This is a genomic window from Jiella avicenniae (assembly GCF_021390325.1).
Lineage (GTDB): Bacteria > Pseudomonadota > Alphaproteobacteria > Rhizobiales > Rhizobiaceae > Jiella > Jiella avicenniae.
This window is the reverse complement of sequence record NZ_JAJUWU010000008.1, coordinates 55,550-110,905: the sequence shown is the minus strand read 5'-3', so window position 1 is coordinate 110,905 and position 55,356 is coordinate 55,550. Positions and strand designations below refer to the sequence as shown.

The 55,356-nt window shown below is 66.5% G+C and carries 52 protein-coding genes (2 of these 52 only partly in view); 19 read left to right on the top strand and 33 right to left on the bottom strand.

The window, feature by feature from the left end; all coding sequences use genetic code 11:
• Both LZD57_RS09505 and LZD57_RS09500 read right to left on the bottom strand, forming a co-directional pair.
• A protein-coding gene (locus tag LZD57_RS09505) for a Y-family DNA polymerase (RefSeq protein ID WP_233719381.1) crosses the window boundary here: on the bottom strand, positions 1 to 1,109 show its 5' portion. 439 nt of this gene lie to the left of the window's left edge; only the first 1,109 of its 1,548 coding nucleotides appear in the window; it begins with the start codon at positions 1,107 to 1,109; the stop codon falls past the left edge of the window.
• Positions 1,018 to 1,767: an ImuA family protein gene (locus LZD57_RS09500; RefSeq protein WP_233719380.1), complete on the bottom strand. Its 750-nt coding sequence runs from the start codon at positions 1,765 to 1,767 to the stop codon at positions 1,018 to 1,020. The genes LZD57_RS09505 and LZD57_RS09500 overlap by 92 nt, the downstream gene beginning before the upstream one ends.
• Positions 1,768 to 2,012: 245 nt before the next feature.
• Here LZD57_RS09500 and argC point away from each other — a divergent pair, with 245 nt between their 5' ends.
• Entirely contained in the window at positions 2,013 to 3,068 is a 1,056-nt protein-coding gene (gene argC, locus LZD57_RS09495) for an N-acetyl-gamma-glutamyl-phosphate reductase (RefSeq protein WP_233719379.1), read from the top strand.
• A gap of 25 nt (positions 3,069 to 3,093) precedes the next feature.
• On the opposite strand, the gene LZD57_RS09490 is transcribed toward argC, so the two are convergent.
• The 3 genes from LZD57_RS09490 to LZD57_RS09480 all read right to left on the bottom strand — a co-directional run bounded on the left by LZD57_RS09490 (position 3,094) and on the right by LZD57_RS09480 (position 4,600).
• Entirely contained in the window at positions 3,094 to 3,396 is a 303-nt protein-coding gene (locus LZD57_RS09490) for a type II toxin-antitoxin system RelE/ParE family toxin (RefSeq protein ID WP_233719378.1), read from the bottom strand.
• A 6-nt stretch (positions 3,397 to 3,402) separates the two neighbouring features.
• Positions 3,403 to 3,669: a type II toxin-antitoxin system ParD family antitoxin gene (locus tag LZD57_RS09485; protein WP_233719377.1), complete on the bottom strand. Its 267-nt coding sequence runs from the start codon at positions 3,667 to 3,669 to the stop codon at positions 3,403 to 3,405.
• A 169-nt stretch (positions 3,670 to 3,838) separates the two neighbouring features.
• Positions 3,839 to 4,600, bottom strand: a complete 762-nt coding sequence (locus LZD57_RS09480; protein ID WP_233719376.1) for a dienelactone hydrolase family protein — start codon at positions 4,598 to 4,600, stop codon at positions 3,839 to 3,841.
• A 286-nt stretch (positions 4,601 to 4,886) separates the two neighbouring features.
• On the opposite strand from LZD57_RS09480, the gene LZD57_RS09475 reads away from it, so the two are divergent.
• Entirely contained in the window at positions 4,887 to 5,429 is a 543-nt protein-coding gene (locus LZD57_RS09475) for a formaldehyde-activating enzyme (RefSeq protein ID WP_233719375.1), read from the top strand.
• 323 nt (positions 5,430 to 5,752) lie between these two features.
• On the opposite strand, the gene LZD57_RS09470 is transcribed toward LZD57_RS09475, so the two are convergent.
• Positions 5,753 to 6,886 (bottom strand): COX15/CtaA family protein, encoded by a 1,134-nt coding sequence (locus LZD57_RS09470; protein ID WP_233719374.1) that lies wholly within the window; start codon positions 6,884 to 6,886, stop codon positions 5,753 to 5,755.
• Positions 6,887 to 7,006: 120 nt separating this feature from the next.
• On the opposite strand from LZD57_RS09470, the gene LZD57_RS09465 reads away from it, so the two are divergent.
• On the top strand, positions 7,007 to 7,216 hold the full coding sequence (locus LZD57_RS09465; RefSeq protein WP_233719373.1) for a DUF2842 domain-containing protein: 210 nt from the start codon (positions 7,007 to 7,009) through the stop codon (positions 7,214 to 7,216).
• 13 nt (positions 7,217 to 7,229) lie between these two features.
• On the opposite strand, the gene LZD57_RS09460 is transcribed toward LZD57_RS09465, so the two are convergent.
• Complete coding sequence (locus LZD57_RS09460; RefSeq protein ID WP_233719372.1) at positions 7,230 to 7,949, bottom strand: hypothetical protein; 720 nt, start codon at positions 7,947 to 7,949, stop codon at positions 7,230 to 7,232.
• 288 nt (positions 7,950 to 8,237) lie between these two features.
• Between LZD57_RS09460 and LZD57_RS09455 the strand changes: the two genes are divergently transcribed.
• Positions 8,238 to 8,801, top strand: coding sequence for a polysaccharide biosynthesis/export family protein (locus LZD57_RS09455; RefSeq protein ID WP_233719371.1), 564 nt, complete (start codon positions 8,238 to 8,240; stop codon positions 8,799 to 8,801).
• Positions 8,802 to 8,829: 28 nt separating this feature from the next.
• Here the strand turns inward: LZD57_RS09455 and LZD57_RS09450 are convergent, their stop codons facing one another.
• From LZD57_RS09450 to LZD57_RS09435, 4 genes are all read right to left on the bottom strand, one after another.
• The gene (locus LZD57_RS09450) at positions 8,830 to 10,194 is read right to left on the bottom strand and encodes a nucleotide sugar dehydrogenase (RefSeq protein WP_420844779.1); all 1,365 of its coding nucleotides are present in this window, start codon (positions 10,192 to 10,194) and stop codon (positions 8,830 to 8,832) included.
• A gap of 656 nt (positions 10,195 to 10,850) precedes the next feature.
• Entirely contained in the window at positions 10,851 to 12,053 is a 1,203-nt protein-coding gene (pcaF, locus tag LZD57_RS09445; RefSeq protein ID WP_233719370.1) for a 3-oxoadipyl-CoA thiolase, read from the bottom strand.
• Positions 12,053 to 12,739 carry a 3-oxoacid CoA-transferase subunit B gene (locus tag LZD57_RS09440; RefSeq protein WP_233719369.1) on the bottom strand — a complete coding sequence of 229 codons (687 nt, stop codon included), beginning with the start codon at positions 12,737 to 12,739 and terminating at the stop codon, positions 12,053 to 12,055. The genes pcaF and LZD57_RS09440 overlap by 1 nt, the downstream gene beginning before the upstream one ends.
• Positions 12,736 to 13,443, bottom strand: coding sequence for a 3-oxoacid CoA-transferase subunit A (locus tag LZD57_RS09435; RefSeq protein ID WP_233719368.1), 708 nt, complete (start codon positions 13,441 to 13,443; stop codon positions 12,736 to 12,738). Before LZD57_RS09435 ends, LZD57_RS09440 begins: the two co-directional genes overlap by 4 nt.
• A gap of 191 nt (positions 13,444 to 13,634) precedes the next feature.
• On the opposite strand from LZD57_RS09435, the gene LZD57_RS09430 reads away from it, so the two are divergent.
• Positions 13,635 to 14,396, top strand: coding sequence for an IclR family transcriptional regulator domain-containing protein (locus LZD57_RS09430; protein WP_233719367.1), 762 nt, complete (start codon positions 13,635 to 13,637; stop codon positions 14,394 to 14,396).
• Between the two features lie 107 nt (positions 14,397 to 14,503).
• Here LZD57_RS09430 and LZD57_RS09425 read toward each other — a convergent pair whose 3' ends face one another.
• Entirely contained in the window at positions 14,504 to 15,295 is a 792-nt protein-coding gene (locus tag LZD57_RS09425) for an SGNH/GDSL hydrolase family protein (RefSeq protein ID WP_233719366.1), read from the bottom strand.
• A 464-nt stretch (positions 15,296 to 15,759) separates the two neighbouring features.
• Here LZD57_RS09425 and LZD57_RS09420 point away from each other — a divergent pair, with 464 nt between their 5' ends.
• The 4 genes from LZD57_RS09420 to purB all read left to right on the top strand — a co-directional run bounded on the left by LZD57_RS09420 (position 15,760) and on the right by purB (position 20,906).
• Positions 15,760 to 17,181, top strand: coding sequence for a GDSL-type esterase/lipase family protein (locus tag LZD57_RS09420; protein WP_233719365.1), 1,422 nt, complete (start codon positions 15,760 to 15,762; stop codon positions 17,179 to 17,181).
• Positions 17,182 to 17,648: 467 nt separating this feature from the next.
• Entirely contained in the window at positions 17,649 to 19,118 is a 1,470-nt protein-coding gene (locus LZD57_RS09415) for an MBOAT family O-acyltransferase (RefSeq protein ID WP_233719364.1), read from the top strand.
• A gap of 195 nt (positions 19,119 to 19,313) precedes the next feature.
• Positions 19,314 to 19,505, top strand: coding sequence for a hypothetical protein (locus LZD57_RS09410; protein ID WP_233719363.1), 192 nt, complete (start codon positions 19,314 to 19,316; stop codon positions 19,503 to 19,505).
• A 69-nt stretch (positions 19,506 to 19,574) separates the two neighbouring features.
• Positions 19,575 to 20,906 carry an adenylosuccinate lyase gene (purB, locus tag LZD57_RS09405; RefSeq protein WP_233719362.1) on the top strand — a complete coding sequence of 444 codons (1,332 nt, stop codon included), beginning with the start codon at positions 19,575 to 19,577 and terminating at the stop codon, positions 20,904 to 20,906.
• A gap of 725 nt (positions 20,907 to 21,631) precedes the next feature.
• On the opposite strand, the gene dnaK is transcribed toward purB, so the two are convergent.
• Positions 21,632 to 23,563 carry a molecular chaperone DnaK gene (dnaK, locus tag LZD57_RS09400; RefSeq protein WP_233719361.1) on the bottom strand — a complete coding sequence of 644 codons (1,932 nt, stop codon included), beginning with the start codon at positions 23,561 to 23,563 and terminating at the stop codon, positions 21,632 to 21,634.
• Positions 23,564 to 23,864: 301 nt separating this feature from the next.
• On the opposite strand from dnaK, the gene LZD57_RS23985 reads away from it, so the two are divergent.
• A complete protein-coding gene (locus LZD57_RS23985) occupies positions 23,865 to 23,993 on the top strand; it encodes a hypothetical protein (protein WP_255699863.1) in 129 nt (42 codons plus the stop codon).
• Positions 23,994 to 24,073: 80 nt separating this feature from the next.
• Here the strand turns inward: LZD57_RS23985 and LZD57_RS09395 are convergent, their stop codons facing one another.
• On the bottom strand, positions 24,074 to 26,320 hold the full coding sequence (locus LZD57_RS09395; RefSeq protein WP_233719360.1) for a transglycosylase domain-containing protein: 2,247 nt from the start codon (positions 26,318 to 26,320) through the stop codon (positions 24,074 to 24,076).
• 410 nt (positions 26,321 to 26,730) lie between these two features.
• Between LZD57_RS09395 and LZD57_RS09390 the strand changes: the two genes are divergently transcribed.
• Entirely contained in the window at positions 26,731 to 27,528 is a 798-nt protein-coding gene (locus LZD57_RS09390) for an SDR family NAD(P)-dependent oxidoreductase (protein ID WP_233719359.1), read from the top strand.
• 70 nt (positions 27,529 to 27,598) lie between these two features.
• On the opposite strand, the gene LZD57_RS09385 is transcribed toward LZD57_RS09390, so the two are convergent.
• The 3 genes from LZD57_RS09385 to LZD57_RS09375 all read right to left on the bottom strand — a co-directional run bounded on the left by LZD57_RS09385 (position 27,599) and on the right by LZD57_RS09375 (position 31,264).
• Positions 27,599 to 28,417, bottom strand: coding sequence for an alpha/beta fold hydrolase (locus LZD57_RS09385; RefSeq protein WP_233719358.1), 819 nt, complete (start codon positions 28,415 to 28,417; stop codon positions 27,599 to 27,601).
• A gap of 150 nt (positions 28,418 to 28,567) precedes the next feature.
• The gene (locus LZD57_RS09380) at positions 28,568 to 29,398 is read right to left on the bottom strand and encodes a MipA/OmpV family protein (protein ID WP_233719357.1); all 831 of its coding nucleotides are present in this window, start codon (positions 29,396 to 29,398) and stop codon (positions 28,568 to 28,570) included.
• Positions 29,399 to 29,875: 477 nt separating this feature from the next.
• Positions 29,876 to 31,264 (bottom strand): M20/M25/M40 family metallo-hydrolase, encoded by a 1,389-nt coding sequence (locus LZD57_RS09375; protein ID WP_233719356.1) that lies wholly within the window; start codon positions 31,262 to 31,264, stop codon positions 29,876 to 29,878.
• Positions 31,265 to 31,454: 190 nt separating this feature from the next.
• Here LZD57_RS09375 and LZD57_RS09370 point away from each other — a divergent pair, with 190 nt between their 5' ends.
• Positions 31,455 to 32,498 (top strand): aldo/keto reductase, encoded by a 1,044-nt coding sequence (locus LZD57_RS09370; RefSeq protein WP_233719355.1) that lies wholly within the window; start codon positions 31,455 to 31,457, stop codon positions 32,496 to 32,498.
• Positions 32,499 to 32,670: 172 nt separating this feature from the next.
• Positions 32,671 to 33,933: an MFS transporter gene (locus LZD57_RS09365; protein WP_233719519.1), complete on the top strand. Its 1,263-nt coding sequence runs from the start codon at positions 32,671 to 32,673 to the stop codon at positions 33,931 to 33,933.
• Positions 33,934 to 34,148: 215 nt separating this feature from the next.
• Here the strand turns inward: LZD57_RS09365 and LZD57_RS09360 are convergent, their stop codons facing one another.
• Entirely contained in the window at positions 34,149 to 34,454 is a 306-nt protein-coding gene (locus tag LZD57_RS09360) for a DUF1289 domain-containing protein (protein WP_233719354.1), read from the bottom strand.
• The gene (gene rirA, locus LZD57_RS09355; protein WP_233719353.1) at positions 34,451 to 34,912 is read right to left on the bottom strand and encodes an iron-responsive transcriptional regulator RirA; all 462 of its coding nucleotides are present in this window, start codon (positions 34,910 to 34,912) and stop codon (positions 34,451 to 34,453) included. Before rirA ends, LZD57_RS09360 begins: the two co-directional genes overlap by 4 nt.
• Before the next feature lie 322 nt (positions 34,913 to 35,234).
• On the opposite strand from rirA, the gene LZD57_RS09350 reads away from it, so the two are divergent.
• The gene (locus tag LZD57_RS09350; RefSeq protein ID WP_233719352.1) at positions 35,235 to 35,750 is read left to right on the top strand and encodes an RICIN domain-containing protein; all 516 of its coding nucleotides are present in this window, start codon (positions 35,235 to 35,237) and stop codon (positions 35,748 to 35,750) included.
• A 103-nt stretch (positions 35,751 to 35,853) separates the two neighbouring features.
• Here the strand turns inward: LZD57_RS09350 and LZD57_RS09345 are convergent, their stop codons facing one another.
• From LZD57_RS09345 to LZD57_RS09320, 6 genes are all read right to left on the bottom strand, one after another.
• Positions 35,854 to 36,153, bottom strand: a complete 300-nt coding sequence (locus tag LZD57_RS09345) for an HlyU family transcriptional regulator (RefSeq protein WP_233719351.1) — start codon at positions 36,151 to 36,153, stop codon at positions 35,854 to 35,856.
• A 162-nt stretch (positions 36,154 to 36,315) separates the two neighbouring features.
• The gene (locus tag LZD57_RS09340; protein ID WP_233719350.1) at positions 36,316 to 36,813 is read right to left on the bottom strand and encodes a Uma2 family endonuclease; all 498 of its coding nucleotides are present in this window, start codon (positions 36,811 to 36,813) and stop codon (positions 36,316 to 36,318) included.
• Positions 36,814 to 37,105: 292 nt separating this feature from the next.
• Positions 37,106 to 39,112 carry an RNA polymerase sigma factor RpoD gene (rpoD, locus tag LZD57_RS09335; protein WP_233719349.1) on the bottom strand — a complete coding sequence of 669 codons (2,007 nt, stop codon included), beginning with the start codon at positions 39,110 to 39,112 and terminating at the stop codon, positions 37,106 to 37,108.
• 336 nt (positions 39,113 to 39,448) lie between these two features.
• Positions 39,449 to 41,404, bottom strand: a complete 1,956-nt coding sequence (dnaG, locus tag LZD57_RS09330; RefSeq protein WP_233719348.1) for a DNA primase — start codon at positions 41,402 to 41,404, stop codon at positions 39,449 to 39,451.
• A 139-nt stretch (positions 41,405 to 41,543) separates the two neighbouring features.
• On the bottom strand, positions 41,544 to 41,969 hold the full coding sequence (locus tag LZD57_RS09325; RefSeq protein WP_233719347.1) for a type II toxin-antitoxin system VapC family toxin: 426 nt from the start codon (positions 41,967 to 41,969) through the stop codon (positions 41,544 to 41,546).
• Positions 41,956 to 42,390, bottom strand: coding sequence for a DUF7662 domain-containing protein (locus tag LZD57_RS09320; protein WP_233719346.1), 435 nt, complete (start codon positions 42,388 to 42,390; stop codon positions 41,956 to 41,958). Before LZD57_RS09320 ends, LZD57_RS09325 begins: the two co-directional genes overlap by 14 nt.
• Positions 42,391 to 42,621: 231 nt before the next feature.
• Here LZD57_RS09320 and LZD57_RS09315 point away from each other — a divergent pair, with 231 nt between their 5' ends.
• From LZD57_RS09315 to LZD57_RS09305, 3 genes are all read left to right on the top strand, one after another.
• Positions 42,622 to 43,011, top strand: a complete 390-nt coding sequence (locus LZD57_RS09315; protein WP_233719345.1) for a CidA/LrgA family protein — start codon at positions 42,622 to 42,624, stop codon at positions 43,009 to 43,011.
• Positions 43,011 to 43,730 (top strand): LrgB family protein, encoded by a 720-nt coding sequence (locus tag LZD57_RS09310; protein ID WP_233719518.1) that lies wholly within the window; start codon positions 43,011 to 43,013, stop codon positions 43,728 to 43,730. The genes LZD57_RS09315 and LZD57_RS09310 overlap by 1 nt, the downstream gene beginning before the upstream one ends.
• A 202-nt stretch (positions 43,731 to 43,932) precedes the next feature.
• A complete protein-coding gene (locus LZD57_RS09305; RefSeq protein WP_233719344.1) occupies positions 43,933 to 45,618 on the top strand; it encodes a DUF2793 domain-containing protein in 1,686 nt (561 codons plus the stop codon).
• A 72-nt stretch (positions 45,619 to 45,690) separates the two neighbouring features.
• Here LZD57_RS09305 and LZD57_RS09300 read toward each other — a convergent pair whose 3' ends face one another.
• The gene (locus tag LZD57_RS09300; protein WP_233719343.1) at positions 45,691 to 47,145 is read right to left on the bottom strand and encodes a RimK family protein; all 1,455 of its coding nucleotides are present in this window, start codon (positions 47,143 to 47,145) and stop codon (positions 45,691 to 45,693) included.
• A gap of 9 nt (positions 47,146 to 47,154) precedes the next feature.
• On the bottom strand, positions 47,155 to 48,318 hold the full coding sequence (locus LZD57_RS09295) for a peptidase C39 family protein (protein ID WP_233719342.1): 1,164 nt from the start codon (positions 48,316 to 48,318) through the stop codon (positions 47,155 to 47,157).
• A 296-nt stretch (positions 48,319 to 48,614) separates the two neighbouring features.
• Between LZD57_RS09295 and LZD57_RS09290 the strand changes: the two genes are divergently transcribed.
• Positions 48,615 to 49,103: a chemotaxis protein CheW gene (locus tag LZD57_RS09290; protein WP_233719341.1), complete on the top strand. Its 489-nt coding sequence runs from the start codon at positions 48,615 to 48,617 to the stop codon at positions 49,101 to 49,103.
• Between the two features lie 82 nt (positions 49,104 to 49,185).
• On the opposite strand, the gene LZD57_RS09285 is transcribed toward LZD57_RS09290, so the two are convergent.
• From LZD57_RS09285 to LZD57_RS09275, 3 genes are all read right to left on the bottom strand, one after another.
• Positions 49,186 to 49,932 (bottom strand): SDR family oxidoreductase, encoded by a 747-nt coding sequence (locus LZD57_RS09285; RefSeq protein ID WP_233719340.1) that lies wholly within the window; start codon positions 49,930 to 49,932, stop codon positions 49,186 to 49,188.
• Between the two features lie 96 nt (positions 49,933 to 50,028).
• Complete coding sequence (locus LZD57_RS09280; RefSeq protein WP_233719339.1) at positions 50,029 to 50,901, bottom strand: C40 family peptidase; 873 nt, start codon at positions 50,899 to 50,901, stop codon at positions 50,029 to 50,031.
• A 101-nt stretch (positions 50,902 to 51,002) separates the two neighbouring features.
• Entirely contained in the window at positions 51,003 to 52,415 is a 1,413-nt protein-coding gene (locus LZD57_RS09275) for a leucyl aminopeptidase family protein (protein WP_233719338.1), read from the bottom strand.
• Between LZD57_RS09275 and LZD57_RS09270 the strand changes: the two genes are divergently transcribed.
• Positions 52,393 to 53,457 (top strand): tetratricopeptide repeat protein, encoded by a 1,065-nt coding sequence (locus LZD57_RS09270; RefSeq protein ID WP_420844777.1) that lies wholly within the window; start codon positions 52,393 to 52,395, stop codon positions 53,455 to 53,457. The genes LZD57_RS09275 and LZD57_RS09270 overlap by 23 nt on opposite strands.
• 108 nt (positions 53,458 to 53,565) lie before the next feature.
• Here the strand turns inward: LZD57_RS09270 and LZD57_RS09265 are convergent, their stop codons facing one another.
• The 3 genes from LZD57_RS09265 to LZD57_RS09255 form a co-directional block, all read right to left on the bottom strand.
• Positions 53,566 to 53,937, bottom strand: coding sequence for a DUF2934 domain-containing protein (locus tag LZD57_RS09265; RefSeq protein WP_233719337.1), 372 nt, complete (start codon positions 53,935 to 53,937; stop codon positions 53,566 to 53,568).
• 469 nt (positions 53,938 to 54,406) lie between these two features.
• Positions 54,407 to 55,084, bottom strand: coding sequence for a phosphoglycolate phosphatase (gene gph, locus LZD57_RS09260; RefSeq protein WP_233719336.1), 678 nt, complete (start codon positions 55,082 to 55,084; stop codon positions 54,407 to 54,409).
• On the bottom strand, positions 55,084 to 55,356 hold the final stretch of the coding sequence (locus tag LZD57_RS09255; RefSeq protein ID WP_233719335.1) for a thioredoxin family protein. It continues 285 nt past the right edge of the window; only the last 273 of its 558 coding nucleotides appear in the window; its start codon lies beyond the right edge, outside the window; it ends in the stop codon at positions 55,084 to 55,086. Before LZD57_RS09255 ends, gph begins: the two co-directional genes overlap by 1 nt.

The following is a 55,356-nucleotide window of genomic DNA, read 5'->3' as shown; positions in this document are numbered from 1 at the left end:
CTCGCAACGTCGGGCAGGATCTCGTCGGTCAGGGATGCGAGCTTCTGGGTCGGCGCCAGGGGCTCGGCCAGGGTGGCGACGAGCGTCATTTTCTCGATGCCGAAACCCGGCGCAATCGTCTCGATCCTGTCGCAGAGAAGCCGGGTGAGCCGGCCGACGTCGCGCACCGGCCGCGCCGTCGAAACCCGCACCGCCTCGATGCGATCGTCCACCCGGCGGCAGAGGAGATCGAGCCGGCGCACGCCGAGGCCTTTTTCCTCGAGTTCGGCGCAGAGCGTCACCACCAGCTTGCCGAGATGGCGGGCGATCGTTTCGGCCGCGCCGATCGGCTCGGCGAAGTTGCGGCTGGCGACGATGCTTTCGGCCGGGCGCAGCGGCTCGATCGGTTCGGAGCGCCGGCCGACCGCCTGATCGATCCGGCGGGTCAGCGCCTCGCCGAAGCGGAGCGCCAGCGGCGCGCGCGGCGTGTTCGAAAGATCGCCGATGGTGGAAAAGCCGAGATCGCGCAGGGCCTCCGACGTTTCGGAAGACAGCCGCAGCGCCTCGACCGGCAAGGGCTTCAGGATCGCGGCCCCATGCTTGGGCGGCGCGACGAAGACGGGCTCGGCGCCATGGCGGGCCAGCGCATGGGCGGCGCCCCACGTATCGGCGACGGCGGCGCGGGCCGAGATGCCGGCCACCGCGAATCGCCCGACGAGGCTCTTCAGCATCGCCGCCTCGCCGCCGTGGAGATGGTCGGCGCCTTTGGAATCGACGACGATGCCGTCCGTCCCGTCGACGGCGACGATCGGCGAAAAGCGCTCCAGCACCCACAGAGCCAGCCTTTCCAGCGCCTCGGCATCGGCCGCCGGATCGTGCTCCTCGACGTCGAGCTCTGCGACCGCGGCCGTCGCTCTGGCAGCCGCCATGCCGACGCGCAGCCCCTGCCCCCGCGCGAGGCCGTCGGCCGCAACCACCACGCGGCGGTTCTTTTCCCGCCCGAGGAGAACCAGCGGCAGGTCGACGGTCGCCCCGTTCTCAGGCGCTCGCCCGGCGGCGGGGCCGCTCCACAGGCGGCGCAGCCGATCGGTCGGAAAGGTCGGAAGGAAAAGCGAGACGACCCGACGCATCGCAGGCCTCCAGTTCGAGATTGACGGTTTCGCCGCCACGGGATCGGATGAGTTCCACCCGCCAGCGCGCCCGCCCGACGCCGGGAACCGGCAGGGGCGCGGCGGGCAGAGCGGAGATGCGCCAGCGTGTGGCGGCGGCCGTCGGCCGGCCGAATTCGGCGGCATCGTTCGGCCGCGACCAGCGGCGCAGGCAAAGGGCGATGGCGCCGGTCTTTTCGGCCGCCAGATTGAGACGCCGCGAGGCGGTCATCGACAGGCGCGCCGCCTCGCCGACGACCACCGCCGGGCCGCCATGGGCGAGCCCCTCCTCCATGCAGGCGAGGACGGTCTTCTCGTCCCGCGCCTCGACATAGATCACTCGGTCCGGCAGAAGCCCCACCTGGGCGAGCGCCGGGGCGAAGAGATCCGGCCGCGACAGGCACCACAGCACCTTGCCCCTGGTGCGCGCGGCGATCCCTGCGGCAAACAGCGCCGCCGCCGGCCCGTCGCCCGCCGTCCGGCCGCCGCCGGCGATTTCGTGCAGGACGCCGCGCGCCAGACCTTTGTCGGGCAGCCGCTCGTCCAGCGCCTCGAGACCGAAGGAAAGTGCCGATTTCGCACGCCGGCGGCCGCCCTCGATCCGTTCGATCCGGGCGCGCAATGACTCTATGGCAGTCATGGGGGCAACTGCGGACGACACTTCGACTGGACTCCGGGACCGGTGTTTTGTTCCACTTTTGTTCTATGAGCTTCCGGCAGTGAGTCAAGCGATTAGATTTGTGGCCGCCTTCGCCGAAGCGACCTCTCGGCCTCGCCATCGGGCGCCCCCACTGGACGCCGGGAGGAAATGCTTTAAACCCCGCCTCGACTGCCGGGCGGCCGCTTCACGAGGAAGCGAAGGTCCGCCAAACCATGGAGACGGACATGGCTGACAAGATCAGGATCGGCGTTCTCGGCGCCAGCGGCTATACGGGCGCGGATCTGGTGCGCCTCGCCCTGCGCCACCCGAACATGGAGATCGCGGCGCTGACCGCCAACAGCCATGCCGGCAAGCCGATGCGGGCCGTCTTCAAGCATTTCGCCCATGTCGATCTGCCCGATCTCGTCACCGTCGAGGAAGCCGACTGGGGCTCCGTCGACGCGGTCTTCTGCGGCCTGCCGCACGGCACCACCCACACGATCACCCGCGAGATCTTCGCCAGCCACCCGAACGTGAAGATCATCGACATGTCGGCGGATTTCCGCCTGCGCGATCCGGCGGTCTATCAGGAATGGTACAATGTCGAACATAGCGCGACCGACATCCAGCCGGAGGCCGTCTACGGCCTCACCGAGGTCTATCGCGACGAAATCCGCGATGCCCGGCTGATCGCCTGCCCGGGCTGCTATCCGACGGCGGTGCTCCTGTCGCTGATCCCGCTGGCGCGGGCCCGGCTGATCGATGCCTCCGACATCGTCATCGACGCGAAGTCGGGCGTTTCCGGCGCCGGCCGCGGGCTGAAGGAGAACACGCTGTTCTGCGAGGCCGGCGAGGGCCTCTCGCCCTATTCCGTCGGCAAGCACCGGCACATGGCGGAGATCGAGCAGGAGGTGGGCCTTGCCGCCGGCATCGCCGACCTGCGGGTCAACTTCACCCCGCATCTCATCCCGATGAGCCGGGGAGAGCTGTGCACCAGCTACGTCAAGCTCGCCGCCGAGACGACGGCCGAGGATCTCCGCGACCAGCTCGTCGAGACTTATCGGGACGAGCCTTTCGTCACCGTCGCCGAAGAGGGCGTCCTGCCCCAGACCCAGATGGTGCGCGGCTCGAACTACGTCGTCGTCAACGTCATCCCCGACCGCATCCCCGGCCGGGCGATCGTCATCTCGACGCTGGACAATCTGGTGAAGGGCTCCGCCGGCCAGGCGGTGCAGAACTTCAACGTCGCCTATGGGATCGAGGAGACCACGGGCATCGAGCAGCTGCCGCTGTTTCCGTGATCGGAGACGGGTCGACGGCTTCGACCTAACGGTCGCCGAGCCAATATTCGACATCGCGGCCACCCCAGTAGACACCGAGGATGATGACCATCTCCGGATCGACCGAGAAGGCGATCGTCACCCGTCGACGAAACCCGACCAGGCGCAGGCCCGGCCGAAGATCGTTTCTCGCTCTTCCACGCTCGGGAAACTGCGGCAGCCCTTCGCAATACGCGATGATCGAGTTTACGAAATTCGCCGCCGTCTCCACTGAACTTCGAGATGTAATATAACTTTCGATCGTGCCCAAATGCTCTGTCGCTTCGGGCGAGAAGATGAGCGCACGCATGGTGGATCAACGGGTGTTGCCGGGACCGCGCCTTTTCGCAAGTTCGCTTCTGACTTCTGCCGCCGAAATGCCGCGTGACGGGTCACTCTTCATACGATCATATGTCGGGACGACTTCGTCCTGAAGCCATTGCTCCAAATCATCTTCTCGGCGATCGAGAGCTCTCAGTCCCTCCTCGATCACTTCGTTGGAATTGGCGTATTCTCCCGAGGCCAGTTTCTGCCGGATGAAACCCTCCATTTCTTCCGACAACTTGATCGTGATCTCAGACATGAAACACCTGGATTTCGAGAAAACGCGCAACGAAAATAGTTCATCGTCTGGCGCTTCACCATAGCGCGAGATCGCGTTTCAAGCTCGGGCATCTTCTCCTGAGACTTCGCCGGCCCATCGGGTCTGGCAGGCCGGCGGTTTTCAACTGACCAAAAAAAACGGATGGGTCTCAGCCCTCCTTGCCCAGATATCGCTCCATGAAGCTCTGGAACGCCTCCCACGATTCCTCGTCCGCCACCTCGCGATAGCGGTCCGAGCCGAACACGGTGAAGGCATGCGGCGCGCCGGAATAGACCTCGAGTTCGTAGGTGATGCCCTTGTCCTCCAGCGTCTTGGAGAGTTCGAAGGCCTCGCTCGGCGTCACCGAAGTGTCGCCGCCGCCTTGGGCGATGAGGATCGGCGCGGTGCCGTCCGGGTAGCTCTGGCCGTCCGGCGTCGCCAGCGTGCCGTGGAAGGTGGCGTAGCCGGCGACGTTCTCGGCCTTGCCGGACCGCGCGAGTTCGAGAACCCCTGCCCCGCCGAAGCAATAGCCCATGACGACGGCTTCGCTCTCGCCCGACTGCTCGCGCGCCTCGGCCAGACCGGCGCTGACGCGGGTCAGCATCGCCTCCCGGTCGCCATAGAGCTTGCCCGTTTCGGCCTTTCGCGCGTCCATGCTTTCCGGCCTGTTGCCCTTGCCGAACAGGTCGAGGGCGAAGGCGTCGTAGCCGAGTTCGGCGAGCATGTCGGCCCGCTTCTTCTCGTAGTCGGTCAGCCCGTCCCAGTCGTGGATGACGAGGACGAGCCCCTTCGCCTCGCCGCTCGCCGGGGCGTAATAGCCCTCGTAATCGGCGCCGGCCGCCTGATAGGTCACCGATTCCCCGGCCATGGCCGGCCCGGCAACCACGGCGCAGAGCGCGGCCCCGAATGCGAGTTTGGCGGTCGTGGTCATGCTGAGCCCTCCTCTGAGACGTCTTCGCGCTCAAGGGTAAGGGATGTGCGGCGTCTGGCGAGCGGCGGGACCCCGTTTCGGGCAGGATGCCGTTCAAAGCTTCGTGCAACCGCCCGTGATCGGGAGCTATCGACCGTCCGGCTCTCCCGCGGTCGTCCCGCAAAGGCTCACGAAGGTGGCGCTTCGACGCGTTGGCCCGGTTCTGGCTCATCGCGACGATTGCGTTCGGCGCCGAACTGTCGCATCGCTCTCGGCGAACGATTTGCGATCCGAAAGGCGACGCGCGATGAACGAGATCTGGTTCCGCACCGGCGAGGCGACGGTGCTCGCCGCCGAGGGGCAATTCACCGATGCCATGCCGGAGGTCCTGATCGGCTCGGTCAGGGGGCCGGTCGGCCAGGCTTTCGCCGGGATGATGGGCCAGGTGCAGGGCCACACCCGAATGTTCGTCGTCCGCGACATCAACCAGATGGTCCGCCCGGCGACGATGATGACCACCAAGGCGACGATCCAGTCCCTTGCCTATGTCGAACTCCTCGGCGGCGTCGTCCAGGCGGCGACGGGCGACGCCATCGTCGACTGCCTGATCGACGGCACGCTGCCCGAGGCGATGGCCGACGAGATCTGCATGATCGTCATGATCTGGCTCGATCCGCGCTGCGCCGACCATGCCGAACTCGACCAGGCCGATCTCTACCGGACGAACTACGAGGCGACCAAGCTCGCCATCGCCAGAGCCATGAAGGGCGAACCGAGCGTCGAGACGCTGATCGCCAACCGCAGAAACGTCAAGCACTACGCGCTCGACGGCGTCGTCGATTACGAGTGAGGACGTGGGCGAGCGCCCCGTCCCCTCCACTCACGCTTCTTGGTGTGAAACGCCGAGGCAAAGACCGACGACGCGGTTTCTCGTACGAACGTTGACTTGTTTCAGCCGCTGACGGCTCCGCGGCGTCATCCTCGGGCTTGTCCCGAGGATCTCCTGCGGTTGGATCATCGGCCCGTCCGCGGGCAGAAGAGCGTCGGTAAAGATCTTGGAGCGACAGCGGCGGTAGATCCTCGGGACAAGCCCGAGGATGACGAAGCTTCAATGGATCAGGCCCGCGTTCACCCGCCGGTTCGAGCAGAGCGACCCCGCCGCCAGAGTCGCATCTATGGGGCTCGTGAACGCTGCCACGCCTTGCCCGAACCGCCGCTCGCCGCCCGTTCGACGACCGCGGCCGGATACCCCCCATAGAGGCTCCTGGCGTGGATCACCGCCGTCGCCAGGACGATCAGACCGCCCGCCTGATGCATCAGGGCGAGGTCGATGGGCACGACCATCAGCAGCGTCGCGACGCCGATGCCCGCTTGGGCGAGCACGGCAATGGCGAGGATCATGGCACCGCCGGCCTCGCGCGTCCTCGGCGCCGCACGCCAGAGAAGCAGCGCGTGAACGAAGGTGACGGTCAAAAGCAGATAGGCGCCGCAGCGATGGACGAACTGCACCGTCAGGTGGCTTTCGAAGAAGTTCCGCCAGACCGGTTCGATCGACAGGAGGCCGCTCGGCACCAGCGCCCCGTCCATCAGCGGCCAGGTGTTGTAGATGAGGCCGGCGCGCAGGCCGGCGACGAGGCCGCCGAGATAGATCTGGACGAGCGTCAGGGCGACGATGCCGAGCGCCAGCCGGCGCGACAGGCCGGGCGCCCGCCCGGCCGCCGGTCGCGGCACCAGGCCGCGGGCCACCCAGAGCGTCGCGGCGAAGATGATGCAGGCGATCGTCAGATGGGTGGCGAGCCGGTACTGGCTGACCTCGGTCCGCTCCGCGAGGCCCGAGGCGACCATCCACCAGCCGATCGCCCCCTGCAGGCCGCCGAGTCCGAGAAGGCCGACGAGGCGCGGCTTCAGGAACGGCTCGAGCCGCCCGCTCAGCCAGAAGACGACGAGCGGCAAAGCGAAGACGAAGCCGACGCCGCGGGCGAGCAGCCGGTGGCTCCACTCCCACCAGTAGATGGTCTTGAAGCCGTCGAGGCTCATCCCGCGATTGATCTGTTCGTATTGCGGGATCTTCTTGTAGAGTTCGAACTCCTCCTGCCACTCGGCGGTCGACAGCGGCGGGATCACCCCGTGGATCGGCTTCCATTCGGTGATCGACAGGCCGGATTCGGTGAGGCGCGTCGCCCCGCCGACGAGGACGAGGGCGAAGACGACCAGCGCGACGGCATAGAGCCAGACGCGCACGGCCCTTCTGTCGCGTTCTCTGCCGGTTGCGGGCTCGTGTTCGAGGCTATAGGCAAGGGTGCTCATGGACGAGGGCTTTGCACCCAAAGCCGGCCGCGATCAAGAACGAGCCGCGGGCCCCATGGTCGCAAAGCCGTGAATGTCGGCAGATGTCGAGCGGACCCGCAGCAAGGGGCAGGAGCAACGATGCCGATCAGGCTGAAGAAATTCATCGGCACGATCGCCCTGATCGTCCTCGTCGTGGTCTACGCCGTCCTCGCGACCGCCTACGCCTCGCTGCATCTCGCCGATGCCAGCGGCTGGGTCCACCTTCTCTATTTCTTCTTCACCGGCATTCTCTGGGTCGTGCCGGCGATGCTCCTCATCCGCTGGATGGAGGCGAAACCGAAGCGTTGAACCGGCGGTTTCGTCAGCCCTCGTTCTGGCGCCGGACCATCGGCATGAAGACGATGTCCTCGATGCCGATCATGCGCAGATCGTCGGCGACGTCGATCATCCGGTCGTCGATATGCGGCAGGCCCGCGATCACCACGGCAGTGGTCTCGTCGAGCAGTGCCGGGAGTTCGGGAATGTCGAGCGGATCGGCCTCGACGACGGTGTAGTCGTAGGCCTCGGCGAAGGCGTCGAGGACATGGCCGAGATGGGCGAGATCGGCCTCCTCGGCTTTCTCCATTTCGAAGCCGCCGGCCGGAACGAAGTGCGTCGACGTGTAGTGGTCGCGGTAGATGATGTCGGCGAGCCCGGCCCCGCCGGACAGAAGATCGGCATAGCCGAGCGAGTCCGGCGGCAGGCTCATCCGCCCGCCGATCGAGCCATCCGGCGTCAGGTCGATCAGCACCGTCCCGCGGTGGGCGCTCGACAGCCGCCGGGCAAGCTCCAGCCCGCCGAAGCTGCCGAATTCGCGGTGCGTCGAGAGAACGACGATGCGAACGATGTCCGTCGCCTGGATGGCGGTGGCGAGTTCGCTCGCGGTGGCGATCTGCTCGCCCGCCTCGCCGCTCGCGGCCCGGCCGGGGGCGCCGGCTTTCGAGGAACGCTCGCGGTCGGCGAGGTCCGGGCCGTGGCTGGAGGCTGCAGCTCGCACCCCCTCGAAGTCGTACCGGGCGTCTCGGGACTGCTCGATCGTCATCGCATCTCTCCGGCAGGGCCGTCCGGAGAGATCGGCGGATGGATGACCGGCGCCGCACGGCAAGGCCGAACCGGCCTTGCCGCCGTGAACCATGCCGGCGACCCTTCGAGCGCGAACTCCAGACGAGCGCATCAGGTTGGCCCGACCCTAGTCCCGCGGCGTAACCGTGAGGTTAAGTTGCGGGCGGGGAAGCCAGATCGGTCGGAGTTTACCGTCGGTTAACCCTAAGGAATTCATAATGGCCGCATGCGGTCGCGACGGGGCGGCGGCTTATCGGGCAAGAGCTTCATGAAACATCTGCGGCTGGCAATTCTCGCCGTTTCGGCCCTGACCCTCCTTCCGGCCTGCGCCTCCTATCAACCGGCGCCGGACGCGTTTCATCGCAGCCTCGCCCAGCCCTATCGGCTGGACAGCGGCGACCGGCTGAAAGTCACCGTCTTCGGCGAGGAAGGGCTGACCAACGCCTACAATGTCGACAAGGCCGGCTTCGTCGCATTCCCGCTGGTCGGCGAGGTGCCGGCCCGCGGCCGCACCCCCGATCAGGTGCAGGAGGAAATCACCCAGCGCCTCGCCGACGGCTATCTCAACAAGCCGGACGTCACCGTCGAGGTCGACCAGTATCGCCCCTTCTTCATCATGGGCGAGGTCGCGAATGGCGGGCAATACCAGTATGTGCCCGGCATGACCGTCCAGAATGCCGTCGCCGTCGCCGGCGGCTTCTCGCCGCGCGCCGAACAGGGGACCGTCGACGTCACCCGCAAGAGCGGCGGCCAGGTGACCACCGATCGCGCTCTGCCTTCCGATCCGGTCATGCCGGGCGACACGGTCTATGTCCGCGAGCGCTGGTTCTGAGGCATCGCGGTCGCGGTTTGGTCGCGCCTCAGGCCCTGACGACCCGCGCCTGAAGCTCCGGTGACAGCGACCTCGTGGCGCCGCGGCTGTCGACGACCAGCGGAACCCGGCGCACCAGCGCCTCGAAGTCGATGCCGTCGTGATCGGTGGCGATCAGCGCCGCGTCGTAGCGGGCGAGTTCCTCCTCGTCCCAGGCGACCGAGCAGCGCCCTTCGAGCTCGCCGTGCTTGCGCGTCCGCCGCATCACCGGCACGTACGGGTCGTAATAGTCGACGACGGCGCCGCGCTCCTGCAGCATCTCCATGAGAACCAGCGACGGGCTCTCGCGCAGGTCGTCGACGTTCTTCTTGTAGGCGAGGCCGACGACGAGGATGCGGGCGCCGCGGATCGGCTTTTCCAGGCGGTCCGACAAGGCCTCGACGAGCCGCGCGACGACCCATTGCGGCATCGCCGAGTTGATCTCGCCGGCAAGCTCGATGAAGCGGGTATGGATGCCGAATTCCCGTGCCTTCCAGGTCAGATAGAACGGATCGACCGGGATGCAGTGGCCGCCGATGCCGGGGCCGGGATAGAAGGGCATGAAGCCGAAGGGCTTGGTCTTGGCCGCGTCGATCACCTCGAAGACGTCGATGCCCATCTGGTCGAAGATCACCTTCAGCTCGTTGACGAGGGCGATGTTGACGGCGCGAAAGACGTTCTCCGTGAGCTTCACGGCCTCGGCGGTGCGCATCGACGGCACGCGCACCACCCGGCTCGCGACCGGCGCGTAGAGCGCCTCGGCCATGTCGCCGGCCGGCACCTGATCGGCGCCGACGACCTTCGGAATGGTGGTGGTGTCGAAATCGGGATTGCCGGGGTCTTCCCGCTCGGGCGAATAGGCGATGGCGAAGTCCCGCCCGGCCTTCAGGCCGGAACCGCGTTCGAGGATGGCGGCGAGCAGATCCTCGCTGGTCATCGGATAGGTCGTCGATTCGAGCGTCACGAGCTGCCCGGGCCGAAGATGCGGAGCGATCGCCTCGGCGGTCGCGACGACGAAACTCATGTCGGGATCGCGATAGGTCGTCAGCGGCGTCGGCACGCAGATGAGGATCGCATCGACCTCGGACAGGCGCGAATAGTCCGTCGTCAGCCGGCAACGGCCGGAACCGACGAGTTCGGCGATCCGCTCCGGCGCGATGTGATGGATGTAGGAGCGCCCCGCCTCGAGCTTCTCGATCTTTTCCGGGTCGATGTCGAAGCCGGCCGTTCGAAACCCGCGCTTGTGAAAGGCGAGCAGCAGCGGCAGGCCGACATAGCCGAGGCCGATGATCGCGACGACGGCCTCGCGCGCTTCGACGCGGCGGACGAAGGCGGAGGCCATGGCATCGAGTGCGGATGTTTCTTCGGTCTGCATCGGCAAGCTCCAGCAAGCGCCTTCGTCCGGCCCGGACGGTTTCAGCCCTCACTGGCGCAATTCGGGGGCCGGCGGCAAGGGCGGAGCGGCGGACATCGCGGCAGCGAGCCGTGGGAATACCGCGCTCCCTGACGTTATCGCTCCGGATAAGCCGAACCGCTTGAAACTTTGTCATCCTCGGGCTCGTTCCGAGGATCCACCGCCGCCGCCACAGCAAAATCCTCACAGGACGCTCTTTGGCCCGCGGACAGCCCTACGATCATCCCGCGGTAGATCCTCGGGACGAGCCCCACGATATTCACACATTTGGGCGGACTTCCTCGGCATGGAGGAATGGTCGCCAAGCTTGAAGCTTCGTCATCCCGGCCCCCGAGCCGGGATCCGTTCATCAGCGGTGAATCGGCCTGTTCGGTGCAGATAAAACAATGCGTTGGGAACGGCCGCCGCAACGACGGCAACGATTTGGAATGGATCCCGGGTCAAGCCCGGGATGACGAGGTTTTGATGCCTCCCCCCAGTCTGCACGGTCGATGGGCCGCGCAATCCGCTGACCGCTGGACCGGGATGAGACGTGTGGATGTTGCAGGGACAAGCCCGAGGATGACGGCGAGAAGAGGGCAAGCGCCTCACAGATCCGGCGACAGCGCCCTCTGCCTTCAGGCCCGCTCCAGCGCGATGGCGATCCCCTGCCCGACGCCGATGCACATCGTCGCCAGCGCACGGCTCTTGCCGGTGAGGGAAAGCTCCAGCGCCGCGGTGCCGGCGATGCGGGCGCCGGACATGCCGAGGGGATGGCCGAGGGCGATGGCGCCGCCGTTCGGGTTCACCCGCGGGTCGTCATCGGCGACGCCGAGGTCGCGCAGGGTCGCGAGCCCTTGCGAGGCGAAGGCCTCGTTGAGCTCGATGACGTCGAATTCCTCGACCTTCAGGCCGAGCCGCGCCATCAGCTTCTGCGAGGCTGGCGCCGGGCCGAAGCCCATGATGCGCGGCGGGACGCCGGCCGTCGCGCCGCCCATGATGCGGGCGATCGGCGTCAGGCCGTGCGCCTTCACGGCAGCCTCGGAGGCGACGATCAGCGCGGCGGCGCCGTCATTGACGCCGCTGGCGTTGCCGGCCGTCACCGAGCCACCGTCGCGAAACGGCGTCTTGAGCTTGGCAAGCGCCTCCAGCGTCGTCTCGGGCCGCGGATGCTCGTCGGTGTCGACGATCTTCGGCTCGCCCTTTCGCTGGGGGATTTCGACCGGGACGATCTCTTTGGCGAGCCGCCCCGATTCCATCGCCCGTCCCGCCTTCTGCTGCGAGCGCAGCGCGAAGGCGTCCTGGTCCGCGCGGCTCACCGAAAAGTCTTCCGCGACGTTCTCGCCGGTCTCCGGCATCGAATCGACGCCGTACTGCTTCTTCATCAGCGGATTGACGAAACGCCAGCCGATCGTCGTGTCGTAGATCTCGGCCGAGCGGCTGTAGGCGGTCTCGGCCTTGCCCATGACGAAGGGCGCGCGCGACATCGATTCGACTCCGCCGGCGATGGCGAGGTCCAGCTCGCCGGCCTTGATCGCGCGAGAAGCCTGGACGATCGCGTCCATGCCGGAGCCGCAGAGCCGGTTGATGGTCGTGCCCGGCACGCTTTCGGGAAGGCCCGCGAGCAGCAGCGACATGCGGGCGACGTTGCGATTGTCCTCGCCCGCCTGGTTGGCGCAGCCGTAATAGACCTCCTCGACGGCGGCCCAGTCGATGTCGTGGCGCTTCGTCAGTGCGCGGATCGGGATGGCGCCGAGATCATCTGCCCTGACGCTGGCGAGCGCGCCGGCATAGCGTCCGATCGGGGTGCGGACGTAGTCGCAGATATAGGCATCGCGCATCAGGAAAGCTCCGGAACTTCGAGTTCGCCGACGTCGCCCTCGACATGGAGCTTCGCGCCGGTGACGGATTGCAGGTCGTCCATCGACAGATGAGCGAGTTTTTCGACGAGGACGAAACGGGCGTTGGCGATGTCGACGTCGATCACCGCCAGCGAGGTGTATACGCGGGTGACGCAGCCGACGCCGGTCAACGGAAAGGTGCAGGCCTCGACGAGTTTCGGCTTGCCGTCCTTGGTGACGTGATCCGTGAGGACGGCGACGCGCTTGGCACCGTTGACGAGATCCATCGCCCCGCCGACCGCCGGCACGCCTTTGTCGCCGACCCGCCAGTTGGCGAGATCGCCGTTCGAGGCGACCTGCAGCGCGCCGAGAATGGCGACGTCGAGATGGCCTCCGCGGATCATCGCGAAGCTCGTCGCATGGTCGAAGAAGGCGGCCCCCGGCTTCAGCGTGATCGCCTTCTTGCCGGCATTGATGAGGTCCCAGTCCTCCTCGCCCTTCGCCGGCGCGCGGCCGAAGCCGAGGACGCCGTTTTCGGTGTGGAAGATCGGCTCGCGCCCCTCGATGGTGTAGGCGGCGACCTTCTCCGGGAAACCGATGCCGAGATTGACATAGGCGCCGTCCTCGATGTCCTGCGCGGCGCGCCAGGCGATCTGCTCCTGGCCGAGCTGTCCTTGAATGGTCATGGGTAACGCGCCTCCGCCTGGTTCAGCACTTCTTCCTGCCGGGGATTGGCGATCTCGACCAGTCGGTTGACGAAGATGCCGGGGGTGACGACGGCTTCGGGGTCGATGCCGCCGGCCTCGACCAGCCGGCTCACCTGTGCGATGGTCTTGCCGGCTGCCGTCGCCATCAGCGGATTGAAGTTGCGGGCTGCCAGCCGGTAGGTGAGATTGCCATAGGGGTCGCCGAGTTCGGCCTTCACCAGTGCGAAATCGGCCTTCAGCCAGCGCTCCTGGACATAGGGCTTGCCGTCGAATTCGGCGGTCGGCTTCTTCTCGCCGAGTTCGGTGCCGTAGGCGGTCGGCGTGTAGAAGGCGGGAATGCCGGCGCCGCCGGCGCGGATGCGCTCGGCGAGCGTTCCCTGCGGCACCAGTTCCAGTTCGATCTCGCCGGCCAGATAGCGATCGGTGAAGGCCTTCGGATCCTTGCTCTTCGGGAAGGAGCAGATCAGCTTCCTCACCATCCCCTGCTCGATCATCGCGGCGAGACCAACATGGCCGTTGCCGGCATTGTTGTTGACCACCGTCAGGTTCTTCGGTCCGGCGTCGATGAGCGCGTGGATCAGCTCGATCGGCGCGCCGGAGCCGCCGAAGCCGCCGATCATGACGGTCGCCCCGTCGAAAACGTCCGCGACGGCCTCGGCCGCCGTGGCAAAGCGTTTGTTCACGAAATCCCTCCTTCCCGGGTGCCGGATCGCGGCCCGGCTTCGCCCATCGGGACCGCCGTCGGCGCCGGCGAATGCCGTGCCCCCGGGGATCGCCGTTTCAGGGTCGGAGAAATAATCGCAAGTCCCGTCCGGCGCCACGCGCTTTCGTTCGCATCTTGATCGTTGTTCGACGTTCGGACAAAAACGTGCGCATGTTGAACAAACCGACCGATTTCGTCGCCTCGCTCGCCAAGGGCCTCCGCGTCGTCGAGGCCTTTCGGGCCGAACGCCCGCGCCTGGCCGTCACCGACGTCGCCCAGGCCACCGGGCTCGACCGGGCGACGGCGCGGCGCTGCCTGCTGACGCTGCACGCACTCGGCTATGCCGACTACGACGGCAAGTACTTCACCCTGACGCCGCGCATCCTGCGTCTCGGCATGGGTGCGCTCGCCACCCTGCCCCTGCCGCAGATCGTCCAGCCATGGCTCGACCAGCTTTCGGAGCGGATCGGCCAGTCGACCTCCGTCGCCATTCTCGACGAGACCGAGGTGGTCTATGTCGCCCGGGCGGCGCAGAAGCGGGTGATGACCGTCGGCCTGATGCCGGGGTCGCGGCTGCCGGCCCATTCGACCTCCCTCGGACGGGTGCTGCTCGCCGCCCTGCCGGAGGGCGAGGCACGGGCGTTGATCGAGCGGGCGAACCTGACGCCGCGGACGGCCCGGTCACTGACCGCGCCGGGCGAGATTTTGGCCGAACTCGAGCGGGTGCGCGCCCAGGGCTACGCCGTGATCGACCAGGAGGTGGAGATCGGCCTGCGCTCGATCGCGGTTCCGCTCTTCGACGCACGCGGCCGCACGGTCGCGGCGCTGAACACCGGCGTCGCGGCGATCCAGGCAGAACCGGAAGACCTCGCGCGCGACTACCTGCCGGCGCTCCTGAAGGTGCAGGAAGCGCTGCGGCGCATCGTTCACTGAAGCGAGAACCCCACCGAGAGCCGAACTTGAAGAAAAGCCGGCAAAGGTCTGGTTGGAGAGCGAGAATTCCCCCATCAGACTGCGCTCCGTCTTCGCCGGCCGACGCGTCAGAAGTTCAGGTCCTGGCGCAATCGGTCGAGCGCGAGGCCGGCATAGACCTGATAGCCGAGCGGGGTGAAATGCACGCCGTCGCTAGCCCGGATGATGGTGCTCTTGCCGTCGACCGTGAAGTTCGTGGTGTACTCGCCGTTCTCGTCGGCAAAGGCCTTCCAGGCATCGATGAAGGTGGCACCGTTCGCCTCGGCCTCCTGACGGAAGATCTCGTTCAGATAGGCATAGTCGGCCTGAAAGCGGTTCTTGCGGGTGATCGGCAGGCTGAGCCAGTAGACCTTGACGCCCCGGCCCGCAAAGGCCTTGACGATATGGGCGACGCGCTTGCGATACCGCTCCTCCCAGGCCGCCTGCTTGTAATAATAGGCCTTTCCGCTCTCGCGGATGGTCTGGAGATCGTTGGCGCCGAAGACGAGAAGCGCGACGTCCATCGGCTTTTCCGCCAGGTCGTCGGCCGCCTCCGGCCAATCGTAGCGGTCGCTGCGCGCGATGCCCGTGTTGACCTTGGCATATTTCTTCACGTCGACGTTCGGCTCGCCCCGGACGAGTTGGGCAAGGCCGGCATATACGCCTTCGCCGAGAGAATCCCCCAGAACGCCGATCCGGAAGTCGCGGGGCCTGGGCGCCTCCGCCGCCGCGGAAACCGTCGGTCCGGCCTCGGCCGGGCTGTTCGCGGCGACGTCGACCGCAGCGGCCGGACCGGCCAAGAGGAGAAAAGCTCCGACGATCAGCGGGCCCGTCACGGCGCCCGCCACACTCCACCTGCCCTCACTGCCCAAAAGCTTCATCGACCGGGTTCCCCAGTTGAACGTCGCCGCCCCAGAGGCGGAACACTATACGGCTTCCCTCACGCAAGATGAAGATATTCTGCCACACCGTCGAACTTTCGCCGCAGTCATTGCATTCTTAACCTTGACGGGGATCGAAGCGTGGACAGGGGCCACGTTTACGGAAAATTACCCAAAATCTGAAAGGGTCGGGTAACCGATCTTTCGATGCGGCATGGAGAATCGATCATCTTTCGATGGGGGCGATCGTGACAGAGCGGAAATTCGTGAGGCCCGCATCGGGCCATCGGCACGCCTCGTCTGTCGTCCGGCTCCGACCGGCACGCTGGCCGCTTACCACGACCCTGTGCCTCGCCGCGATGCTCGCCGCCTGCACCGACAAGCCGATGGAAATCGCCGAAGCGCTCCAGCCCGGCGCCCGGCCAGCCAAATCGGGTCGTCTGGCCCTCGCGGAGACGAAACCGATGGCCGAAGGCCGCATCGCCGCCGGCAAGACCGGCCGGGTGTTGATCCGTCCCGATACCGAGGGCGAGCTTCAGATGGCCGAGGCGCGAAGCGAACTGTCGTCCCCGCCGCCGGCCCTGATGGTCAGCAGCGAAGCCGGAAGCGCCATCGCAGCAGGGTTTCCGGTGCAGCCGGTGGTCGCGACGGCGGCCGGCCCTGCGCCGTCCCTGCTGGTCGCTGCCGCCTACGGGTCCGACGGCATCCAGCGCGGCCTCACCCAGAAGAGCCTGTTCGGTGGCGAGAGTGGCGCGGCACCCGCCCTCGGCGACGGCCCGCTCGCCCGCTTCCACGCCAAGCTCGAGGCTTTGAAGAACGGCACCCGGACGGAACCGGTGACGGTTCTCCACATCGGCGATTCCCACGTCGCCGCGGACTCCTTCACCCGCGGCATCCGCTCGCGGCTGCAGAAGGCCTATGGCGATGCCGGCCGTGGCGCGGTGATCCCGCCCAAGGTCTTCCCCTATGCCGCCGCCGCGCAGGTCTCGATGGACCGGTCCGGCCCCTGGCAGGCGGCCTCCAGCCTCAAGGTCAAATCCGGCCCCTACGGCGTCTCGGGCGTCCGGCTGTCGTCCGCTTCAAAGGCAGCGAAGCTCACCTTGAAGAGCGACACCGGCCCGTTCGACTGGACCGAGGTCTCGATGATCACCGGGCCGAAGGCCGGCGGCGTGACGATCAGTGCCGGCGGCAAGAGCGAGACCTTCTCGGCGAAGGCCGACGCGCCGGGCTCGAAGACCGTCCGGCTCGAAGCGAAGGCCGACGCCGTGACCGTCAACCCGGCGGGCGACGGCACGACGACGATCCTCAACTGGGGCACCGGGCGCGACCGCCCCGGCGTGCGCTACGTCAATTTCGGCATCGTCGGCGCCACCGTCGACGTCACCAAGCGCTGGGACGACAGGCTGGTGACGAACGACGTCGCGGCAATCAGGCCCGACCTCATCGTCTATGGCTACGGCACCAACGAGGGTTTCGACGACAATGTCGACCTTGGCGCCTATCGCCGGACGGCCAAGCATTTCGTCGAGGTGCTCAAGGCCGCCGCGCCCCAGGCCGATTTCGCTTTCGCCGGCGCCGCCGACGGGCTGACCAAGCGCTCGCGCCGCGGCCCCGGCTGCTCCGGCGGCTGGTATTCGCCGGTCAAGCTCGCCGGCATCCGCGATACGATCGAAGATCTCGCCAAGGCCGAGAAGGCCGGCTTCTGGAACTGGTCGGAGGCCATGGGCGGTCGCTGCCGGATCGACGCATGGGCTGAGCTAGGCTTTGCCGCGAAGGACCGGGTGCATCTGACGTCCAAGGGCTACGATCGCAGCGCCGAGAGTTTCGTCGACGGCCTGCTCATGCCGGATTCGGCGGGCAACACCCCGGTCGCTTCGCTGAACTGACGGGGTGGCCCGGCGTTGCGCCGGCCGAGCCTTGTCGCCCACGAGCCGGCATTTCAACGGCTCAGCCCGCGCCTTCGTCAAAGCAGTATCCGAAGGACGTTCCAAGGCTCGGGACGCAAACCGGAAGCGCCACCCCAGGCGCTTCGTCGTTCCCGCAATGGCGCGGCAGCATTCGAACATTTCTTTCCAGCCGCACTCGGCCGGCCGACCGCGCCACGCGACGACGTTTCGCTGCGCCGATGGGGCATGGCAGGAGCCGATGGCTGCGGAATGGCTCAAGGCGCACGGTCCCGCCGCCCAGGTAAAATCTGCCGCTGCGTCATCTTGGTGACAGCGCCAGACTATCGTTCATGAAAATTGTCGATTTCAGGCGAAACCTTTCCGATGGAGGCGCAATCGCCGGCGGGATGGGGTAAAAAGTCGCCGGCCGTTCCGGCCGCCTCCATCCCCGCCCAAGGCTTGCCGACTTGCTGTTCCCGACGCTCGATTTCGCCGTGTTCTTCCTGGTGGTCTTCGCGCTCGCCTGGGCGTTGCGGAGGATGGCTTCGGCCCGCAAGACGCTTCTCCTCGTCGCCAGCTATTTCTTCTACGGCTATTGGGACTGGCGCTTCTGCTTCCTGCTCCTCGGTGCCTCGCTCATCGCCTGGGTGGCGGGCATCGCAATCTCCGGCGCGACGGGCGAAAGAGCGCGGCGGGGGATCGTCGCCGTCTCGGTCGGCGTTCTTCTCCTGATCCTCGGCTTCTTCAAATATTACGGCTTCTTCCTGGAATCGCTGGGCGACCTCCTGCGCGGGGCAGGGATCGAGCGCGACCTGCCGCTGATGGCGGTGATCCTGCCGGTCGGCATCTCCTTCTTCACCTTCCAGGCGATCTCCTACGTCGTCGACGTCTATCGCCGGGAGATCCCGGCGGCGCGCTCGCCGCTCGACCTTCTCCTCTACGTCTCGTTCTTTCCCCAGCTCGTCGCCGGCCCGATCGTGCGCGCGGCCGACTTCATGCCGCAGCTTGCCGAGCGGCCGCGGCTCACCCGTTTCATGCTGTCCTACGGCCTCGTGCTCGTCCTCGTCGGGCTGTTGAAGAAGATGGTCGTCGCCAACTGGCTGGCGACCCATCTCGTCGACGACGTCTTCCTCGTTCCCGAAAGCCACGACATGCCGACGCTGCTGCTGGCCGCCTATGGCTATGCCGTGCAGATCTATTGCGACTTTTCCGGCTATAGCGACATCGCCATCGGCACGGCGGCGCTGCTCGGCTATCATTTTCGCGAGAATTTCCGGCAGCCCTATCGCGCCGCCTCGTTGCAGGAATTCTGGCGGCGCTGGCACATCTCGCTGTCGCAGTGGCTGCGGGACTGTCTCTACAAGCCGCTCGGCGGCAGCAAATCCGGCAGGATCGCCACCTATCGCAACCTGTTCCTGACGATGTTCCTCGGCGGGCTGTGGCATGGCGCCGCCTACAACTTCGTCATCTGGGGCGCGATGCACGGCGCGGCGCTCGGTCTCGAACGGGCGGCGCGCGAGCGTTTCTCGCCCCGACCGGGCGGCCCGCGCGACGCCGCCTTCAAGCGCATCGCCTGGGCGCCCCGGCCCTGGCACGGGCACGGCCTCGTCCGCTTTCTGGCGATCCTCGCGACCTTCCATTTCGTGACGCTCGCCTGGATCTTCTTCCGGGCCGAAAATTTCACGACGGCGACGGCCTATCTCTCCGGTCTCGCATCGCTCTCCGGCAGCTTCGAGGCCTGGACGCCGTTCCACCTCCTACTCGTCTTCGTCCCGCTCGCCTTCCATTTCACGCCTCACGACCTCGACATGCGCTGCGGCCGGGCGCTCCGCCGCTGGCCGGCGCTCGCCCTCGCCTTCGGCTTCGCCGCCTGCCTCGTCCTGATCCAGCTGATCTCGCCGCCGGGCACGGCGCCCTTCATCTATTTCCAGTTCTAAGTGAGGCCGATGCTCCCCTCCGCCCCCATCGCCCGACCGAAACCGGCCCCCCCGTCGCCGGCCGTCCCTCGCGCGGCACGGCGCCGCCGCCGGCCGCGCAAGGACGGACGGGACACGGCAGCGAACGTCCGCGCCGGCCTCTTCGTCTTCCTGGCGGCTTTTGCCGGTCTCGCGCTCTTTCGCTCCGGCGATCTCGTGAGCACGACCTACGACCTTCCGCCCGGCGAGACGAGCGAAGCCGTGATCGCCCTCGCCGAGACCTGGCATGGCTGGATGGAGGCGATCGGCACGGCGCAGGCCGGGGACGCCGTGGTCGAGACGGTCGGCGCCTTGGCGAGCGGGGATCTGTTCGAGGGGACCAGCTTCTTCCCTGCGACGGATGGCTGAACGATTGAGGCTTGCCCCCCGCTCTGTTAGACGGCGGTCTTCCCGCAATCGCCATCCGGAACACGCCCGATGATCCCCCGCTACGCCCGCCCCGACATGGTCGCCATCTGGTCGCCGGAGCAGAAGTTCCGCATCTGGTTCGAGATCGAGGCCCATGCCTGCGACGCGCTGGCCGAGCTCGGCGTGATCCCCAAAGAGGCGGCGAAGACGATCTGGGAGAAGGGCGGCGCGGCGACCTTCGACGTCGAGCGGATCGACGAGATCGAGCGCGAGACCAAGCACGACGTCATCGCCTTCCTCACCCATCTGTCGGAAATCGTCGGGCCGGACGCGCGCTTCGTCCATCAGGGGATGACTTCGTCCGACGTTCTCGACACCTGCCTCGCCGTCCAGCTGACCCGCGCCGCGGACCTTCTCATCGCCGATCTCGACGCGCTGCTCGCCGCGCTGGAGCGCCGCGCCTTCGAACATCGCGACACCGTCACCATCGGCCGCTCCCACGGCATCCATGCCGAACCGACGACCTTCGGCGTCAAGCTGGCGCTCGCCCACGCGGAGTTCCAGCGCTGCCGCGAGCGGCTCGTCGCCGCGCGCGCCGAAGTGGCGACCTGCGCGATCTCCGGCGCCGTCGGCACCTTCGCCAACATCGACCCTCGTGTCGAAGAGCATGTCGCCGAGGCCATGGGCCTCAAGGCGGAGCCGGTGTCGACGCAGGTCATCCCGCGCGACCGGCACGCCATGTTCTTCGCGGTCCTCGGCGTCGTCGCTTCATCGGTGGAACGGCTGGCGACGGAGATCCGCCACCTGCAGCGCACCGAGGTGCTGGAGGCGGAGGAGTATTTCTCGCCGGGCCAGAAGGGCTCCTCGGCAATGCCCCACAAGCGCAATCCGGTGCTGACGGAAAACCTCACCGGCCTCGCGCGCATGGTGCGCTCATACGCCCTGCCCGCCATGGAGAACGTCGCGCTCTGGCACGAGCGGGACATCTCGCACTCCTCGGTCGAGCGCTATATCGGGCCCGACGCGACGATCACGCTGGACTTCGCCCTCGCCCGCCTCACCGGCGTCGTCGACAAGCTCTTGGTCTATCCCGAGCGCATGGCGAACAACATGGACCGTCTCGGCGGTCTCGTTCACTCCCAGCGCATCCTCCTCGCCCTCACCCAGGCCGGCGTTTCCCGCGAGGACGCCTATCGCCTCGTCCAGCGCAACGCCATGAAGGTGTGGGAGAGCTACCACGTCGCCGGCTCGGCGACGGTGGACTTCCTCGAAGAACTCCTGAAGGACGACGAGGTCCGTGCGGCGCTCCCCGAGGAGGAAATTCGCAAGCGCTTCGACCTCGGCTACCACACCAAGCATGTCGGCACGATCTTCAAGCGGGTGTTCGGCCGGGAGGGGTGAGGCAAAAGCCGGGCCTTCGGCCAGCACCGGCGCGCGAGGCGATCGACCCCGCCGGCGGATCGCGCTCGGAACCAGCGCCAAGACTTTTCGGTTCGTCACGGAATCGGCAGCGCCGATGTGCTGCCGGGCAAGCGCGAGGAGGAGCTTTTGGCCGATCGACATCAGCATGCCCCGGCGCGCGGACCGGAAGCGCGCCGCCGCAGCCGCCACGCCCTCTGGATTGCGACCGCCGTCGTTTTGGTCGCCGTCATCGCCTATTTTGCGCTGTTTACGCGAACGCCCGAGGAAGGAACTCGGGTCGACGACCCATCTCGCCTGACCGCAGAGCCCGTGCAGTGATCGGCCTCGAGCCCGATGCGTTTCTGTCCAACAGTATCAGCCGCGGGGGCAGGAGCGGCTGATGCCGCGGCAACCGCCCCTGGATTCCCGGCACGGGGGCTGAGAATGACGAAGCTCCTGCCGTCGCCACCACCTTTCGCCGCAGACGTCCTCTGAATTCGCCTTGCTACGACGTGCTGCGGCGCTGTCCCGCCGGGACACGTCCGAAAATGACGAAGCGTTGAGGATTTGGCGCCTCCGCTTGTTGCCTCGCGGCACAAACGCGTCCGGCAGACGCTCGCTTACGAGCTTAAGGGTGGTTCGCTTCGGCTCATTTCAAAACGAAAAAGCCCCGGCGCTTCTCGCGCCGGCGCTTTTTTTGCACATGCCTCTGGGGCGGAAGCGGCTCAGGCCGACTTCTTGCGCTGGTCGTCGTCGACTTCCTCGTAGTCGGCGTCGACGACGTCGTCCTTCTGCTCGCCCGACGCCTCGGCGGAGGCGTCTTCGCCGCCCTCGCCTTCACTGGCCTGGGCCGCCTCGTACATCGCCTGGCCGAGCTTCATCGAGGCCTGGGCGAGCGTGTCGCTCTTGGCCTTGATCGTCTCGGCGTCGGCCTCGGGCTTCTCGAGCTCGGCCTTCAGGTCGTCGATCGCCGCGCGGATCGCACCACGGTCGGCCTCGGAAACCTTGTCGCCATAGTCGGCGAGCGACTTCTCGGCCGAATGAACGAGGCTTTCGGCCTGGTTCTTCGCCTCGACGCCTGCGCGGCGCTTCTTGTCCGCGTCGGCATTCGCCTCGGCGTCCTTGACCATCTGCTCGATGTCGGCGTCGGACAGGCCACCCGAAGCCTGGATGGTGATCCGCTGCTCCTTGTTGGTGCCCTTATCCTTGGCCGAAACGTTGACGATGCCGTTGGCGTCGATGTCGAAGGTCACCTCGATCTGCGGAACGCCGCGTGGTGCCGGCGGGATGCCCTCGAGGTTGAACCGGCCGAGCGACTTGTTGTCGGCCGCCATCTCGCGCTCGCCCTGATAGACCTGGATCGTCACGGCGTTCTGGTTGTCCTCGGCGGTCGAGAACACCTGGCTCTTCTTGGTCGGGATCGTCGTGTTGCGATCGATCAGCCGGGTGAAGACACCGCCCAGCGTCTCGATGCCGAGCGACAGCGGCGTCACGTCGAGCAAGAGCACGTCCTTGACGTCGCCCTGGAGGACGCCCGCCTGGATCGCCGCGCCCATGGCGACGACTTCGTCCGGATTGACGCCCTTATGGGGCTCCTTGCCGAAGAAGTTCTTCACCGTCTCCTGCACCTTCGGCATGCGCGTCATGCCGCCGACGAGCACGACCTCGTCGATGTCCGACTGCGACAGACCGGCATCCTTCAGCGCCGACTGCATCGGGCCGACGGTGCGCTGCACCAGATCGTCCACGAGGGCCTCGAACTTCGAGCGGGTGAGCTTGATGTTGAGGTGCTTCGGGCCGGTCTGGTCGGCGGTGATGAAGGGCAGGTTGATTTCGGTCTGAGAGGCGGAGGACAGCTCGATCTTGGCCTTCTCGGCGGCTTCCTTGAGGCGCTGAAGGGCGAGCTTGTCGTTCTTCAGGTCGATGCCCTGGTCCTTCTTGAACTCGGAGGCGAGGTAGTCGACCAGACGCATGTCGAAGTCTTCGCCGCCGAGGAAGGTGTCGCCGTTGGTCGACTTCACCTCGAAGACGCCGTCGCCGATCTCGAGCACCGACACGTCGAACGTGCCGCCACCGAGGTCGTAGACCGCGATGGTCTTGCCGTCGTTCTTCTCGAGGCCATAGGCGAGCGCCGCGGCCGTCGGCTCGTTGATGATGCGCAGGACTTCGAGGCCGGCGATCTTGCCGGCGTCCTTGGTGGCCTGGCGCTGGGCGTCGTTGAAGTAGGCCGGAACGGTGATGACCGCCTTCTCGACCTTCTCGCCCAGATAGGACTCGGCGGTCTCCTTCATCTTCTGAAGGATCATCGCGGAGATCTGCGACGGCGAGTACTTCTCGCCCGAGGACTCGACCCAGGCGTCGCCGTTGTCTGCCTTGACGATCTTGTAGGGAACGAGGCCCTTGTCCTTGGCGACTGTCGGATCTTCGTAGCGCCGGCCGATCAGCCGCTTGACGGCAAACAGCGTGTTCTCGGGATTGGTCACGGCCTGGCGTTTCGCCGGCTGGCCGACGAGACGTTCGCCGTCGTCGGTGAAGGCGACCATCGAGGGCGTCGTGCGCGCGCCCTCCGAGTTCTCGATGACCTTGGAATTCTTGCCGTCCATGACGGCGACGCAGGAATTGGTCGTACCGAGGTCGATACCGATAACCTTCGCCATGTTCATAGTCTCCTTGTTATAGCGAGCCGCCCGGGACCCTCGTCGAGGCGTTCCCGCTGGGCGACCCCCACGTGGCGTCTTCGAATTTCGTGAAGCCGCGTCGCCCCCGTTCCGAGGCCACCGGCCAACCCGTGATGGCGGCTATATATGAATGGCTCCAAACCTGCGCAAGGCAGGTTCTGACGCTTTCGTGAGCGGATTTGAGGCGGCTGACGGGGCGAATTGCCGGCGTCGCGATTTGCAGAAAATGCATCGGCGAAGGGAACCACAGGCCTCGTCGCGCGCTACCGGTTCGGATCCTATGGGGCGATCCGCCGCATATCACCCCGAAACGCCACTATCCGGAGCGCAGACCTTGAACAGCATCATCTATCTCGTGGGCCTCGTCGTCGTCGTCATCGTCATCCTGTCGCTGATCGGCATCGTCTGAGCCGAAAGGCCGACACCGGAGCGAAAAAAAAGCGCACCTCCATCGGGTGCGCTTTTTTCGTTCGCGATCTTTGTTCGGGATCAGCCGCCGAAGATCCGTCGGAACAGGCTGCCGTTGTCCTCCCGCCGGGGGGAGACCCGCTCCTGAACGACGACGCCGGGGGGCGGCGCGCGGTCGTAGATCCGCCGTTCCTGCCCACGGCCGCCATCGTCGATCGGCACGCCGTCGTCGCGCGGCAGCTCGCTGTCGTAGTATTCGCCGCCATTGCCGTCGGCGACCAGCGGCGCTTCGGGCTCGCCGATCGCATAGTTGCCCGGCAGCGGGACGTTGGGCGTGCCGTCGAGCGCCGCGCTCATGAATTCATGCCACGCCGCCGCCGGTAGCGAGCCGCCGGTGACGCGCTTCATCTTGGCGCCGTTGTCGTTGCCGAACCACACGCCGGTGACGAGCTCGGCCGTGTAGCCCATGAACCAGGCGTCCTTGAAGTCCTGGGTGGTGCCGGTCTTGCCGGCCGCGTCGAACCCCTCGATCGCCGCCTTGCGGCCGGTGCCCGAATTGACCACCCGCCGCAGCATGGCGTTCATCATCGACACCATGTCCTCCGACAGCACCTTCGGCGGCACCTCCGCTCCGCGCTCCCAGATCACCTTGCCGTCCTCGCTGGTGATCCGGTTGACGAGATGCGGCGTCGCCTCGTAGCCGCCGTTGGCGAAGGGCGCGAAGGCGCCCGTCAGTTCCAGGAGCGACACCTCGGACGTGCCCAGCGCGATCGACGGATTGTCGACGATGTCGGACTTGATGCCGAGGCGGTGGGCGGTGTCGATCACCGCCTGCGTCCCGACATTGTCGATCAGCTTGGCGGCGACGGTGTTGAGCGAGAAGCGCAGGGCGTCGGCGACCATCACCGGTCCGCGATAGGTGTTCTCGTAGTTCGACGGCTTCCACTTGCCGATCTGGACCGGGCCGTCGACGATGATGCTCTCCGGACGCCAGCCATTTTCGAGGGCCGTCTCGTAGACGAATGGCTTGAAGGTCGAGCCCGGCTGGCGCTTGGCGTCGACCGCCCGGTTGAACTGGCTTTCGGCATAGTCCCGGCCGCCGACGAGCGCGCGGATCGCGCCGGTCCCGTCGAGCGCCACGAGGGCGCCCTGGGTAACGTTCTGCTTGGAATTGTCGATCGTCTCGCGAATGGCCTTCTCGGCGATGCGTTCGAGCGGCATCTCGATCGTCGTCTCGACGACGACGTCCTGCTTGACGTCGCCGATCAGCTTCTTGATGTCGCGCATGACGAGATCGGCGGCGTAGTGCTGGGCGCCATCCCAGTAGCTCTTCGCCTTCACCGGCTTCTCGGCGACGGCGTCCTCGTATTCCTGCCGGTCGATCTTGCCCTCTTCGAGCATGGCGGCGAGCACCACCTCGGAGCGCTCCTTGGCGGCCTTCGGATCGCGCGCCGGCGAGAGCCGCGACGGCGCCTTGAGAAGACCGGCGAGCGTCGCCGCCTCAGACAACGTCACCTCGCTCGCCGACTTGCCGAAATAGCGCCGCGCGGCGGCCTCGACCCCCGTCGCCCCCGAGCCGAAATAGACCCGGTTCAGATACATGTCGAGGATCTGGTCCTTGGTGAACTTGTGCTCCAGCCAGATCGACAGGATCGCTTCCTGGACCTTGCGCTGGATCGTCTGCTCGGGATCGAGGAAAATGTTCTTCGCAAGCTGCTGGGTCAGCGTCGAGCCGCCCTGGACGGTTCCCCCGGCCTGCCAGTTCTCGACCGCGGCGCGCACGATGCCGAGCGGATCGACGCCGAAGTGGTCGTAGAAGCGCCGGTCCTCGATGGCGATGACGGCCTCGGGGATGTAGGGACTCATCTCGTCGAGGGAGACTTCCTTGCCACCGGTGAGACCGCGATTGGCCAGAAGCTCGCCATTGACCGAGACGATCTTCACGTTCGGCGGGCGGGCCGGGATCTCCCAGGCTTCCTGCGGCAGCTTGACGGCGAAATAGCCGATGACGGCCGCTGCCGCGAGGCCGCCCCACAGGGTGCCGGCGATGCCGAGCCGCACGACGTGGCCGAGAAAGCTGCGCCGCCGCCGGCCGCCACCGCCGCCGCCATTGCCGGACCCGCCCCGGCCGGAGCCTCGTCCACCGCCACTATTGCCGCTGCGCGCCGCCGCCGTCTTACCCTTGCCGGTCTTTGCCGCGGGCTTGCGCTTGCGATCGTTCGCCGCCGTCGGCACCGCCCGGTCGTCCGAGCTGATCGAAAGCCCGGCTTCGCTCACCCCTTCCTCGCGTTCGAAGCTCGGTTCGATCCGCTCGCGCCGTGCCGCCATGCGCAGCCTTTCATCCTGATGTCGGAGGCGCGGAGCAGCCGGTCCGGCGCTCCTCATCCCCTTCGCTTCCCCATATGCCGCGATCCGAGGCGAGACCGCCCGTCGTCGGCGACGTCGCCCCGAAACGTTCTTCCAGAAACCCGTCTTTCAGAAGCCTGTCCCCACAGGCCCGGCCACTGCCGGAATTTCTCCGGCGGCCGGAATCGGCAAGCTCATCTATCCGTTTTAAATGAGGCGATTTAACGGGGCTTTAAGCAATCTCGGCAGCCCCGTTCCAGCTTGCCGGACGCACCGTTTCTTCTCGCGGCCCCTTCCCCGCGCAGGCCATCGCCTAGTTGCGAGGCGAGCCGCCCAGTTGCGAGGCGCACAGGCCGGCCGACGTCTTCCCGCCACCCAAAGCGAGTGTTCCCATGTTCATCGATCTTTCCGGAAAGACCGCCCTCGTCACCGGCTCGACAGGCGGCATCGGGCTCGCCGCGGCCAAGGGGCTCGCCGGAGCCGGCGCCCGCGTCGTCGTCAACGGCCGCGACACCGAGCGCGTCGAAACGGCGATCCGAGCCGTCCTCGATGCCGTTCCGGGCTCGGACGTTTCGGGCGTCGCGATCGATCTCGGCAATGCCGGTGGCTGCGACAGTCTCATCGGGGCGGTGCCGGAGACCGACATCCTGCTCAACAATCTCGGCATCTTCGGCCCGAAGCCGTTCTTCGAGATCGACGACGCGACCTGGGAAACCTTCTTCCAGGTCAACGTCATGTCGGGCGTCCGCCTGTCGCGCGCCTATCTGCCGAGGATGATGGAGAAGGGCTGGGGCCGCGTCGTCTTCATCTCTTCGGAATCGGCGCTCAACATTCCCGCCGACATGATCCACTACGGCTTCACCAAGACCGCCCTGCTCTCGCTCTCGCGCGGCCTCGCCAAGCTGGCGGCCGGGACCGGCGTGACCGTCAATTCGGTGCTGCCGGGGCCGACCATGTCGGAAGGCGTGAAGGAGATGCTGAAGGAGATGGCCGCAGACGAAGGCGTCTCGATCGAGGAGGCCGGCGAGTCGTTCGTGAAGTCGCAGCGACCGAGTTCCGTCCTCGGCCGGCCGGCGACCGTCGAGGAGGTCGCCAACATGATCGTCTATGCCTGTTCGAAGCAAGCCTCGGCGACAAGCGGCGGGGCCCTGCGTGTCGACGGCGGCGTGGTCGATTCGATCGTGCCGTGAAAGGCCCCGAGTGCGGCCGGGAGGCAGGCACGCGGCCGGCCTCCCGATTCCGGGGTCTTCCGGGTTCGCCTCAGCGGGCAAAGGCGGCGAGATCCTCGATCAGACGGTCCTGCTCGGTGTAGTGCAGGCCATGGGGCGCGCCGTCATAGGACTTCAATTCGGCCCGGGCGATCGCCGCGGCTGCGCGCTTGCCGGCTATGTCGAAGGGCACCGTGGAATCCGAGGTCCCGTGGATCACCAGCGTCGGTACGTCGAAGGCCTTCATGTCCGGCCGGAAATCGGTGCGCCCGAACGCGTCCACGCATTTGATGGTTGCACGCAACGAAGCCTGCAGCGCCATCTGCTTCGTCCATTCGAGATAGGCCGAGGAGACCGACCAGTCGAGCATGCCGACTCCGTAGAATTGCTTGCCGAAGGTCTCGAGGAAGCCCGGCCTGTCCTTCTTCAATTCGGCGACGAAGCCGTCGAAGGTCGAGCCGTCGACGCCGTCCGGATTGCTGTCGTCCTTGAGAAGATAGGGCGTCACCGCCGAAACGAGGGCGGCCCGGGCGACGCCTTTGCCGCCATGGCGCGACATGTAGCGAGCGACTTCGCCGCCACCCATGGAGAAGCCGACCAAAGTCACGTCGGAAAGGCTGAGGCCGTCGATCACCGCAGCGAGATCGTCAGACAGGGTGTCGTAGTCGTAACCCTCGCCCGGCTGGCTCGAACGGCCGAACCCGCGGCGGTCGTAGGCGACGACGCGAAAGCCCTTTTCGACGAGTTCGTGGGCGACATGGTCCCACATGTCGGCATTCAGCGGCCAGCCATGGATCAGGACGAAGGGGCGTCCCGTGCCCCAGTCCTTCACGAAAAGCTCGGCGCCGTCGGTGGTCTTGATGCTGGGCATGGGTTTGCCCTCCTCGATGGTGAAAGTCGAGGAAGGAACGGGCGCGAGCCGGCAATGTTGCGTTGGACGCGACAATCCGCGGCGGATCAGCAGGCGTCCCATCGCCGCACCGCCTCGAGGGAGGCGCGGCGGCGAAGCGGCGCGCGGTGCTCAGAACAGATCGAGCGAGAACCGCTTGGAGATGCCGAGGGAGAACGAATACTGGTTCTTGTCACCCGCCTCGACGATCGGCGAATCCGCCGCGTCGCCCACCAGACGGTCCCACGACGCGTCGGCATTGAGGAACCAGTCGGGCGTGAACTCGTAGCGGGCCGAAGCCGCGACGCCGACGCTCTTGAAGCCGCCACCGGCGTCATAGGCCGCGAACCGGCCACCGCTGGCGACCGACTCTGCCGGGCTGACGGAGAAATAGTCTTCCATGTAGTCGCCCGAGGCGAAGCTGACCGTCGGACCGAGCTTCAGCGTCACCGTCTCGGTCGGCCGGGCGATCACGTTCGCACCGGCATCGCCGACGAAGCCCTCGGCCCCGCCGAAGGCATAGCGCGCCGAGCCATAGACCTCGGCATATTCCCACTCGTAGGAGACCTTGATGCCGGCCTCATAGGTGGTGTCGACGTCGTCGAGACCGGTCAGCTCGGGGTGATCGTCGGCCTTGCGATCACCGACGACGTTGAAAGAGGGGCCGATCGAGAAGCCGAGGCCGTCCGGGCCGCCGAAGGAGCCGAGACCGGGAAGGTTCAGATATTCGATCGAGAAGATCGCGCCGGGCAGGATGCGGTAGTCGTCGGAGCCGAGATATTCCGGATCGACGACGCCCTTGATGCCGAGTTCGAAGACGAGGTCGTCGCCGGCGTAGTAATCCGCCGCCGGTTGCGGCGCCGCGGGCGCCGGATCGTAGGGCACCGAGACATCGGCCGCGCTTGCCAGGGCAGTCGAAGCGAAAAGCGTGGTGGCGACCACCGAGGCAAAGCGCAAAGCCATACTGATACTCCTTCGCATGCCTCGTTCTGATTGATCCGGAGCGTCGCCGGCCGACGCGCCCCGTCGGGCATGCTGTGGGACAAGACATGCAGGACCATGCGCCGCGGCGCAATTCACACAGCGGCGAAAACCGACCGTGGTGGGATGTTTCAAATCAAGGCGTTGCAGGAGGGTGACAGGGACGGCTCGGCACGGCGAAGCGACACGGTGAAACGGATCGACGACCGGTCTCGCCGTTCCAAACGCAAGAAGGGTGCGGCGATCCCCCGATTGCCGCACCCTTCCAGCTGTCCCCCGCATCCTCTTTCGAGGCACGGTATCCCCACACCGCAAATCGGCCTATCGCATGATCGTGACCAAAAATCGATCAGTGGTCGCGATCGCGTGCCTTTTTCGGTGTCCCCTATGTCGATCAAATTAGCGACGTTCTCTTAAGGAGACGTTAATAAGCGGGCAGGCTTGCCCGAGGCTGGCCGATCACCCCTCGCCCAGCGCTGCCAGGATGCGCGCCCAGGAGCGCTGGCCCTTGTGGAAGGACGACATCTCGTACTTCTCGTTCGGCGAGTGGATGGCGTCGTCGGCCAGGCCGAAGCCGACCAGCAGCGATTCCATGCCGAGCCGGTTCTTGAACTCGCCGACGACGGGGATCGAGCCGCCCATGCCGATCATCACCGCCGGGTTCGGCCATTCGTCGGACAGCGCCGTCCGAACCTTCTGAAGCACGGGAGAATCGAATGGCAACTGGATCGCCGGCGAGCCGCCATGGGGATGGAATTCGACGCTGCAGTCCGCCGGCAGCCGGTCCTCCACGAACTGGCGGAAGGCGGCGCGGATCTTGTCCGGATCCTGCGAGAACACCAGCCGGAACGACACCTTCGCCGTCGCCTGTGCCGCGATGACGGTCTTGAACCCCTCGCCGGTATACCCGCCGGAAATGCCGTTCACCTCTGCCGTCGGCCGCGACCACGTTTGCTCGAGCACCGAGCGGCCGGTCTCGCCGGCGGGCACTTTCAGCCCGACTTCGCCGAGGAAGGATTCATCCGACAGTCCAAGCCCTTCCCAGCTTTTCTTGACGTCCTCCGGCAGCTCCTCGACGCCGTCATAGAAGCCGGGAATGGTGATCTTTCCCGCGTCGTCGCGCATGTCGGCGAGGATCTTCGCCAGGACGTGGATGGGGTTTCGCGCCGCGCCGCCGTAATAGCCGGAGTGAAGGTCGCGGCTGGCGGCCTTGACGACGATCTCCTCGCCGACGAGGCCTCTGAGGCCGGTCGAGATCGCCGGCGTATCGCGGTTCCACATATTGGTGTCGCAGACCAGCGCCACGTCGGCGGAAAGCTCCTCCCGGTTGGCGTCGAGAAACGGGTTGAGCGAGGGCGAGCCGGATTCCTCCTCGCCCTCAAGGAAGATCGTCACGCGGCAGGGCAATCCGCCGGTCTCCGCCTTGAAGGCGCGGCAGGCCTCGATGAAGGTCATCAACTGGCCCTTGTCGTCGGCCGAACCCCTGGCGACGATGCGCTTCGTCCCGTCCGGCATCGTCTCGACCACCGGCTCGAACGGGCCGGTCTTCCACTCGGAGACCGGATCGACGGGCTGGACGTCGTAGTGGCCGTAGAAGAGGACGTGGGGCGATCCGTGCGGGCCGTCGTGATGGGCGACGACCATCGGATGGCCCGGCGTCTCGCGCACGGCGGCTTCGAAGCCGATGGCGCCGAGATCGCCGGCGAGAAACTCCGCCGCCAGACGGCACTGCTCGCCATAGGCCGGATCGGTCGAGATCGAGGGGATGCGCAGAAGCGCGCTCAGCCGCTCGACGGAGCGGTCGAGATTGAGATCGAGGCAGCCGAGAACGCTGTCGAGATCGGCCATGACGATTCCTTTCAGACAAAATGGCGCTTGGGCTCCGTGGTATCGGTTCGGCGGCGCCGTCCGCAAGCGCTCTTCACCGAACGAAAATCTCGCCGCGACGTTGCGCCCTGCCCCGATCCGGCTATGTTCCGCGGCACTGGCGTCCGCATCGTCGCGGAGCCTCTCCTTTCGTTTCCCGGGACCTTCTGCGATGAAATACCGTCCGCTCGGCCGCACCGGCCTGTCCGTCAGCGAGATCTGCCTCGGCACCATGACCTGGGGCTCGCAGAACACGGAAGCCGAGGCGCACGCCCAGATGGATCTCGCCGTCGAAATGGGCGTGAACTTCTTCGACGCCGCCGAAATGTATCCGACGACGCCCGCAAAGGCCGAGACGGTCGGCCTGACGGAAGAGCTCATCGGCACCTGGTTTGCCGCCAACGGCCGGCGCGAGGACGTCGTGCTCGCCTCCAAGATCACCGGCAAGGGCAGCGCGCTGGTCCGCGACGGCGAGCCGATCACCGCCGATTCGGTGCGCCGCGCCCTCGACGCAAGTCTGAAGCGGCTCAAGACCGACCGGATCGACCTCTACCAGTTGCACTGGCCCAATCGCGGCTCCTACCATTTCCGCCAGAACTGGACCTACGATCCGAGCGGCCAGATGCCGGACGCGGCGAAGGCCAATATCGAGGAGGTGCTCGACGAGCTCGGCGAACAGGTGAGGGCCGGCAAGATCCGCCATGTCGGGCTCTCCAACGAGACCGCCTGGGGGGTCATGCAATTCACCCGGATCTCGGAGCGGGACGGCACGCCCCGCGTCGCCTCGATCCAGAACGAATATTCGCTGATGCACCGGATCTTCGATCTCGATCTCGCCGAGACAGCGGTCAACGAGGAGGTCGGCCTTCTGGCCTATTCGCCGCTGGCCGCGGGCCTCCTCACCGGCAAGTACACGGCCGGCGCCGTTCCGCCGGGATCGCGCGGGGCGATCAACAAGGGCCTCGGCGGGCGCCATACGGAATACGCCACGCTCGTCGCCGACGAATATTGCGAAGTGGCGAGAAAGCACGAACTCGATCCGGCACAGATGGCGATCGCCTTCGCGCTCACCCGTCCCTTCATGACGTCGGTGATCATCGGCGCCACCGATCTCGACCAGCTGAAGACGAACATCGGCGCGGCCGAGGTCGAGCTGTCCGACGACGTGATGGCCGACATCGCGGCCGTCTATCGCCGCCATCCGCTGCCGCTGTAACCGCCCCGGGGCGGAACCGAAACGGTTTCGCCCCTTCCGATTCGGCCGCCTGCGACTGAACCGGCATTTCCCTTGATGGGACGCATGGCGCAAGGACGGGCCGACCGTCCGGCAGAGCGCCCGCAGCGTCCCGCCGATTTCAGGTTTTCCGGTGACCGACGAACCGACGTCCCTGCCCTCCGCCACGACACCCGCGCCGACCGTCCCCGAAGCGCCCCACGGCGAGGACCGCTTCGCCGCCTTCCGCAACCGGCGCTTCCTGCTTTACTGGCTGTCCCGGTTCGCCGCGACCTTCGCGACGCAGGTCGTCGTCGTATCCGTCGGCTGGCAGATCTATGCCTTGACGAACGACCCGTGGGACCTCGGACTCGTGGGTCTCTGCCAGTTCGCCCCGGCCTTCTTTCTGGTTCTCGTCACCGGCACCGCCGTCGATCGGTATTCGCGCCGAATGATCATGGCCATCGCCGTGGCCATCGAGGGCCTCGGCGCAGTGGCGCTCGTCGCGTTGACCTATCACGGACTGGTCACACCGGTCCCGATCTTCGCCATCCTGTTCGTCTTCGGCATCGCCCGCGCCTTCTTCGGCCCGGCTTCGAGTTCGCTGGTCGTCAACCTCGTCAGCCGGGACGAACTCGCCAACGCGATCGCCTGGAATTCGTCTTCCTGGCAGATCGCGGCGATCGTCGGACCGGCCGCCGGCGGTCTCCTCTACGGCGTCTCCGCGCTGGTCGCCTATGGCGTCGGTGCGGCGCTGTTTCTCCTTTCCGCGATCTTCGCCCTCGTGATCGAGGCGCCTTCCCACCGCCGCTCCAGCGAACCGGCGAGCATGGAGACGATCGTCGCCGGCTTCCGCTTCATCTGGAGCGAGCCGATCGTCCTCGGGGCGATCTCCCTCGACCTCTTTGCGGTCCTTCTCGGCGGCGCCGTCGCGCTAATGCCGGTCTATGCCCGCGACGTCCTCGATGCCGGTCCCCTCGCCCTCGGCGTCCTGCGGGCGGCGCCGGCCATCGGGGCGCTGCCGATGGCGCTCTACCTCGCCGCCTATCCGATCCGCAATCACGCCGGCGCGATCATGTTCGTCTTCGTCGGACTGTTCGGAGCCTTCACCATGATGTTCGGCCTGTCGACGGTCATCTGGATCTCGGTGCCGGCGCTGATGTTGATGGGCGCTTCCGACATGATCAGCGTCTATGTCCGCGAGACGCTGATGCAGCTGTGGACGCCGGATGACGTGCGCGGCCGGGTCAACGCGGTCAACAACATGTTCATCGGCGCCTCGAACGAACTCGGCGAGTTCCGCGCCGGCGGCATGGCGCGGCTGATCGGCGCGGTGCCGGCCGTCGTGGTCGGCGGAGCCGCCACGGTCGGCGTCGCCGCGCTCTGGGCGTGGATGTTTCCGCAGTTGAGGAAGGCCCAGAGACTGGCGCGCGATTGACGCCGTCAGGAGCTCGCACTGCGGCGCCGCGCCATCACCCGCCCTCATGCTGCCGGCAACCGTCGCACTGCGGCCGCTGACGGCCCGGTGGGACGACCGCGGCCGCCCCATCCACGAGAAGGCGGGTCCATAAGCTCGAAGGCGCGCACCGCCCTTGCAGAGCCGCGAACGCGCTTCCCCTGGCACGCCGGGCGAACGGCGAGCGGTCGCCGCGCCTACTCTTCCGCCACCTCGACCGGGCAGGGAACGCCCTCACGCCGGCATTTGTGCTGATAGGTATAGGCCCAGAAAGCGGGATTGCGGCCGCTTGCCGCGATCCGGGCGATCAGCGCCTCGATGAATTCGCGCTTGGCGGCAGCCCCGCCGTGATGCGGGAAGGAGTCCTTCTCCGCCTTGGTCATCGAACAGCCGATGCAGCGGCCCTGGCGCTTGTATTTGCACACGTCGATGCAGGGCGAAGGGGCGCTTTCCCAGACGGCCTCGTCGTCCGGGAGCTGCGCCGGATCGGAAGCCGACGTCATGAGAGGGCGACGTGCTCCGTCGTCATCGGGATTCCCAGGCTCTGCGACAGGAAGGGCCGGTTTTCGACGAGATCGGCGATCGAAAATCGCTCCAGCGTCGACAGAAAGGCGTCGAGCGCCTGGCGCAGAGCCGCATTGAGTTCGCACTGGAAGACGAGAGGGCAGTCGGTGACGCCGCCGTCGAAACACTCCGCCATCACGAAGTTCTCTTCTATCAGCACCACGACCTCGCGGAGATTGATGGTGCTCGCCGGACGGCCGAGCCTGATTCCGCCGTTGCGGCCACGGACGGTCTCCACCAGACCCGAGGAAACCAACGGCTGCAGGATCTTGAACATGAAGGGTTCCGGGGCGGCGTAGGAGCGCGCCACGTCTCCGAGCTTGCTGAGCTGACCCGGATTGGTGGCGAGATACATCAGGATCCGGATGGCATAGTTGGTCTGCCGGGTGAGGCGCATCTGCGAGTACCCTTTTCATCGAGCGGCATTCGCCGCTCCTCCTCCTGACCCTTCAACTAAGGTCTTTTTAGAGCAATTAAAAGGTAGAAGGCAAATTCGCTTGTGAACTCCTGGACGCACCCGCGCTTCTCCGGGCCTGCGACCATCTCGACCGGCCCGGCACCGCACCCCGCCCTCGCCCGCAACGTGACCTGACGGGCGAGCCCGGCGAATCCAGCCGGCCCGAGGACAACGGCCCCGGACACCGACGACGGGTGCATATTCCCTTTCGTAAGCTTATCGGCTATCCACCGCGAACCAACCGAGAGGGGAAATGACCGTGTTGCGTAGACTGGCCGCCGTGCTCTGTATTTCGCTCGCTTCGACCGCCGCCTCGGCGCAGGAGTTCGATCTGAGATTTTTCCAGACGCTGTCGACGGAGTTTCGTGGCGGCGACATGCGCCTCGACGTCTATAATGGCGGACCGAAGAACGACATGACGCATCTGGCGCCGGCCGAGGACGTGTCCGGCCAGTACTGGCGGCTGACGCCGGCCGGCAACGGCTATTACAAACTCTCGACGATGTTCCGCGGTCGCGGCATGTGTCTCGACGTCTTCAATGGCGGCCAGCGGAACAACCAGGTGCATCTGGCGCCCTGCGGCAACTATTCGGGCCAGTTCTGGCGGTTTTCGCCCGAAGGTGACGCCTATCGCCTGACCACGCAGTTTCGCGGGCCGAACATGTGCCTCGACATCTTCAACGGCGGCCCCGACGACAACGAGCCGCATCTGACCCGCTGCGCCAACTATTCCGGCCAGTTCTGGCAGGTCTCGCCGACCTGGAAGGAAGTGCGGTAAGGCACCGCTGCGACCTCCCGTCGAAGCGCTGGCGGGCCGCTCGGCCCGCTTGCGGTGGCCGCGCGGCGAACGGGCGCGGTCGGCCCTGCGGCGACCCGGGCGTTCAGTCGCGGAAGATCGCGTCGCCCTGCTCGTCGATGACCTGCTCGGCCTTGCGCAGGGCGAACCGGGTCGCGTCGTCCTTCGACGGGAAGAGGTCCGCCCTGATCATCCGGTGGGATTTCACGGCGCCGCCGATCTCCTTCTCGATCAGTGCCGCGAGTCGGAACTGGCCGCCCTCCGGAATCGGCGTCGCCTTGATGGTGAAGCCGGCATGCTCCCGCGTCTCGGTGATCGTCGGCTTGGCGGAAGCCGCGTCGGTCGCCTGGCCGGAGCCGCCGAAGAGCTTCTTCAAAAAGGACATTGGGTCTCCTCGTTCGTGCTGCGGCATTCCGGTCCGTGGCACAGGCCGGGTGCGGAGCCCGGACGGTGATCCTCGCCGACGCACCGCCACGGCGAGGCTCGTCCGGCAATGGTTCTTCAGCAGCCGCCGATGTCGCCGGACGGCATGTCGCCGGCTGGCGCGTCAGCTATAGTCGGAAAGCGTAATGGCGAGGCCCGCGACGAATGTGGGCGTCAGCATCGCCTCGGTCCGGACGTCGGTCACCCGGCGATAGCCGAGCGGCGCCGGCTCCAGAAACACGCGGGTTTCCAGCCTTACCGCATCGATCACCCACAGCTCCCTGACACCGAACGCGGCGTAGATCGACGCCTTGCGGCCGCGGTCGTAGGCAAGGCTGGAATCGCCTACTTCGATGGCGAGAAGGGAGCTGGGGCCATTCAGCCCCTCAAGAGCGGCAGGATTGTCGTAGACGACGAAGTCCGGTTCGACGAACGTGTCCTCTGAGAGGCGAAAGGTCGTCTCGGGGGTGAAGGCCAAAGGCTCCGGCAGCTTGCGCGCCAGTTGCATCATGACGAAGGTCTTCAACCGTTCGTGACGAATGCCCTTGGCCGACATCGGCACCAACTCCCCGCCGATCAGTTCCACGCGCTCCTTCGCATCCATGATGCCGGCCCGAACCATCGCCTCGATCTCGGCGACGGTGAAACGCCGCCGAGGGAGCCCTTCGGCCGCCTGGGTGGTCCCGGGGACCGGTCGCTCGAAAGTCTGCGGAACCGGTTCGTGATGTTCTCTCAACGCGCTCATGGAAGCATCATAGCACGAGTAGAAACGAAAGTGATCGGGAGCAGCGGGTCATGCTTCCAATTGGCAGTGACGTGACGACTGGGCCGACGACTGACTGAAGAGCCTTGAAACGCATGAAACCCGGACCGTGTCCGGGTTTCGAGAAGAATGCAGATTTTCAGACAACGCCTCAACTGTCGAGGAAGCTCCGCAGTTTGCGCGACCGGCTCGGGTGCTTCAGCTTCCGCAGCGCCTTCGCCTCGATCTGACGGATGCGCTCGCGCGTCACGGAGAACTGCTGGCCGACCTCTTCGAGGGTGTGGTCGGTGTTCATGCCGATGCCGAAGCGCATGCGCAGGACGCGTTCCTCGCGCGGCGTCAGCGAAGCGAGGACGCGCGTCGTCGTCTCGCGGAGGTTGCCCTGGATCGCCGCGTCGATCGGCAGGATGGCGTTCTTGTCCTCGATGAAGTCGCCGAGATGGGAATCCTCCTCGTCGCCGACCGGCGTTTCGAGGGAGATCGGCTCCTTGGCGATCTTCAGGACCTTGCGGACCTTTTCGAGCGGCATGGCCAGCTTCTCGGCAAGCTCCTCCGGCGTCGGCTCGCGGCCGATCTCGTGCAGCATCTGGCGCGAGGTGCGGACGATCTTGTTGATCGTCTCGATCATGTGCACCGGGATGCGGATCGTGCGGGCCTGATCGGCGATCGAGCGGGTGATCGCCTGGCGGATCCACCAGGTCGCATAGGTCGAGAACTTGTAGCCCCGGCGGTACTCGAACTTGTCGACCGCCTTCATCAGGCCGATGTTGCCCTCCTGGATGAGATCCAGGAACTGCAAGCCGCGATTGGTGTATTTCTTGGCGATCGAGATGACGAGCCGAAGGTTCGCCTCGACCATCTCCTTCTTGGCCTGCCGCGCCTCGGCCTCGCCCTTCTTGACCATCTGGACGATGCGGCGGAACTCGACGATCTCGAGACCGGTCTCGGTGGCGAGGTTCTGGATCTCCTGACGGAGATTCTTGATCCCGTCCTTGTCGTTCTGGACGAATTTCAGCCAGCCCTTGCCGGACAGATTGGCGACGTGGCGGGTCCAGTTCGGATCTAGCTCGGAGCCCTGATACTCGCGCAGGAAGTCGTCGCGCTTGACGCCGTGGGATTCGGCGAGGCGCAACAGTCGGCCCTCGTTGCCGACCAGCCGCTTGTTGATGTCGTAGAGCTGGGCGACCAGCGCGTCGATGCGGTTCTGGTTGAGCGACAGGCTCTTCACCGCGGCGACGAGGTCTTCCTTCAGCTTCTTGTAGGAGCGCTCCTGGCTCGGCGAGAGCGTGCCCTGTGCCGCGAGCCGGTTCTCGACCTGCTGGTCCTGGAGTTTGCGCAGCCGCCGATAGCCGTCGGCGATCTGGTCGAAGATCTCCATGACCTGCGGCTTGATCTCGGCTTCCATCGCGGCAAGCGACAGGTTGTTTTCGAGATCGTCTTCGTCGTCCTCGTCCTCGCCGCCGGCCGACTGCTCTTCGCCGTTGCCGTTCAGGCGATCGTTGCCCGCACCGTTGACGCCGGGCGCAGAAGCGCCCTCGCCGGTCGGCTGGGCCGACGGGGTCTTCGCCTCCGGTCCGGCATAGGTCGCTTCGAGATCGACGATCTCGCGCAACATGATGTTGCCTTCGTTGAGTTCGTCGCGCCAGATGATGATGGCCTGGAACGTGAGCGGGCTTTCGCACAGCCCGGCGATCATCGTTTCGCGGCCGGCCTCGATGCGCTTGGCGATGGCGATCTCGCCCTCGCGCGACAGGAGTTCGACCGAGCCCATCTCGCGCAGATACATCCGCACGGGGTCGTCCGTGCGGTCGCCTGCCTCGCGCTTCGGCGCAGCAGCGACCTGGGTCGAGCCGGTTTCGGCGACCTCGGTCGATTCGGACTCGTTCGACGCCTCTTCCTCGCCGCCTTCCTCGTCGTCCTCGACGACATTGATGCCCATGTCGTTGAGCATGGCCATCATGTCCTCGATCTGCTCCGACGTCACGTCGTCGGAGGACAGCATCGAGTTCAGCTTGTCCATGGTCACGAAGCCGCGCTTTTTCGCGGCCTTGATCATCTTCTTGACGGCGTCGTCCGAAAGGTCGAGCAGCGGTCCGTCCGGCGTATTGTCGTTACGCTCCTCGACGGCTGCTTCGCTTTCCTTGGCCTTTGTCGCCATACGTTTCATTCTCCAGTTCGCATACCCTTCGGGCGATCCCCTCGAGGACGAGGATGGCCGCCACGCTGCGACCCTTCGGGTCACCATATGCGGCATTTGCCGTTAACGACGGCTTAACCATAAACTGACCCCCGTTCGACGGCGGACGTCCCATGGTTTTGCCGGAAGGCGCATCTAAGAAGGCGCAGTTCCGCAATCTTTCAAGCAGGCAGGTCGAATAGTTTGCCGTCTCGACCGAACGGATATGTTCTGTCAAGCATTTATGCGCAATGCCTTGCGACGATCTGATCACGTTTCGCCAATTCGACGGGTCGACTTGGTTCCCCTGCGTGGTCCTCAGATGGCCTTCATCGGGCGTCCCGACAAGAGGCCGAAGCCGTCGATCAACGCTTCGGTGCCGTCGACGCGCTCGATCTCGCCCTTGATTTCCATGATATGGGCATAGGCCGCTTCCGTCGGCTCGCGGCCGAAGACTTCCTCGGCATGCCGCAATTCGCGTTTCAGCGCGAGGAACCGGTGCTGGAGGTGCAGCATCTGGCGCAGCGCCTCGCGGGCGTCCTCGAAGGCTGCCTCGGCGAGCACCGGCCAGAGACGCACGGCCTTGAGCTTCGCCTCGAAGGCGAAGAACAGCGATTCGGCGCCGTGCCGGCGAAGTTCGACGAGGAGTTCGTCGCGGTCTCTGGGCGGATTGGTCGCATGGGCGTCGAGCACGGCCGATCGCAGCCGCGACAGATCGCCCCTGGCGAGATCGAGGCCCGCGAAGACCTCGAACTCCTCCTCCATCAGAAGCGGGTGATTGACGAAGCCGACGACGATGGCGATCTCCCGCAGGGAAGGCGCGGAGCCGCCCGCGGGCGAAGCGAGGCGCGAGCGAGCCAGGCGGTCGGAGATCGCCGCGCGGCCCGGTTGCTGGCCCCTGCCCGGCTTGCCGTCGCGCCGGCCGTAGCCGCCGCGGGCGTTGCCCTTGTCCTGCCAGCCGCCGCGCTGGGATCGGCCCACCGACGTTCCGGTTCCGAAGAAGCTCGAGAGCCGCGCCGAGAGATCGTCGAGATAATGCCGGCGCACCGCCTCGTCGCCGATCGTCCGGTAGAGGCCCTTCAACCGGTGCTCCAGTTCGGCGCGCCGCTCGGGCGTGTCGAAGCTGCCCCCCTGGGTCTCGCGCATGAAGACCAGATCGGCCAGCGGCCGGGCGGCCGACAGCACCGCCGCGAAACCCTCCGGGCCGCCGTCGCGAACGAGATCGTCCGGGTCCTTGCCTTCGGGCAGGAGCGCAAATCGCAGCGAGCGGCCGGGCTTCAGCGCCGGCAAAGCCAACTCGGCCGCGCGGTTGGCCGCCTTCAGCCCGGCCGCGTCGCCGTCGAAGCACAGGATCGGCTCACCGGCCACGCGCCAGAGGAGGTCGAGCTGGCGCTCGGTCATCGCCGTGCCGAGCGGCGCGACGGCGTTGGCGAAACCCGCCTGAGCCAGCATGATGACGTCCATGTAGCCCTCGACGAGGACGACGGTGCCTGCTTCCCGGGCCGCACGCCGCGCCTTGGCGAGGTTGAACAGCATCTCGCCCTTGTGGAAGACGTCGGTCTCCGGCGAGTTGAGGTATTTCGCCTGGGCGTCGGCGGCCATCGCCCGGCCGCCGAAGGCGACGACCCGCTCGTTGACGTCGTGGATCGGAAACATGATCCGGTCGCGGAACCGGTCGTAGGAGACGGCAATCCCCTCGCCATGGACGACGAGCCCGGCCCCCTCGATCTCCTCCCGGCCGAAGCCCTTGGCCGCCAGATGCTCCTTCAGCCGGTTGCGGGAATTCGGCGCGAAGCCGAGGCCGAAGCCGGCTTGCGTGCGCGCCGTCATGCCGCGATCGCGCAGATAGGCTCTCGCCTTGGCGCCGTCGGCGTCGTGGAGCTGCTGGGAGAAGAAGCTCGCGGCCTCGGCCAGCGCCTCGACGAGGGTGCCGCGCCGCGCCTCGCGCGCCTCGGCCTGCGGATCGCGCTCGGGCATTGGAAGCCCGGCCTCGGCGGCCAGCCGCTCCACGGCTTCGGGAAAGGCAAGTCCCTCGAGTTCGGTCAGGAAACGGAAGTGATCTCCCGACACGCCGCAGCCGAAACAGTGATAGCGCCCCTTGCGGTCCTCGCAGTGGAAGGACGGCGTCTTCTCGCCGTGGAACGGGCAGCAGGCCCAGAAGTCGCCACGGCCGGGCTGCGACTTCTTGCGATCGAAGGTGACGCGTCGGCCGATCACCTCGGAAATCGGCACCCGGTCTCTGATCTCGTCGAGGAAGGATGGTGGAAAGCGCATGAGACTTTCAAATGGTGGCCCAACGGCGAGCGGTAGCACAGGCCATAGCCGATTTGGTGCAGCATCGGCACGTTGTCACCGACTTTCACCGGACGGGCAGCAACCGGACGACACGGCGAATGTGATCTGACCCTTTCCGTCAGCAGGCGATCGCACGAACGTGGCCAGCGGCACCGTAAGCGAGGATGGCTCTGTCGCGCGTCAAGACCGTCAGCCCCCGTTCTCGGGCGCTGGCGATCAGGATGCGATCCATCGGGTCGCCATGCACCGATCCCGGCAGAAACGACGCGGCGACGAGGATCGTCGGCGTGACGGCCTCCACGGTGACGCCCGCGACGCGGACGAATTCCTCGAACCATCGATCGGCGGGCATGCTGGCCGGCAACCGGCCCTTCGCCACCAGCATCCCGAGTTCCCAGGCGGTCATCACCGAAACCCGGATGCCGTTCCCGGACCTCCGGGCTTCTTCGATCGCATTCTCCGCCGCGGCCGAAACGCCGACGCCTTGGGAGAGCCAGATGACGGCGCAGGTGTCGAGAAGCAGCGGCGGTTCAGGCTTCGTCATACGCTCCGGCCCATTCGGCATCCGCGGGCTCGGTCAGATCCACGCCGTCCAGAAGCGTGAGCGTGCCGCTCATACAGCCGAAGATGCGGTCTCGTCCCGGCGCCGCGCCGGCATCCGCATTCTCGGCCTCGGGTCCCGGACCGTCTTTTGCTCTTGTGGTCCGCGCCGGGAACTTCGCAGGATCGATGCGGCGAAAGGTCAGCCGTTCGGCGGCGATATCGACCGCCTCGGTGGCATAGCCCGCCCTCAGCCACTGATGCGTCATGACGTTGTTGTTCGGGTTGTTGCTCCACCAGGCGCGATTGGCCTTGGAGGGGGGGAGCGGAAAATTGAGAATGTGCTCGATCTCGCGGAACGTCATCGCGATCCGAGTTTCGCTTCGGGCGCCGAGATGGATCCCCAAGGGATCATATTTGCTCATGGCAGTCTCCCACTCATCGTCTCGGCAAGATAGATACACACTCACACAAGCATTGTCGAAGTGTGTTTTTCGAGTGGCGCCGAATTCACGGTCGGGGAGCCGAGCCGAGAGGCCGGATCAAGTCGTGCTGCACGGGACCTTCCGGGCGTGGAATCGGCAAGGCGCGTTGCTGCGGTTCAGCCTGCCGCTACATCCCGGTCACCTCCAGACCTTTCCTTCCACGATGATCCGATGCTGCAAGCCCTGACCGCCATCCTGCTCTGCCAACTCGCCGGCGAGACGATCTCGGCCGCGAGCGGCCTGCCCTTGCCCGGACCGGTAATCGGGATGGTGATCCTGTTCGCCGTTCTGGTGATCCGCAAGGGCGTCCCGCGAGACATCGGCGTCGTCGGCGACGCGCTGCTCGCCAATCTTTCGCTGCTCTTCGTGCCCGCCGGCGTCGGCATCATGCAGCATGCGGCCCGGCTGGAAGACGAGGCGGGAGCCGTCGTCGCCGCCCTCGTCGGCTCAGCGCTGGTGACGATCGCCGTGACCGCCTTCGTCATGAACCGCCTCGGACCGGGGCGCGGCGCCGGTCAGTCGCGATCGAACGAGGCGGAGAGCGGAGGAGAGCGAGGATGATGCCCGAGACGCTGTCCGACATCTGGGTCTATCTCGCGGCGAGCCCGCTCCTCGCGCTGACGATCACCCTCGTCGTCTATCAGGGCGCCCAATGGCTCTACGGCCGGGCCGGCCGACCGGCGCTGCTCAACCCCGTGCTCATCTCCGTCGTCTGCCTCGTCGCCATCCTGGCTGCGACCGGCACCCCCTATCAAACCTATTTCGAGGGAGCGCAGTTCATCCACTTTCTGCTCGGCCCGGCGACCGTGGCTCTGGCGATCCCGCTCTACCGGCAGTTCGAGAAGGTTAGGCGCAGCGCCGTCGCCGTCCTCGCCAGCCTCCTGCTCGGTTCGATGACGGCGATGGGGACGGCGCTCGGCATCGGCTGGCTGATGGGGCTCGACCAAGTCAGCCTGGTTTCGCTGGCTCCGAAATCCGTCACCGCGCCGGTCGCCATGGGCATCGCCGAAAAGCTCGGCGGCCTGCCGTCGCTGACCGCGGTCTTCGTCATCCTCACCGGCATTCTCGGCGGGGCGCTGGGCCCGGCCCTTCTCGATCGAATGAAGATCGGCGATCCGGCGGCGCGGGGCTTTGCCCTCGGCACCGCGTCGCACGGCATCGGCACGGCGCAGGCGCTGCAGGAGAGCGAAGTCGCGGGTGCCTTTTCGGGCCTCGCCATGGGGCTGAACGCCCTGGCCACGGCGATCCTCCTGCCACTGATCTGGTCGTTCTTCGGCTGATCGGCGACCGTCATGGACGCATTGCAGACCGATCTCGGGCCTGCAAGCAGATAACCCGGCTGATGCAAAACATCAAAAAACGAATTCATCTACTTGACTTATATGGATTTTAGACAATTCCTGATCGCGTCCTGAGAGAAAACTTGTCTTCGGGTCCTTCCTCCTCGGCGATCCTTGCCGGGAAGACGACAAGGATCCGACCATGGCCGACACCACCGACCGCCTCGCCCTACCCTACATCCTCGCCGACCAGGCCCAGAAGCACGTCACCCACAACGACGGGCTGGTCCGGCTCGACGCCCTCGTCCATCTCGCCGTCCTCGACCGCGACCGGACCGAGCCTCCCGCAGCGCCTTCGGCTGGGGATCGGCACATCGTCGCGGCGGAAGCCTCGGGCGAATGGGCGGGACGCGGCGGAACCGTCGCCGTCTGGCAGGACGGCGTCTGGATGTTCCTCGAGCCCCAGGCCGGGTGGCGCGCCTGGTGCATCGCGGACGAAGCGCTGCTGGTTCACGACGGCGACGGTTGGGCACCGGCGATGCTCGGCCCGACGGATTTCGCCGGCGGCGCCCTCTCCCGCCTCGGCGTCAACACCGCGGCCGACGATTTCAACCGGGTCGCAATCAAGACCTCTGCCCTCCTCGTCAGCCACGACGACGCCTCGGGCAGCGGCAACGGCAGCGTCCTCGGCACCTTCAACAAGGAGGACGCGGGCAAGGATGCCGGCTTCAACTTCCAGAGCGGCTGGTCGACCCGCGCCCTGATGGGGCTCTATGGCGACGAGGATTTTCGCATCAAGGTCTCGCCGGACGGCGCAGCCTTTCACGACGCGCTGGCGATCGACCGGACGACCGGGCGGGTGAGCTTTCCCAAGACGGGTTCGATCGGCGCCATCGCGAGCGGCCTGTTCCACAAGGCCGACGCAGGCAGCGTCGCCTTCGCCCGGACCGGCAGCGGGACGCTGGAGTTGAAGGCCGGCAGCTACGTCGAGGTCGCCGGCTTCGTGCATGGCTTCGCCGCCCCGACATCGGTGCAGATGCCGGCCCTTGCGGCCGGAACCGACTACGCGGTCTACGTCTGCTCGGACGGGACGGTGCGTGCGGATGCGGGCCTCGTCGCCCCCGCCGGTTTCACGGCTGCCGACAGCCGCAAGATCGGCGGCTTTCACTACGCCGCCGGCGGCAATGCGCCAGGCTACAACGCCGGCGGCGACACCACCCCGCAAATCAACCCCTACAGCCTGTGGGATCTCAAATGGCGTCCGGCCTGCGCGGATCCGCGGGGCATGGCGCTGGTCGCAGGACGTTTCTGGTGCGACGTCTATCTGACGGGTGTCGACGCGGGCCTGTACGGCTCGTCACGCTCCGGCGTGGCCGTCGCGACCGGCGCGGCTCCGCCCAAGATCCCCGTGGCCTTCGGCGGCGACGGCACGGCGACGTACGGCTCGTTCACCTGGTACGAGGCGGTCGAACTCCTGGCATCGGTGGGCAAGGGACTGCTCGACTACGACGATTACGTCGTGGCGGCCTTCGGCACCACGGAGGCCGCGACACGCGGCAACAATCCTTTCACGACGGGGCTCGGAACGACCAACGCCGGGTCCACCAATTCCGACCAGAAATTCACCTCGATCTGGGGCATCATCCAGTCATCGGGCTGCTACTACACCTGGGGAAAGGGGTTCGGTGGATCTTACACCACCGGGTGGAGCGAGAATTCCGAGGGGCGCGGGCAGATGGTCAGTCAGCCCTCGGCGCTTTTGCTGGGCGCCAACTACGCCGACGGGGCTCGTGGCGGTTCGCGTACGGCGGCGTGGAACAACCCGCCATGGACGTCGGTCGGATTTTTCGCCAGCCGCGGCCGGTGCGAGCATCTGGCTCACCTTTGAGAGGCCGTCGGAACCGCAACCTTCGAAGGGCGAGCGACGCCGCGATCCGCAGGCGCCTGAGGAACTCCCTCCTCAGCGCACGATCCGGTCGACGAACCAGCGCGTCAGCCGGGTCCAGACCTCGTCCTTCTCGATCTGGTCCTCGACGCCGTGCTCGAGGTTGGGATTGTCGTTGACCTCGATGACGAAGACGCCGTCGTCGGTCTCCTTCAGGTCGACGCCATAGAGCCCGTCGCCGATGCAACGGGCGGCCCTGAGGCCGGCGTCGAGCACGTGCGGCGGCGTTTCGCCGAGGGAGAAGGTCTTGAAGCCGCCTTCCAGCGGCCTGCCGCCGGTCTCGTGATTGATGATCTGCCAGTGGCTCTTGGCCATCAGATACTGGACGGCGAAGAGCGGTTCGCCGCCCAGAACGCCGATCCGCCAGTCGAACTTCGTCGGCATGAACTTCTGGGCGATCAGCAGATCGCTGTCCTCCAGCCAGGCGCCGGCGAGCTTTTCGAGCCCGACGAAATCGTCGACCTTCTTGACCCCGCGCGAGAAGGAGCCGTCCGGGATCTTCAGCACCATCGGAAAGCCGAGTTCGTCGGCGGCGCGCTTGAGATCCTCGCGTCCGGCGATCATCAGGCCGGGCGGACAGGCGACGGCGTTCGCCGCCATCAGCTCGTTCAAATAGACCTTGTTGGTGCAGCGGATCATCGAGATCGGGTCGTCGATGACCGGCATCCCCTCCTGCATCGCGCGGCGCGCGAAGCGATAGGTGTGGTTGGAGATCGACGTCGTCTCGCGGATGAACAGGGCGTCGAAATTCGCCAGCCGCGGCAGATCCTTGCGGGTGATCGGCTCGACGTCGACGCCGAGCCGGGCGGCGACCCGCGCCCAATGCTTCAGCGTCTCGACGGAAGACGGCGGCAATTCCTCGCGCGGGTCGTAGAGCGTGGCGAAGGTGTATTTCGCCGGGGTCTTGGTCTTGGCCGCCCGCCATTCCCGCCCGGTGTAGCGCTCCATCGAGGCATAAAGGCGCGACATCTCGCCGTCGTCGAGCTTTCCGAGCGGCGAAAAGCCGATCCGACGGATCGTCGGCGTCGCCGCATGGGGCTCCAGGTGAATGTCGAGGGCCGGGGCGCGGAACCAGTCGAAGACCAGCTTGGCGAAGCGCTCCAGCCGGTGATCGCCCGAATAGCCGAAATAGACGCGGATCGGAGAGGCCGGCGCCTCGCCCTTGTCGCAGGCCTTGCGAAGCACCGAATCGAGTTCCGGCAGGGCGTTTTCGTAGAGCTTCTTCTCCGACAGATCGATCATCGTCTCGACCGACGGGATGATGCGGTGGCCGCGCGCCTCGGCCAGCAGCGAGGCGTAGTAGCCGCGGCTCTGATAGGCGTAGGAGCGGGAGAGATTGATGATCTTCGGCCGCTGGCCGCGAAACAGCGCCGGACGGGCGAGATAGTCCCGGCTGGTCATCACCTTGTGCGGGGTGGCGCTGTTGTCGAGTTCGGCCAGGCGGCCGACGAGGACGACCCATTGGGACATGAAGACGCGTCAGCTCCGTCGGGGCGAGAGAAAAACCGCTGCCCTGAGGCTCGCCTTGCCGAACCGGGCCATCTTGTCGAAGGTCTGATAGGGCAGCGGCAGGTAGGCCGCGTCCGCAATGGATTCGCCCCGCTCGTCGGCGACCCAGGGATCGTGGATGATGATGTGCCGCCCGTCGTCGCCATGGGCGAGCACCCAGTGCGGCACCTTCTTGGCGAACATGTGGTAGCCCGAGACGAGAACGATGGCGGTGCCGCCCCGCCCGAGATGGGCGCGCAGCGTGTCCAGCGTGAAGGGTTCGATCACCGTCGGAATCTCGTATTGCACCGCCCGTCGGCGAAAGTCTTCCTGAGCGAGCGCCATGACCTTCTGCTTCTCGAGGCTCCGGACGCCTTCGAGAAACAGATCGCCGGCCTGGGAGACGTGGATCGCGGCATCGAGGCCGAATTCGTGGGCCGTGACCGCGAGGCCGAAGGGATCGCAGCCGCCGGGCCCCGACATCATGAAGATCGTCGTCGCCTCGCGCCAAAGCCGGATTTCCATCACAGGGTCGAGCTGAAAACCCTCGACGTCGCGGGCCATCGCCATCATCAGGCAGCACGAGCCGCAGGTGAAATCGGTGGTCTGCTCGTAATAGGGAACGCCCGTGTCGAACGGCTTGTCGCCACGCAGCGTCTTTTCGAAGCGGAGCGCCGGCATGTGATCGGCATAATAGTCGAGATAGCGGCCGATCGGCCGAAAGCCTTCCAGGCGGTAGAGTCTGATCGCCCGTTCGTTGTCCTCGCGGACCTCGAGTCTGAGGCAGACCCGGTCCCTTTCGAAGGCCGCCGTTTCGGCGCCCTTGAGCAGCGCCCGGCCGATGCCCTGGCCGACCGACGTCGCCGACACGGCGATCGAATAGAGCCGCGCGAGAGCCGTGCCCCGGCGGAACAGCAGCGCCGCATAACCGAGAAGCTCGCCGCCGGCGTGATCCTCCGCGACGAGGATCAGCGCACTGGATGATCCGAGAAGGCTCTTGAACGAGCGCCGGGTGATCCGGTCGGAAACGAAGACCGCCTCTTCAAGGGCGACCAGCGAATCGACGTCCTCGGCGACCGCCGGACGCAGGACGAAACGCGGCGCGGCGGCGGGAGACGATTCAGGCTGACTGGAGGGGACGCCGGAGGCGCGCATGGTGGCGGGTTGCCCGGGAAATTCGATCGATCGACGACGCCCTTATGCACCCGCGCCCGGGCAAAAGCGATGACGAATTTTGCCTCGCCAAGACGCAGTTCGAAACGCTCGGACCCATGCCACCACCGATCCCCGGTTCTCCCTTCGGCAAGGCGCAGGGCCGTCTCCCGCCGTCGCAGCCTCCAGCCAAGCGACAGCATGGCGCGCTAAGCTCCGCGCCGATCCTCCATGCTGCGGCGGCCTCGCGAGGCGGCAGTAAGGACCGGCATTCGACAACCCGACGGATGGAACGACCCTTGACGACGTCTCTTGAGACCCTGGCAGGCCAGGTCCCGATCAACAACGCCCCGATCGAGATCATCGCCTTTTATCTCGGCGACCAGCAGTTCTGCGTGCGCACCACCTCGATCCGCGAGATCCGCGGCTGGGCGAAGTCGACGCCGCTGCCCCATGCCTCGCCCGAAGTGATGGGCATGATGAATCTCCGCGGCGCCGTGATCCCGGTGATCAACACCGCGCGCAAGCTCGGTCAGGGGTGGTCGACGCCGACCGAACGCAGCGCCATCGTCGTCGCCGAACTGGACGGGGCCATCTTCGGCCTGATGGTCGACCGGGTGTCGGACATCCTCACGCTCGACCAGTCGATGATCCAGCCGGTGCCGGAAATGACTTCCGGCTACGACAAGGGCTTCGTCGAAGGCATCTTCGCCCATCAGGGCGAGATGATCTGCTTCCTCAATCTCGACCGGATGTTCTCCGAGCCGGGCAAGGCCGACTTCTTCTGATCCCGGGCGGGGAGCCGGCACCTCGCCCCCATGGACGCGGCGCCCATCCCGAGGCGCCGCGATCCTCGACGACGGCAGCCTCTCAGCCGCGGCCGACGAAGGGCATCTGGTTGGCCATCACCGTCATGGTGAAGACGTTCGCGTCGAGCGGCAGGCTGGCCATGTAGGCGACGGCGCGGGCGATGTGCGCCGTATCGATCGTCGGTTCGGGCTTCATCGAGCCGTCGGCCTGCATCACGCCGCCGGACATCTTGGCCGTCATCTCGCTCGCGGCATTGCCGATGTCGATCTGGCCGACGGCGATGTCGAACCTGCGCCCATCGAGCGACGCCGACTTGGTGAGCCCGGTGATGGCGTGTTTCGTCGCGGTATAAGGGGCCGAGTTCGGCCGCGGCGTTGTCGCCGAGACCGAGCCGTTGTTGATGATCCGCCCGCCTCGCGGCTTCTGCGCCTTCATCATCCGGAAGGCCTCCTGGATGCAGAAGAACGAGCCGGAGAGATTGGCGCCGATGGCCTTGTTCCATTCCTCGACGGGCAGATCCTCCAGCGGCACCGACGGCGAGGAAACACCGGCATTGTTGACGAGGAGATCGAGCCGTCCGAACTTTTCGCCGACGGTGCGGAAGAGAGATGCCACCGCCTCCCGGTCCGAGACGTCGCAGGCGACGGCGTGGACCGACCCGGCGTCGATCTCCTTCGCCGCGTCCTCCAGGACGCCGGCGCGCCGTCCGGTGATCACCACCTGAAAGCCTTCGCCGACGAGCGCCCTGGTGATCGCCTTGCCGACGCCGGTTCCCCCGCCGGTCACCAGCGCAATCTTGTCTGCCATGTGATCCTCCCGTTTCGATAGCGGCGCGACGCTAGTGGATCGCCGCGCGGAATCCAACACGTGCCCATCGGCCGCCGAACGACGGCGACGGCCACGTCAGTCGCCGCGCAGCCGCCGCACACTGGTCACCGCGACGCCCTTGGCGGTCAGCCGTTCGATCGTCGCCGACAGCGGTTCCTTCGCCACCATCATGTGGTGGGAGTTGGCGTGGAGGAGCGTTCGGCCGTCGGCCATCATGCCGACATGGCCCTTCCAGAAGATCAGGTCGCCGCGCTCCAGCCCCTCGACGCCGGCGAGCCGGGTGCCGAGCTGGCGCTCCTGCAGGTCGGCGTCGCGCGGCGCCGAGGCCCCCGTCGCCTGCAGGGCCAGTTGCAGCAGCCCCGAACAGTCGATGCCGAGCGCGCTCTTGCCGCCCCACAGATAGGGAACGCCGAGAAACCGCTCGGCGACCGCGACGAAATCGGTCTCGACCTCGGCGAGCGGCGCGAGATGCTGACGGACGACGAAGCCGCCGGAAGCGAGTTCGGCATAATGGGCGTTGTGATCGCTCGCTTCGCCGACGACCGAGACGAGAGCTCCCATCGGCAAAGCGGCGAGCGGTGGCCGCTTGATGTCCGGCGCCGGGAAGACGAGCGTCCGGGGCACAGAGACACGCGCAGCGGGCGGCGCGGCGTCTTCGACGCGGCCGAGGCACGCGGCGGGCGCGTAGCCGACATAGGAATCGGCTTCGGCCTGCAGCCAGCACCAGCCGTCGCCGGTCTCTTCGAAGACCATCACCCGCTCGCCCATCAAGAGTTCGGTGTCGAGGGGCGCGCCGTCATCCGGCCGGCGCCTCAGCGGCGCGATCGGCGCAACGACGCGCCGCGCCTTCCCGGCGACGAACCGCTCGGCCTCGACGCGGCCCTTCAGCCGCGCGTCGGCGAGATCCGGCCGGAAGGCATCGAGCCGGGCGTCCAGCGTGTCGGACATGGTCGTTTCCTCCATCAGTCGCGGCCCTTGGCTCTGCGTCGGCCTCGGCGTCGCGGCAGTGTCCGCTGCGCTCGCCGACCGCCGCAGTCCGACCCGGCGTCTCAGCCGGTCTTGCCGAAACGCTGCTTCAGGACATCGTACAACGCCCGGATCGCCTGAGCCTCGCCGCCGACGGGACCGATCGGAGACGCCTTGGGGCGCCAGCCATAGACGTCGAAATGCGCCCAGGTCCCGGCCTTTTCGACGAAGCCCTCCAGGAACAGCGCCGCCGTCACCGAACCGGCGAAACCGTCGCTGGTGACGTTGTTGACGTCGGCGATCTTGGAGGAAAGATTATCGGCATAGGGCTGCCAGAGCGGCAGTTGCCAGATCGGATCGGCCACCCTTCTGGCGCTCTCCGACAGGCTTTGCGCGAAGGCACCGTCGGCCGTGTAGAACGGCGGCACTTCGGGCCCGAGGGCGACGCGGGCCGCCCCGGTGAGCGTCGCCATGTCGATCAGGATTTCCGGCGCCTCGTCGTCCGCAAGGCTCAAGGCGTCGGCGAGCACCAGCCGCCCCTCGGCGTCGGTGTTGCCGATCTCGACGGTCTTGCCGTTGCGGCTTTTCAAGACGTCGCCCGGCCGGAAGGCCGAGGCGGAAATCGAATTCTCGACCGCCGGGATCAGGACGCGCAGCCTCACGTCGAGGCCGCTCGCCATGACGAGGCATGCGAGGCCGAGGACGTTGGCGGCGCCGCCCATGTCCTTCTTCATCAACAGCATTCCCGAAGACGGCTTGATGTCGAGCCCGCCGGTGTCGAAGCAGACGCCCTTGCCGACCAGCGTCACCCTGGGCGCGTCGCTGCGGCCCCACGAAAAGTCGATCAGCCGCGGCGCCGAAGCGCTGGCGCGCCCGACGGCGTGGATCATCGGGAAATTCTGGTCCAGAAGCTCGTCACCCGTCGTGACGGAGACCGCCGCGCCGAATTGGCCGGCGAGCGCCCGGGCCGCGGCCTCGAGTTCGGCCGGTCCGAGATCGTTGGTCGGCGTGTTGATCAGGTCGCGGGTGAGAAAGGCCGCCTCGGCGATCCGCACCGCCTCGGAAACGTCCGCACCCTCACCGGCGAAGACCTCGGCCGGCTCCGTCTCGGCGCCGCCGCCTTTCCCCGACTTGTAGCGGGAGAAGCGGTAGCCACCGAGAAGCATGGCGACCGCCCCCAGCGTCGGATCGCCCGCGCGTTCCCCGGCCTCCACATGCCAGGCGCCGGCGGGAAGCCGCGCGGCGAGCGCGCCGAAAGCGAGCGACACCGCCTGTCGGCCCCAGTCGTCTTTCGCCGGCTTGCCGAGGCCGAGAACCGCCGCCGCTGCGTCCCCGCCCTCGCCCGGCACCAGCAGGACCGAACCCGCCTCGCCGGCAAAGCGCATCGTCGACGCCCATTGCCGCGCGCGATCCGGCAGCGTGTCGATGCCATCGGCGAAGACGGTATGGATGGGACGCGAGGCGGCGCCGGGCTTGGCGGACAGCAAGATCGCCATGGACAAACTCCTGGAATTGGACGGGCTCGTCGCCGAGCCGATGGCGCACGTTGTCGGCGCCTCGGGGCGCAGAATCAAGCGCCGTCGCGTCACCGGTCGTTTCCCGCCGCTGGAAGGGGAGCCGACCGCGAAAATTAACCTTCGGGTAGGGTTAACAAAATATTGTCCGTCATCGGAAGGCCCTGCCCGCAAGGGCCCTCGCACATCGGTTCGCCATGGAGATCGCTCGATGACCGCTCGCAACGCCCCGACGTCGCCACGTTTCACGCGCCTGGCGCTGGGGTTCGCTGTCGCGGCGCTCCTGGCCGGCCAGGGCTGCGCCTCGGTCTCGCGAGAGACCACGGGATCGATCGACCGGGATGGCTCCGGCCAGGTCGCTGCGATGCCCGCCACGCAACTCGACGGCGCGCTGCGCTCCTACGGCGCGGCCTACGAAAAGAACCCCAGGGACAAGGGCAGCGGCATGGCCTTTGCGGCCGTCCTGCAGATGGCCGGGCGGAACGACCAGTCACTCGCGGTCATGCAGCAGGTGGCGATCGCCAATCCCAAGGATCGCGACGTGCTGTCGGCCTATGGCAAGGCATTGGCGGCTGCGGGCAACCTGCCGAAGGCCCTGGAGACCATCCGCCGGGCGCAGACCCCCGATCGGCCGGACTGGCGGCTCTTCTCGGCGGAGGGCGCGATTCTCGATCAGATGGGACAGTCGGATCAGGCACGCACGCTCTACCGCAAGGCACTCGACATGCAGCCGAACGAGCCGACGGTGCTGTCGAATCTCGGCATGTCCTACGTTTTGACCAACGACCTCGCCTCGGCCGAGCAGCATCTGCGTCAGGCATCAACCGCGCCCGGTGTCGACCCCCGGGTCCGTCAGAACCTGGCACTGGTGGTCGGACTTCAGGGACGCTTCGACGAAGCCAGACAGATCGCCACCGACTCGTTGCCGCCCCAGCAGGCGGAGGCAAACGCCGCCTACCTGCAGAAGATGCTGGCTCAGCAAAACACCTGGTCGATGCTGAAGGAGAAGGAAAAGCGTGGGTGATGGCACGGCCGACGGCGGTATGCCCGCCGTCACCAGTCTTTCCACGCGGTATCGGCCCAAGCGACGGAACTTGCGATCGAATCGGGCGAGGCCGGACGACCCGGCGGTCTACAGACGCGCGCCGCCGGCCCGTAGTGCCGGCTTATCGGCTTGCGGCGCCCTCCTGAAGGCTTCGCCCGAGACCGCGTGACGCCGCCATATCGGCCGCGGCTCCGGCACTTCGTTCGGATACAGCTCGGGAGAAAACGGCTCGGGGGTCCACAACGCCTGCCTCAGGCGATCGATTTCCGACCGCCCGGCGGACACGACCTTCATGCCGCTTGGGAGATCCTCGGGTTTCGGATCGGCGGGATGGAGCTGTGCATAGATCCGGTTGGCCTGAGCCCAATGCTCATGCTCTCGCCCGGTCGGGCACCCTTCCTGTTCCCAAATCTGATATGCAAGAGCCCGGACCTCGGCCGCATCGTCGATCCTCGGCATCGTTTCTCCTCCCGCCCGCCCAACGGCAGGAATGCTTTTACCAATCGTTTACGATCCCAACTCGTTTCGCCGCAATTGGTTGCGGTGAATCTCGCGATGATCGCCCGGCATTTGTGTGGCGATCTACGAATTTTTTCGTCCGCACCACCTTGATCTGGGTCAAGCGCCCCGAGCTTCCCGGCAATTCATACGCCGAACAAGTACGCCGCTGCGACGACGAGCAGCCAGAAGCCGATCGCCACGACGAGGATCACGTCCTCCGCAGTTCTATAGTTCGCCATTCGCAGAGCTTTCCTTTCCGTCGGAAATCGACGAAGTTCGAAGCCGCATCCACGAAAGAACCTAGAACACTGAAATCAAAGTCAAATTGGACGATCGAACATTCGTAGCAGCGAATCGTCGCATCGTGCGAAAAGACCCGCTCATCACGCCTGACCGGCGCGAAGACTTGGAAAGCGGCGAGGTCTGTTCAGATCAGGGTGGAGAATAGTTGCGGCACCGAAGCGAGACCCTCCGCAGTGGCATCGGCGCCGAGTTCTTCCTTCGACAGGACGGTATAGCCGCCGACGATCGCCACCACCTTGATCGCCGCGGCCCTGGCGGCCGCCACGTCGTTCTCGCTGTCGCCGACGAAGAGGACGTCCTGCGGGCCGAGCCCGAGCTTCTCGCAGGCCAGGAGCAACAACCCCGGCTCCGGCTTCTTCGCCGGCCCCGCGTCGCCCCCGACGATCACGTCCATCAGGTCGAAGAGGCCGAAATGCCTGAGGATCTCCGACGTGGCCTGGCCGGGCTTGTTGGTGACGACGCCGATCGCCCGCCCTTCCTCCTTCAGCCGCCGCGTCACTTCGCTCGCCCCGGCATAGAGCGTCGTCAGCTCGGCGCTGCGGGGCTCGTAGATCTTGAGGAACCGCTCGACGATCCTGTCCTGCGTCGCCGGGTCGAGTTGCTTGTCGAGCGCCGCATAGGCCCGCTCGATGAGCTTGGGAACGCCGGCGCCGATCATCCGCGTCACCGCTTCGAGCGTGAAGGGCGGCTCGCCATAGCTCTCCAGGGTCTGGTTGAGCGCGGCATGGATGTCCGGCGCCGAATCGACGAGGGTGCCGTCGAGATCGAAAAGGACCGCTTTCGGCCAAGGGCTCCCGGCCATCAGGCGGCATCCTTCCATTTGATCGAACAGCCGATGGACGGGATCTGCTCGCGCGGCCCCTCGCCCGTCTCGGCCACCTGGCGCATCGCCTCGAAGAGATCCCGGCGTGTGCCTTCCGGCGCCAGTTCCTTTCGCGAGGCGTCGATGCGGCCGCGATACCGCAGTGTCAGATCCTTGTCGAAGCCGAAGAAGTCCGGCGTGCAGATCGCGCCATAGGCGCGCGCGACGCTCTGATCCGCATCGTGCAGATACGGGAACGGAAAGCCGTGCGA

Bases quoted from the DNA above. Each gene is read 5' to 3' on its own strand.
- LZD57_RS09500 (WP_233719380.1), bottom strand. From the start codon at position 1,767: ATGACTGCCATAGAGTCATTGCGCGCCCGGATCGAACGGATCGAGGGC.
- argC (WP_233719379.1), top strand. From the start codon at position 2,013: ATGGCTGACAAGATCAGGATCGGCGTTCTCGGCGCCAGCGGCTATACG.
- LZD57_RS09490 (WP_233719378.1), bottom strand. From the start codon at position 3,396: ATGCGTGCGCTCATCTTCTCGCCCGAAGCGACAGAGCATTTGGGCACG.
- LZD57_RS09485 (WP_233719377.1), bottom strand. From the start codon at position 3,669: ATGTCTGAGATCACGATCAAGTTGTCGGAAGAAATGGAGGGTTTCATC.
- LZD57_RS09480 (WP_233719376.1), bottom strand. From the start codon at position 4,600: ATGACCACGACCGCCAAACTCGCATTCGGGGCCGCGCTCTGCGCCGTG.
- LZD57_RS09475 (WP_233719375.1), top strand. From the start codon at position 4,887: ATGAACGAGATCTGGTTCCGCACCGGCGAGGCGACGGTGCTCGCCGCC.
- LZD57_RS09470 (WP_233719374.1), bottom strand. From the start codon at position 6,886: ATGAGCACCCTTGCCTATAGCCTCGAACACGAGCCCGCAACCGGCAGA.
- LZD57_RS09465 (WP_233719373.1), top strand. From the start codon at position 7,007: ATGCCGATCAGGCTGAAGAAATTCATCGGCACGATCGCCCTGATCGTC.
- LZD57_RS09460 (WP_233719372.1), bottom strand. From the start codon at position 7,949: ATGACGATCGAGCAGTCCCGAGACGCCCGGTACGACTTCGAGGGGGTG.
- LZD57_RS09455 (WP_233719371.1), top strand. From the start codon at position 8,238: ATGAAACATCTGCGGCTGGCAATTCTCGCCGTTTCGGCCCTGACCCTC.
- LZD57_RS09450 (WP_420844779.1), bottom strand. From the start codon at position 10,194: ATGCAGACCGAAGAAACATCCGCACTCGATGCCATGGCCTCCGCCTTC.
- pcaF (WP_233719370.1), bottom strand. From the start codon at position 12,053: ATGCGCGATGCCTATATCTGCGACTACGTCCGCACCCCGATCGGACGC.
- LZD57_RS09440 (WP_233719369.1), bottom strand. From the start codon at position 12,739: ATGACCATTCAAGGACAGCTCGGCCAGGAGCAGATCGCCTGGCGCGCC.
- LZD57_RS09430 (WP_233719367.1), top strand. From the start codon at position 13,635: ATGTTGAACAAACCGACCGATTTCGTCGCCTCGCTCGCCAAGGGCCTC.
- LZD57_RS09425 (WP_233719366.1), bottom strand. From the start codon at position 15,295: ATGAAGCTTTTGGGCAGTGAGGGCAGGTGGAGTGTGGCGGGCGCCGTG.
- LZD57_RS09420 (WP_233719365.1), top strand. From the start codon at position 15,760: ATGGCCGAAGGCCGCATCGCCGCCGGCAAGACCGGCCGGGTGTTGATC.
- purB (WP_233719362.1), top strand. From the start codon at position 19,575: ATGATCCCCCGCTACGCCCGCCCCGACATGGTCGCCATCTGGTCGCCG.
- dnaK (WP_233719361.1), bottom strand. From the start codon at position 23,563: ATGGCGAAGGTTATCGGTATCGACCTCGGTACGACCAATTCCTGCGTC.
- LZD57_RS23985 (WP_255699863.1), top strand. From the start codon at position 23,865: ATGGGGCGATCCGCCGCATATCACCCCGAAACGCCACTATCCGGAGCG.
- LZD57_RS09395 (WP_233719360.1), bottom strand. From the start codon at position 26,320: ATGGCGGCACGGCGCGAGCGGATCGAACCGAGCTTCGAACGCGAGGAA.
- LZD57_RS09390 (WP_233719359.1), top strand. From the start codon at position 26,731: ATGTTCATCGATCTTTCCGGAAAGACCGCCCTCGTCACCGGCTCGACA.
- LZD57_RS09385 (WP_233719358.1), bottom strand. From the start codon at position 28,417: ATGCCCAGCATCAAGACCACCGACGGCGCCGAGCTTTTCGTGAAGGAC.
- LZD57_RS09380 (WP_233719357.1), bottom strand. From the start codon at position 29,398: ATGGCTTTGCGCTTTGCCTCGGTGGTCGCCACCACGCTTTTCGCTTCG.
- LZD57_RS09375 (WP_233719356.1), bottom strand. From the start codon at position 31,264: ATGGCCGATCTCGACAGCGTTCTCGGCTGCCTCGATCTCAATCTCGAC.
- LZD57_RS09370 (WP_233719355.1), top strand. From the start codon at position 31,455: ATGAAATACCGTCCGCTCGGCCGCACCGGCCTGTCCGTCAGCGAGATC.
- LZD57_RS09360 (WP_233719354.1), bottom strand. From the start codon at position 34,454: ATGACGTCGGCTTCCGATCCGGCGCAGCTCCCGGACGACGAGGCCGTC.
- rirA (WP_233719353.1), bottom strand. From the start codon at position 34,912: ATGCGCCTCACCCGGCAGACCAACTATGCCATCCGGATCCTGATGTAT.
- LZD57_RS09345 (WP_233719351.1), bottom strand. From the start codon at position 36,153: ATGTCCTTTTTGAAGAAGCTCTTCGGCGGCTCCGGCCAGGCGACCGAC.
- LZD57_RS09340 (WP_233719350.1), bottom strand. From the start codon at position 36,813: ATGGTTCGGGCCGGCATCATGGATGCGAAGGAGCGCGTGGAACTGATC.
- rpoD (WP_233719349.1), bottom strand. From the start codon at position 39,112: ATGGCGACAAAGGCCAAGGAAAGCGAAGCAGCCGTCGAGGAGCGTAAC.
- dnaG (WP_233719348.1), bottom strand. From the start codon at position 41,404: ATGCGCTTTCCACCATCCTTCCTCGACGAGATCAGAGACCGGGTGCCG.
- LZD57_RS09325 (WP_233719347.1), bottom strand. From the start codon at position 41,969: ATGACGAAGCCTGAACCGCCGCTGCTTCTCGACACCTGCGCCGTCATC.
- LZD57_RS09320 (WP_233719346.1), bottom strand. From the start codon at position 42,390: ATGAGCAAATATGATCCCTTGGGGATCCATCTCGGCGCCCGAAGCGAA.
- LZD57_RS09315 (WP_233719345.1), top strand. From the start codon at position 42,622: ATGCTGCAAGCCCTGACCGCCATCCTGCTCTGCCAACTCGCCGGCGAG.
- LZD57_RS09310 (WP_233719518.1), top strand. From the start codon at position 43,011: ATGCCCGAGACGCTGTCCGACATCTGGGTCTATCTCGCGGCGAGCCCG.
- LZD57_RS09305 (WP_233719344.1), top strand. From the start codon at position 43,933: ATGGCCGACACCACCGACCGCCTCGCCCTACCCTACATCCTCGCCGAC.
- LZD57_RS09300 (WP_233719343.1), bottom strand. From the start codon at position 47,145: ATGTCCCAATGGGTCGTCCTCGTCGGCCGCCTGGCCGAACTCGACAAC.
- LZD57_RS09295 (WP_233719342.1), bottom strand. From the start codon at position 48,318: ATGCGCGCCTCCGGCGTCCCCTCCAGTCAGCCTGAATCGTCTCCCGCC.
- LZD57_RS09285 (WP_233719340.1), bottom strand. From the start codon at position 49,932: ATGGCAGACAAGATTGCGCTGGTGACCGGCGGGGGAACCGGCGTCGGC.
- LZD57_RS09280 (WP_233719339.1), bottom strand. From the start codon at position 50,901: ATGTCCGACACGCTGGACGCCCGGCTCGATGCCTTCCGGCCGGATCTC.
- LZD57_RS09275 (WP_233719338.1), bottom strand. From the start codon at position 52,415: ATGGCGATCTTGCTGTCCGCCAAGCCCGGCGCCGCCTCGCGTCCCATC.
- LZD57_RS09265 (WP_233719337.1), bottom strand. From the start codon at position 53,937: ATGCCGAGGATCGACGATGCGGCCGAGGTCCGGGCTCTTGCATATCAG.
- gph (WP_233719336.1), bottom strand. From the start codon at position 55,084: ATGGCCGGGAGCCCTTGGCCGAAAGCGGTCCTTTTCGATCTCGACGGC.